Annotated in this window: 41 protein-coding genes and 1 rRNA gene (1 of these 42 running past the window's edge); 14 read left to right on the top strand and 28 right to left on the bottom strand. The window is 70.9% G+C overall.

What is annotated here, in order from left to right; genetic code table 11:
* From ACESMR_RS21455 to ACESMR_RS21440, 4 genes are all read left to right on the top strand, one after another.
* A protein-coding gene (locus tag ACESMR_RS21455) for a DUF4215 domain-containing protein (RefSeq protein WP_373049176.1) crosses the window boundary here: on the top strand, nucleotides 1–4754 show its 3' portion. It extends 1363 nt beyond the left edge of the window; only the last 4754 of its 6117 coding nucleotides appear in the window; its start codon lies off the left edge, out of view; the stop codon is at nucleotides 4752–4754.
* 301 nt (nucleotides 4755–5055) lie between these two features.
* A complete protein-coding gene (locus ACESMR_RS21450; protein ID WP_373049175.1) occupies nucleotides 5056–8175 on the top strand; it encodes an MXAN_6577-like cysteine-rich protein in 3120 nt (1039 codons plus the stop codon).
* A gap of 101 nt (nucleotides 8176–8276) precedes the next feature.
* Nucleotides 8277–11381, top strand: coding sequence for an MXAN_6577-like cysteine-rich protein (locus tag ACESMR_RS21445; RefSeq protein ID WP_373049174.1), 3105 nt, complete (start codon nucleotides 8277–8279; stop codon nucleotides 11379–11381).
* 270 nt (nucleotides 11382–11651) lie between these two features.
* Complete coding sequence (locus ACESMR_RS21440) at nucleotides 11652–13973, top strand: DVUA0089 family protein (RefSeq protein ID WP_373049173.1); 2322 nt, start codon at nucleotides 11652–11654, stop codon at nucleotides 13971–13973.
* Nucleotides 13974–14085: 112 nt separating this feature from the next.
* Here the strand turns inward: ACESMR_RS21440 and ACESMR_RS21435 are convergent, their stop codons facing one another.
* The 18 genes from ACESMR_RS21435 to ACESMR_RS21350 form a co-directional block, all read right to left on the bottom strand.
* A complete protein-coding gene (locus ACESMR_RS21435) occupies nucleotides 14086–15420 on the bottom strand; it encodes a nucleotide sugar dehydrogenase (RefSeq protein ID WP_373049172.1) in 1335 nt (444 codons plus the stop codon).
* A 16-nt stretch (nucleotides 15421–15436) separates the two neighbouring features.
* Nucleotides 15437–17557 carry an alginate lyase family protein gene (locus tag ACESMR_RS21430; RefSeq protein ID WP_373049171.1) on the bottom strand — a complete coding sequence of 707 codons (2121 nt, stop codon included), beginning with the start codon at nucleotides 17555–17557 and terminating at the stop codon, nucleotides 15437–15439.
* A 292-nt stretch (nucleotides 17558–17849) separates the two neighbouring features.
* On the bottom strand, nucleotides 17850–18320 hold the full coding sequence (locus ACESMR_RS21425; protein ID WP_373049170.1) for an SRPBCC family protein: 471 nt from the start codon (nucleotides 18318–18320) through the stop codon (nucleotides 17850–17852).
* A gap of 52 nt (nucleotides 18321–18372) precedes the next feature.
* The gene (locus ACESMR_RS21420) at nucleotides 18373–19554 is read right to left on the bottom strand and encodes a glycosyltransferase (RefSeq protein ID WP_373049169.1); all 1182 of its coding nucleotides are present in this window, start codon (nucleotides 19552–19554) and stop codon (nucleotides 18373–18375) included.
* Nucleotides 19551–20651 carry a glycosyltransferase gene (locus ACESMR_RS21415; protein WP_373049168.1) on the bottom strand — a complete coding sequence of 367 codons (1101 nt, stop codon included), beginning with the start codon at nucleotides 20649–20651 and terminating at the stop codon, nucleotides 19551–19553. Before ACESMR_RS21415 ends, ACESMR_RS21420 begins: the two co-directional genes overlap by 4 nt.
* Nucleotides 20651–21163: a serine O-acetyltransferase gene (locus ACESMR_RS21410; protein WP_373049167.1), complete on the bottom strand. Its 513-nt coding sequence runs from the start codon at nucleotides 21161–21163 to the stop codon at nucleotides 20651–20653. The genes ACESMR_RS21415 and ACESMR_RS21410 overlap by 1 nt, the downstream gene beginning before the upstream one ends.
* Nucleotides 21164–21227: 64 nt before the next feature.
* Nucleotides 21228–22718: a lipopolysaccharide biosynthesis protein gene (locus tag ACESMR_RS21405; protein ID WP_373049166.1), complete on the bottom strand. Its 1491-nt coding sequence runs from the start codon at nucleotides 22716–22718 to the stop codon at nucleotides 21228–21230.
* 1 nt (nucleotide 22719) lies between these two features.
* Nucleotides 22720–23922 (bottom strand): polysaccharide deacetylase family protein, encoded by a 1203-nt coding sequence (locus ACESMR_RS21400; protein ID WP_373049165.1) that lies wholly within the window; start codon nucleotides 23920–23922, stop codon nucleotides 22720–22722.
* Between the two features lie 41 nt (nucleotides 23923–23963).
* Complete coding sequence (locus ACESMR_RS21395) at nucleotides 23964–25151, bottom strand: GNAT family N-acetyltransferase (protein WP_373049164.1); 1188 nt, start codon at nucleotides 25149–25151, stop codon at nucleotides 23964–23966.
* Nucleotides 25148–26341, bottom strand: coding sequence for a DegT/DnrJ/EryC1/StrS family aminotransferase (locus ACESMR_RS21390; RefSeq protein ID WP_373049163.1), 1194 nt, complete (start codon nucleotides 26339–26341; stop codon nucleotides 25148–25150). Before ACESMR_RS21390 ends, ACESMR_RS21395 begins: the two co-directional genes overlap by 4 nt.
* Nucleotides 26342–26350: 9 nt before the next feature.
* Nucleotides 26351–27472, bottom strand: a complete 1122-nt coding sequence (locus ACESMR_RS21385; protein WP_373049162.1) for a GNAT family N-acetyltransferase — start codon at nucleotides 27470–27472, stop codon at nucleotides 26351–26353.
* 1 nt (nucleotide 27473) lies between these two features.
* The gene (glmS, locus tag ACESMR_RS21380; RefSeq protein ID WP_373049161.1) at nucleotides 27474–29312 is read right to left on the bottom strand and encodes a glutamine--fructose-6-phosphate transaminase (isomerizing); all 1839 of its coding nucleotides are present in this window, start codon (nucleotides 29310–29312) and stop codon (nucleotides 27474–27476) included.
* Nucleotides 29313–29339: 27 nt separating this feature from the next.
* Complete coding sequence (locus ACESMR_RS21375; RefSeq protein ID WP_373049160.1) at nucleotides 29340–30422, bottom strand: uridine diphosphate-N-acetylglucosamine-binding protein YvcK; 1083 nt, start codon at nucleotides 30420–30422, stop codon at nucleotides 29340–29342.
* A gap of 10 nt (nucleotides 30423–30432) precedes the next feature.
* Entirely contained in the window at nucleotides 30433–31920 is a 1488-nt protein-coding gene (locus ACESMR_RS21370; protein WP_373049159.1) for a TIGR03013 family XrtA/PEP-CTERM system glycosyltransferase, read from the bottom strand.
* Nucleotides 31921–32037: 117 nt separating this feature from the next.
* A complete protein-coding gene (locus ACESMR_RS21365) occupies nucleotides 32038–32739 on the bottom strand; it encodes a CpsD/CapB family tyrosine-protein kinase (protein ID WP_373049158.1) in 702 nt (233 codons plus the stop codon).
* Between the two features lie 101 nt (nucleotides 32740–32840).
* Entirely contained in the window at nucleotides 32841–34208 is a 1368-nt protein-coding gene (locus ACESMR_RS21360) for a GumC family protein (protein ID WP_373049157.1), read from the bottom strand.
* A gap of 6 nt (nucleotides 34209–34214) precedes the next feature.
* Entirely contained in the window at nucleotides 34215–35348 is a 1134-nt protein-coding gene (locus ACESMR_RS21355) for a hypothetical protein (protein ID WP_373049156.1), read from the bottom strand.
* A gap of 30 nt (nucleotides 35349–35378) precedes the next feature.
* On the bottom strand, nucleotides 35379–35954 hold the full coding sequence (locus ACESMR_RS21350) for a polysaccharide biosynthesis/export family protein (protein ID WP_373049155.1): 576 nt from the start codon (nucleotides 35952–35954) through the stop codon (nucleotides 35379–35381).
* Between the two features lie 305 nt (nucleotides 35955–36259).
* Between ACESMR_RS21350 and ACESMR_RS21345 the strand changes: the two genes are divergently transcribed.
* A complete protein-coding gene (locus tag ACESMR_RS21345; RefSeq protein WP_373049154.1) occupies nucleotides 36260–39070 on the top strand; it encodes a DUF4962 domain-containing protein in 2811 nt (936 codons plus the stop codon).
* 70 nt (nucleotides 39071–39140) lie between these two features.
* On the opposite strand, the gene ACESMR_RS21340 is transcribed toward ACESMR_RS21345, so the two are convergent.
* Both ACESMR_RS21340 and ACESMR_RS21335 read right to left on the bottom strand, forming a co-directional pair.
* Entirely contained in the window at nucleotides 39141–40400 is a 1260-nt protein-coding gene (locus ACESMR_RS21340) for a glycosyltransferase family 4 protein (RefSeq protein WP_373049153.1), read from the bottom strand.
* 75 nt (nucleotides 40401–40475) lie between these two features.
* Nucleotides 40476–41876, bottom strand: coding sequence for a sigma 54-interacting transcriptional regulator (locus tag ACESMR_RS21335; protein ID WP_373049152.1), 1401 nt, complete (start codon nucleotides 41874–41876; stop codon nucleotides 40476–40478).
* A 287-nt stretch (nucleotides 41877–42163) separates the two neighbouring features.
* Between ACESMR_RS21335 and ACESMR_RS21330 the strand changes: the two genes are divergently transcribed.
* Nucleotides 42164–42673 carry a hypothetical protein gene (locus ACESMR_RS21330; protein WP_373049151.1) on the top strand — a complete coding sequence of 170 codons (510 nt, stop codon included), beginning with the start codon at nucleotides 42164–42166 and terminating at the stop codon, nucleotides 42671–42673.
* Here the strand turns inward: ACESMR_RS21330 and ACESMR_RS21325 are convergent.
* Nucleotides 42670–43128: a hypothetical protein gene (locus tag ACESMR_RS21325; protein ID WP_373049150.1), complete on the bottom strand. Its 459-nt coding sequence runs from the start codon at nucleotides 43126–43128 to the stop codon at nucleotides 42670–42672. The two genes, ACESMR_RS21330 and ACESMR_RS21325, sit on opposite strands and share 4 nt — an antisense overlap.
* Nucleotides 43129–43301: 173 nt before the next feature.
* Here ACESMR_RS21325 and ACESMR_RS21320 point away from each other — a divergent pair, with 173 nt between their 5' ends.
* The 7 genes from ACESMR_RS21320 (at nucleotide 43302) to ACESMR_RS21290 (ending at nucleotide 50755) form a co-directional block, all read left to right on the top strand.
* Nucleotides 43302–44453: an acyl-CoA dehydrogenase family protein gene (locus tag ACESMR_RS21320; RefSeq protein WP_373049149.1), complete on the top strand. Its 1152-nt coding sequence runs from the start codon at nucleotides 43302–43304 to the stop codon at nucleotides 44451–44453.
* 11 nt (nucleotides 44454–44464) lie between these two features.
* Entirely contained in the window at nucleotides 44465–45568 is a 1104-nt protein-coding gene (locus ACESMR_RS21315) for a type IV pilus twitching motility protein PilT (protein WP_373049148.1), read from the top strand.
* 22 nt (nucleotides 45569–45590) lie between these two features.
* Complete coding sequence (locus ACESMR_RS21310; protein ID WP_373049147.1) at nucleotides 45591–46427, top strand: PilZ domain-containing protein; 837 nt, start codon at nucleotides 45591–45593, stop codon at nucleotides 46425–46427.
* Between the two features lie 97 nt (nucleotides 46428–46524).
* Nucleotides 46525–47745: an efflux RND transporter periplasmic adaptor subunit gene (locus ACESMR_RS21305; RefSeq protein WP_373049146.1), complete on the top strand. Its 1221-nt coding sequence runs from the start codon at nucleotides 46525–46527 to the stop codon at nucleotides 47743–47745.
* Nucleotides 47742–48440: an ABC transporter ATP-binding protein gene (locus ACESMR_RS21300; RefSeq protein ID WP_373049145.1), complete on the top strand. Its 699-nt coding sequence runs from the start codon at nucleotides 47742–47744 to the stop codon at nucleotides 48438–48440. Before ACESMR_RS21305 ends, ACESMR_RS21300 begins: the two co-directional genes overlap by 4 nt.
* On the top strand, nucleotides 48437–49597 hold the full coding sequence (locus ACESMR_RS21295) for an ABC transporter permease (protein WP_373049144.1): 1161 nt from the start codon (nucleotides 48437–48439) through the stop codon (nucleotides 49595–49597). Before ACESMR_RS21300 ends, ACESMR_RS21295 begins: the two co-directional genes overlap by 4 nt.
* Nucleotides 49598–50755, top strand: coding sequence for an ABC transporter permease (locus ACESMR_RS21290; RefSeq protein ID WP_373049143.1), 1158 nt, complete (start codon nucleotides 49598–49600; stop codon nucleotides 50753–50755). It begins immediately after the preceding gene.
* A gap of 9 nt (nucleotides 50756–50764) precedes the next feature.
* Here ACESMR_RS21290 and ACESMR_RS21285 read toward each other — a convergent pair whose 3' ends face one another.
* The 4 genes from ACESMR_RS21285 to cyoE form a co-directional block, all read right to left on the bottom strand.
* A complete protein-coding gene (locus tag ACESMR_RS21285; protein WP_373049142.1) occupies nucleotides 50765–51286 on the bottom strand; it encodes a cytochrome c oxidase subunit 3 in 522 nt (173 codons plus the stop codon).
* Between the two features lie 115 nt (nucleotides 51287–51401).
* Nucleotides 51402–51830, bottom strand: a complete 429-nt coding sequence (locus ACESMR_RS21280) for a DUF420 domain-containing protein (protein ID WP_373049141.1) — start codon at nucleotides 51828–51830, stop codon at nucleotides 51402–51404.
* A 44-nt stretch (nucleotides 51831–51874) separates the two neighbouring features.
* Complete coding sequence (locus tag ACESMR_RS21275) at nucleotides 51875–52477, bottom strand: SCO family protein (RefSeq protein WP_373049140.1); 603 nt, start codon at nucleotides 52475–52477, stop codon at nucleotides 51875–51877.
* On the bottom strand, nucleotides 52474–53367 hold the full coding sequence (gene cyoE, locus ACESMR_RS21270) for a heme o synthase (RefSeq protein ID WP_373049139.1): 894 nt from the start codon (nucleotides 53365–53367) through the stop codon (nucleotides 52474–52476). Before cyoE ends, ACESMR_RS21275 begins: the two co-directional genes overlap by 4 nt.
* A 354-nt stretch (nucleotides 53368–53721) precedes the next feature.
* Between cyoE and ACESMR_RS21265 the strand changes: the two genes are divergently transcribed.
* Nucleotides 53722–54966 (top strand): MFS transporter, encoded by a 1245-nt coding sequence (locus ACESMR_RS21265; protein WP_373049138.1) that lies wholly within the window; start codon nucleotides 53722–53724, stop codon nucleotides 54964–54966.
* A gap of 68 nt (nucleotides 54967–55034) precedes the next feature.
* Here the strand turns inward: ACESMR_RS21265 and ACESMR_RS21260 are convergent, their stop codons facing one another.
* The 3 genes from ACESMR_RS21260 to rrf form a co-directional block, all read right to left on the bottom strand.
* Entirely contained in the window at nucleotides 55035–56648 is a 1614-nt protein-coding gene (locus ACESMR_RS21260; RefSeq protein ID WP_373049137.1) for a DUF6600 domain-containing protein, read from the bottom strand.
* Nucleotides 56649–56847: 199 nt separating this feature from the next.
* On the bottom strand, nucleotides 56848–57465 hold the full coding sequence (locus ACESMR_RS21255; protein WP_373049136.1) for an RlmE family RNA methyltransferase: 618 nt from the start codon (nucleotides 57463–57465) through the stop codon (nucleotides 56848–56850).
* Between the two features lie 110 nt (nucleotides 57466–57575).
* A 5S ribosomal RNA gene (gene rrf / locus ACESMR_RS21250) occupies nucleotides 57576–57671 on the bottom strand; the annotation flags it as partial.

Here is a 57671-nt window from a genome sequence, read left to right as displayed (position 1 = left end):
TCGTGCAGGCCGGCGTCGAGACCTGCGACGACGGCAACGCCAACGACCACGATGCCTGCCCCGCCAGCTGCGCCACCGCGTTCTGCGGCGACGGCTTCCTCCGGCACGGCGCCGAGGAGTGCGACGACTCCAACACCACCCCGGGCGACGGCTGCGACGCAGCCTGCGTCGTCGAGGCGGTGCCCCTCGCCGCTGCGGATGGCAAGATCACCCTGCAGGGCAACATCGACGCGCACGATCCGATCCGCGACGTGCCGAACGCGAACTGCAGCCCCTCGACCACGCGGCTCGGCCTGCCCTACGAGATCCACCGCGTGGTGAACGACGGCCCGCTGACCAAGACCATCACCCTGCGGAGCGCCTGGGCCACGGGCCAGGGCGTGATCCACGTCTACACCCCGCCCTTCGATCCCGCCGCCCCGACCACCAACTGCGTCGACGGTGACAACGGCACCGCCGCCGAGCTCCCGTCGATCCCGGTGGCCCCCGGCGAGACGAAGGTCGTCGTGGTCTCCGCCTACCTGACCTCCACCCCGTACATCGGGGCCTACGACCTGGAGATCTCCACCGCACCGATCTGCGGCGACGGCACGACCAGCCCCGCCGAGCAGTGCGACGACGGCAACGCCGTCAACGGCGACGGCTGCAACATCGGCTGCGTCCTCGAGCCGGGCTACAGCTGCAACGCCGCCGGCACCTGCTTCCCGAACGTCTGCGGCGACTCGCTCCTCGGCAACGGCGAGGCCTGCGACGACGGCAACGTGATCGCGTCGGACGGCTGCTCGCCCACCTGCGCCGCGGAGGCCGGCTTCGTCTGCGAGAGCGTCGGCTTCCCCTGCAGGCCGATCGTCTGCGGCGACGACATCGTCGACGCCGGTGAGCTCTGCGAGGACGGCAACCCGTTCTCCGGCGACGGCTGCAGCTCCACCTGCCAGGTCGAGGGCGACACCTGCGCCAACGTGGCGCAGCTGCCCGTCCGCTCCGATGGAACCGTCCGGATCTTCAGCAACACCGATGGCCTCGTCGGCTCCGACTACCAGGCAGGCTGCGCGATCACCGGCCGCAACGGCGATCTCGTCTACGCCTTCACCGCGCCCTCGGCCGCCCGGTGGACCTTCACCATCGAGAGCGCGACCTTCGACAGCGCCCTCGCGGTCCAGGCTGCGTGCGGCGTCGAGGCGAGCAACCTCGCCTGCGCCGAGACCGGCAGCACCGGGGGCGGCGACACGGTCAGCGTCACCCTCGCTGCGAACGAGACCGTCTACCTGCTGGTCGACGGCTACGGAAACAGCACCGACAACGAAGGCAGCTTCACCCTCGTCGGCACCTCGGTCTCCACCGTCGCCGTCGGCGCGACCTGCGACACCGCCGGGGCCACCAGCCCCTGCCCGCTCGGATCCACTTGCGATGCGGGCACGCTGACCTGCGTCGCCACCGGGCTCTGCGGCAACAATGCCCTCGACGCCGGCGAGCGCTGCGACGACGGCAATAGCTCCGGCGGCGACGGCTGCAGCGCCGACTGCACCATCGAGGGCGGCTACGTCTGCCCCGGTGGCAGCGGCTGCACCATCCCCTCCTGCGGCGACGGCGTCGTCTCCTCCACCGAGGGCTGCGACGACGGGAACGTGACCGACGGCGACGGCTGCTCTTCGACCTGCCGGGTCGAAGGCAACGACTGCACCATGCCCTGGGTCCTCACCGCCGACGCGAGCAACAACGTCACGGTGAGCTCGGACACCAACCAGGCGAGCCCCAACTTCGAGCTCGGCTGCTCGGCCAACACCCGCTACGGGCGTGATCGCGTCTTCCAGTTCAGCCCGCCCATCGACGGCATCTGGACCTTCACCATCACCGCCGCGAGCTACGACTCCGCCCTCGCCGTCTTCGACGGCTGCGGCGAGACGAGCACCCAGCTCGCCTGCAGCGAGATCGGGACCGCGACGAGCAACGGCACCGACACCGTCACCCTCGAGCTGCGGGTCGGCGAGACCGTCTACCTCGTCGTCGACAGCTACGCCTCCAGCGCCACCGCCACCGTACGCGGCGGCACCTTCACCATGGCGAGCTCCGTCCTCCCCATCGTCGGCGACGGCGGCAGCTGCGATCCGAGCGGCGTCGCCAACGTCTGCGATGCGGGCCTCAACTGCTCCGCCACCACCCTCACCTGCACCAGCACCGTCTGCGGCAACGGGGTGATCGAGCCTGCGGGCAACGAGGTCTGCGACGACGGCAACGCGCTCGCCGGCGACGGCTGCAACGCGGACTGCACCCAGGTCGAGAGCGGCTACGGTTGCCCTGCTGGCGGCAGCCTCTGCCATCCGATCGCCTGCGGCGACGGCTGGTTCGACGCCGGCGAGCTCTGCGAGGACGGCAACCTGGTGAGCGGTGACGGCTGCAGCGCGAACTGCCTGCCCGAAGGCGACACGTGCGCCGACGGCACCGTTCTGCCGGTCCGCCAGGACGGCACCGTCCTGCTCCACGGCAGCACCGTGGGACAGGGTGCCAACTACCAGGCGGGCTGCACGCCCTCCGGACGCAACGGCGATCTCGTCTACGCCTTCACTTCGCCCACCGATGCACTCTGGACCTTCACCCTCTCCGGCGAGGCGGCCTTCGATCCGACGCTCTCCGTGCAGACGGTCTGCGGCGCCCCGACGTCCAACCTCGCCTGCGAGGACGACAACGGCGACGGCGTCGACGAGGTCCTCACCATCCGCCTCCACGCAGGCGAGACGGTCTACCTCCTCGTCGACGGCTGGAGCGACTCGACGCTGAACGAGGGCACCTTCACCCTCGCCGGCGCCTCGACGCCCCTCCTCGCCGTGGGCAGCACCTGCGACAGCACCACGACCGAGCTCTGTGCGGTCGGCTCGTCCTGCGACGCCACCAGTCTCGTCTGCACGGCGACCTGCGGCAACGGCGCCCTCGACGCCACCGGCCGCGAGACCTGCGACGACGGAAACGCCGTCGCCGGCGATGGCTGCAGCGCGATCTGCCAGATCGAGGCGGGCTACGCCTGCCCCACCGCGGGGAGCGCCTGCCGCACGGTCAGCTGCGGCGACGGCTTCGTCGATCTGCCCGAGCGCTGCGACGACGCCAACACCGTCGACGGTGACGGCTGCAGCGCGACCTGCCAGATCGAGGGCGACACCTGCGCCGCTCCCTGGCTCGTCACCGGCGACCCCGTCACCCACGGCTTCACGGTGAGCAGCACCACGCTGGGCATCGGCGCCGACTACGATCTCGACTGCACGCTCTCCAGCAAGAACGGCGATCGCTTCTTCGAGTACACCGCGCCGGTCCGCGGCAACTACCGCTTCGAGGTGTCGGGCAGCTTCGACACCGCGCTCGGGGTGATGAGCACCTGCGGCGACCCGACCACCGAGCTGGCATGCGTGGAGACCGGCAGCGCCGGTGCTGTCGACGCAGTGACGATGGAGCTCCAGCAGGGCCAGACCGTGTACGTGGTGGTCGACGGCTACGGCACGACCACCGTCAACGAGGGGACCTTCACCCTCGTGGGCTCGGTCCAGGCCATCGTCGACCTCGGCGGCGCCTGCGATCCTGCCGGCGTCACCAGCGTCTGCGCCTTCGGTGGGGTCTGCGACCAGACCGCCAACGTCTGCGTCGCCACCGTCTGCGGCAACGGCGTCCCCGAGCCCAACGGCGGCGAGGAATGCGACGACGGCAACCAGAACGACCACGACGCCTGCAGCAACAACTGCTTCGTCCGTGGCGAGAACTGCAACGCGCCCTTCGACCTGCGCCTCGCCGACACCAACCCGAGCCCCACCGGTTTCGCCGCGAGCGGCGATCTGAACCAGTACGGCCAGGATCGCAACCCGTCCTGCTACGGCTCGATCACCGCCACCGGCGACTACCGCGACGTGGTCTATGCGGTGAGCGGCAACGGCACCCACGGCGAGCACTGGACCTTGAGCCTCGCCAACAGCAGCAGCGTGGATCTCGTGCTCGACATCGCCAGCAGCTGCGACACGCGGAACACCCGCATCGCCTGCAGCGCCAACGCCGACGACGCGACGGCGCAGACGCTCTCCTTCTACCTGGGGGCGAACGACACCGTCTACGTCTGGGTCGACAGCGAGACCACCACCGCCAGCAGCGTCCGCGGCTACACCCTCACCGGTACCGTCCTCCCGACGGTCGCGGTGGGCGGGGCCTGCGACGTCACCGGTGCTGCGGATCGCTGCGACGAGGGCGCCGACTGCGTCGGCGGCACCTGCGTCGCCTCGACGTGCGGCAACGGCACGGTCGAATCGGGCGAGGAATGCGACGACGGCAACACCGTCGACAACGACGGATGCAGCAACTTCTGCTACCGCGTCGGCGACACCTGCAACGCCCCCTACGACCTGATCGCGCTCAACAGCTCGACCGCACCCAACACCTGGGAGCACGCCGGCAACCTGACCAGCATGACCCCCACCTACCAGGGCAGCTGCGACGCGACCGGCGGCTACAACGACGCGGTCTACTCCTTCACCGCGCCGACGGACGGAACGTATACGTTCACCGAGACGAGCTCCTTCTCGGCGACGATCTACGCGAACGACATCTGCCCGTCCTTCTCCGGGAACGACCTCGCCTGCGTGGCGTCGACGAGCGACACGTTTACGACCACGCTCGAGGCCGGTAAGACGATCTACATCTTCGTCGATCCGACCGGCAGCACCGCGGGTTCCACGGTCCCGAGCACCGTGACTTACGTGCTCCAGGCGGTGCGGGCGCCGTAACGCCTCCCTTCAGCAAGTGAGCTAGACCGACGCCCTCCTGCCACCGTGCAGGAGGGCGTCGGCGTTCCTGCAGCTCACGACATTCGAAGAGCGGCCCTCCGGCACGGCCATGCCGCAGTGCAGCACCGCTATGACTTGCAGCGAATTTGTTTGTCCCCATACAATGCCCCCGCACCAACCACATTGAGGGGGGTAGACCGTGGCACGGCACCACCGTGGATCGGCCAGCGCACCGCGCAGGCTCTTTCCGCGGCTGCGTAGCGCGCCGCGACACCCACGACATCCGGACGGAAGGAACGGCATGAACTGGCGCGTGTTGCTGGGCGCTGCTGCGCTCGTACTCGGGCTCGCCGCGTGCGGCGGAACCGAAGAGGGATCGGCCCCAGTCGATCGGACACCAAGATGCGCGGAGACCGATACGCTCTGCGGACTCTCCTGCGTCGACACCACGACCGACGAGCGCCACTGCGGTGCATGCGGCAATGTCTGCGGCGACGGTGAACTTTGCGTCGCCGGCTCCTGCGAACTGAGCTGTCCCGGTTCCCAGGTCGATTGCGACGGTAGTTGCTTCGACCTGCAGAGCGAACGGGCGCACTGCGGCGCTTGCGGAAACGCTTGCGCAACGGGCGAGACCTGCACCGCCGGCGCCTGCGAACCCGAGTGCCCGACCGGCCAGGCCTTCTGCGACGGTTCCTGCGTCGTCCTCGACACCGCCCCCGACAACTGCGGCGCGTGCGGCACCGTATGCGCGGCGGGCGAGGTCTGCTCCGCTGGTTCGTGCGAGCCGGAGTGCCCCACCGGGCAGGCAGTCTGCGAAGGCGGCTGCTACAACCTCGAGTCCTCGGGCACGAACTGCGGTGGTTGCGGCAGCACCTGCCCCTCGGGCGAGGTCTGTGTCGATGGCGCCTGCGCCACTTCCTGCCTCGCGGGCTTCACCGAGTGCGATGGAGCGTGCCGCTTCCTCGATACCGATCGTGAGAACTGCGGCGCCTGCGGCAACGTTTGCGGCAACGACGAGCTCTGCGTGACGGGCTCCTGCGAGCTCGTTTGTGCCGATGGCCTGTCCGAATGCGACGGTGCCTGCCGGGACCTCACGAGCGATCGCACGAACTGCGGTTCATGCGGCATCGCATGCGATGATGGCGAGGCCTGTGTCGAGGGTAGCTGCGAGGCGACCTGCGCCGGGTTCGCACAGGATCTCTGCGAGGGAGCGTGCACCAACCTCCAGACCGACGCGCAGAATTGCGGCGCCTGCGGCGTCGGCTGCGACGCTGGTGAGGTATGCAGCGCCGGCGCCTGTGCCGAAACCTGCGCCGAGGCCCTCGACGTGTGCGGCGGCAGCTGCACCTCGCTCGCGAACGACCCGACGAACTGCGGCACCTGTGGAACCAGCTGCCCCGCCCTCGCCAACGCGAATCCGGTCTGCACCGGCGGCTCGTGCGCGAGCATCTGCTCGGTCGGCTATGCCGACTGCAACTCCGACCTCGCAACCTCGGGATCCGATGGGTGCGAGGCCGTCCTCGACACCGATCTGCAGCATTGCGGCGCTTGCGACAACGCCTGCGGCCTGCCCGCCAATGGAACCGCTGCGTGTACCAACGGCAGCTGCAGCATCGCGCAGTGCGATACCGGCTTCGTAGATTGTGACGGCGTGCTCGACAACGGCTGCGAGGCAGACATCAACAATGATGTCGCCAATTGCGGTGGTTGCGGAATCACCTGCGGGCCCACCCAGTACTGCGCCGCGGGAACCTGCGCGGATCCCGGCCCCGGGGAAAATTGCTCGAACCCGATCGTCCTCACCAGCGGGGCCAACACAATCAATTGGGGCGCGATCCAGAACGACTATCTCACCAGCACGCCGAGCTGCGTCGCTTTCGGCACCACGGACGGCCCCGACATCGTGCTGCGCTACGACGCGACCTTCAGCGGCGAGGTCGGGCTCACCTTCACCGACAAGCCCACCAACACCCGCTGGGTCGCGGTGGTGAGCGATGCGGCCTGCGGAACGCTGACGCCGCAGCTTGCGTGCATCTCCGACTGGGCCCCGTCGAGCATGGGCGGCACCTTCAACGCCACCGCTGGTACCAGCTATTTCGTCCACGTTGTCGACACCAGCTCCGGCACCGCCCCCCTGAGCAATCCGCTCCAGGTGCTCGTCGACGAGTTCGACTGCTCGTTGCGGCCTGCCCCGGCGGCGACGGTCCTCTCGCCCGCAAACGGCGCGACGCTCAACACGCTCAACCCGCTCATCGAGGTGACCTTCGACCTGCCGATGGCGGCCGACACCGGCACGATCAACCTCACCGGAACCCTGGGGACCAACCTCAGCTTCTCTCTGCCCTCGCCCAACGTGACGGTCTCCAGCAACGGACTGCTGATGACCATCCAGCCCGGCACCGCGTTCGCGTCCGGCGAACAGGTCACCGTCAGCTGGACGGGCCTGGTGGACAGCCGCTGCAGGGCGGCGGCCCCTGCGCCGACGTGGAGCTTCACCCTCCCCGTCACCCCCTGCAGCCCCGGCAGCGGCGGCATGGTCGGAAGCTCCGTCACCCGGGTACCGCTGGAGAACCTCGTGAGCGGTCCGACCGAGTACTACGTGGCATCCGACGGCGATGCCAACGGTTACGTCTACCTCGGTGGGGCGACGACGCTCTATCGGAAGCCCAAGGCTGGCGGCATGACCCAGAACGTCTACGACCTCGCGGGCCTGGCCAGCAGCAACCTGGGCTATGCGATGTTGATCGACGGCCAGAACATCTACACGGTCGAGAGCAAGACCAGCGGCACCGACGGTCACCTCTTCCGGATCAGCTCGGATGGCGGATCGACCTGGAGCATCCAGGACATGGCATCGTTCCTGACCGCGCCCGCCGACGACTTCCGGAGCGCGGGTGCATACGGCGGCCGAATCTTCCTCCTCACCCACGAGGGAACCTCCAGCGTCGACACCCAGATCTGGTCGATCGATTCTGCTGCAGCCGTGCTGCCGGACACTGCCGTGCTCGAGGTCGAGTTCGGGGCCGGCTCCTATACGAACTGCTCGGGTATCGGCGTGGATTCGGCCTCCTACTACGTGAACTGCCGTCGCGGCACCACGGGCGACGACTACGCGGTGCTTCGCATCGATCGCCTGACCGGAGCCGTGACCGAGCTGGCGGTGAATCTTCCCGGAAGCACCGTCGCGATGGCGCTCTACGCAGCCGATGGCAATGCCGACGGCATCGCCGACTTCATCTACCGCAAGGAAGACGTCGAGCAGGGCCGCTTCGTCTGCGACCTCGGCGGCGCTTCTCCGTACGTCGACCTCCACTACGTCTTCGGCTCCGGCACCAGCAACTACGGGCTCGGGTTCGATCCGGTAGCGAACACGCTCTGGGCGTACGACGACGACAGCCTCGACTTCATCCGCATCCAGTAGCGCAGGCGGCCGCCTCTGGCGGCGGAAGGTGGGGCCCTGCGGGTCCCACCTTCGCCCGGCAGCCGAGCTGCGAGGCGGCCCCAGCGAAGAGAAGGAACGTCATGATCTGGCGACTGACGATGAGCGCGATGGCGCTCGTGCTTGGCCTTGCCGCCTGTGGCGGGAACGAAGAGAAAAAGGATCCGGTAGCCGGCCCCCCGATTTGCGGGGAGGAGGAACTCCTCTGCGGCGCCGGCTGCGTCGATACCCAGACCGATCCGCGGCACTGCGGCGGCTGCGACGTCGCCTGCGGCGACGAGGAAGCCTGCGCTGCCGGTGTGTGTGTGCTGAGCTGCCCCGCGGAGCAGGACGAATGTGGCGGCGGCTGCTTCGACCTGCAGACCTCGGACGACAACTGCGGCGCTTGCGGCAACAGCTGCGGCGTCGGAGAGACTTGCGTCGAGGCTAGCTGTGCCACCGCGTGTCCCGCAGGCCAGGAGCTTTGCGACGGCGCCTGCACCACGTTGGACACCGATGCCGATCACTGCGGCGCATGCGGGATTGCATGCGGCGCCGGCGAGGTCTGCGCCGACGGCGCCTGCCTCACGAGCTGCCCCGCGGGCCAGGAGGATTGCGACGGTGGCTGCTTCAGCCTCGAGGAAACACGGCAGCATTGCGGCGCGTGCGGCACGACGTGCGCCGCCGGCGAGGTCTGCGTCGACGGCGCGTGCGCGACCACCTGCGCTGCCGGCCAGACGGAGTGCGATGGCACCTGCCGGATTCTCGAGACGGATCGGGACCACTGCGGCAGCTGCGGCAACAGCTGTGCAGCCGACGAGCGGTGTGTGACCGGCGCCTGCGAACTGCACTGTGCGAGCGGTCTCTCGGAGTGCGACGAAACCTGCCGCGACCTCCAGGGCGACCGGAACAACTGCGGCGCCTGCGGCACGGCTTGCGGCGATGGCGAGATCTGCGAAGCGGGGAGCTGCGTCCCGACCTGCGGCGATTTCGCAGCGGACCTCTGCGAGGGCCAGTGCACCAACACCGGCACCGACCCGCTCAACTGCGGCGCCTGCGGCAACGCCTGCTCGCCGGGTGAGGTCTGCAGCGGGGGTGCCTGCGCCGGCACCTGTGCCGAGGGAATGGACACGTGTGGCGGGTCCTGCACCTCGAGCCAGCGGGACCCCGCCAACTGCGGCGCCTGCGGTACCACCTGCGACGCAGCAGGTAACGCCGCGGCGGTTTGCGCTACCGGCTCGTGCGACAACGTCTGCCTCACTGGCTATGGCGACTGCGACGCCGACCTCGCAAGCTCGGGAACGAACGGTTGCGAGACCACGCTCGCAACAGCGGTCGACCACTGCGGCGCCTGCGGCAATGCCTGCGAGGCGCCCGACAACGGCACGGCAAGCTGCATCGCAGGGGCGTGCGGCCTGGGGCAGTGCGACGCAGGCTTCGACAACTGCGACACACTCGTCGCCAATGGCTGCGAAGTCGATCTCATGAACGACGCGGCCAACTGCGGCGCGTGCGGCGCAGCCTGCATGGCGGGCCAGGTCTGCAGCGCCGGAACCTGCGCCACCCCCGCAGCCGGCGAGAACTGCCTGGATCCTGCGGAGATCTATGCGGGCATCAACATCGTGTCGAATACGGCGACGATGCTCGAGTACGTAACGAGCTCCCCCTCGTGCGGCGCGAGCTATGCCCCCGATGGCGGCGACGTCGTCCTCCAGTACGATTCGGCGATCAACGGCGCGGTCGAGATCGTGATCGACAAGCCCGCCAGCAACCGCTGGCACGCGGTGGTGAGCGACGGAACGTGCGGTTCGATCTCCCCCGAGCTCGTTTGCGCATCGGAGTACACCGCCACGGCGCTGCGCTTCGACTTCCCCGTGAGCGCCGGCAGCAGCTACTTCATCTACCTCGTGGACAGCACCTCGGGGACCGAGCCGCTCAGCAATCCGCTCGTCATGCAGGTGAGCGAGACGAACTGCGCCAGCCACACGCCCGGCGTCACCCTCTCGCCTCGGGATGGCGGGTTCACCTCGTCCCCCACCCCGACGTTCCAGGCCACCTTCGACTGGCCGATCAACGCAGCAACCGGATCGGTCACGATTACGGGTACGCTGGGCACCAGCCTGACCTACACGCTGCCGGCACCCGAGGTCACGCTCTCGAGCGACGGAAGGACCCTCACGATCGCCCCCGGGATCAGCTTCCCGGCTGGCGAGCAGCTCTCGATCGGCTGGTCCGGCCTCTCCGATACGCTGTGCGGCAGCCCTGTCGCAGCAGCGAGCTGGACCGTGGGCGTCCCCGCGGCATCTTGCAGCCCGGGTACCGGTGGCGTGGTCGGCACGACCGCAACGCGCGTCTCGACCGGACTCATCGGCAGCTTCACCTCCGAATACTACGTCGTCGCGGATTCGGATCCGAACGGCTGGGTCTACGTTGGCGGAACCTCGTCCCTCTTCCGCTTCGCGAAGGGTGGCAACGGAGCGCAGAACGTCCACCTGGCCGCGGGCATCGGCTCCGATCACCTCGGCTACGACCTGCTGGTCGACGGACAGAACGTCTACACGACCAACAGCGTGACCTCCGGTACCACCGGTCACGTCTATCGGATCAGCACCGACGGCGGCACCACCTGGAATGTCCAGGATTTCGTCAGCTTCCCTGTGGAGCCGGAGGACGACATCCACAGCATGGCGGCCCACGGCGGCACGCTCTTCATGCTGACCGGAGAGTCCTCCAGCACCGTCGCCACCCAGATATGGGCGGCGCCGACCACCGGGACGGTTCCGGTCACGGCCGATCTCGTCCGTGAGTTCGGGCAGGGTTCCTACACCTACTGCAGCGGCCTCGCTGTGGACGCCTCATACTTCTACACGACCTGCCGGCAGGGCACCTCGGGCACGAACTATGCGGTCATTCGCATCGACCGCGGCGATGGGACGATCACCGAGCTGGCCACCGGTCTCCCCGGCAACACCACCAACATGGCGGTCCACGTTCGTGACCTCGACGCGGATGGAATCGCCGACGTGCTCTACCGCAAGGAGAGCGACGAGGAGGCGCACTACGTCTGCTCGCCCGCCAGCGCTGCCTACGTCGGCCAACACTTCAGCTATGGCACCGGTACGTCCGACTACGGCCTCGGCTTCGATCCTGTCGCCAACGTCCTCTGGTCCTACGACGACGCAACGATGGAGCTCATGCGGATCGAGTAGCGATGCACGAGGCGGCGGCTGATCCGCCGCGCCGTCACGCACACGCCCTCCCGCCACCGCGCGGGAGGGCGTCTCTCGTTCCTGCCTGCACGCCGTAGGACCTTTCACCTGGCGCAAACGCGCCTGTACCCCAAGGTGCGCAACGCGCCGCGGCACGAACTTTCGCCGTTCCCCACCGCCCGCCTGCTTGCTTGCAGTTGCAGGCACCTTCTACAATCGCGCGACGCATTCATGCAGCAGACGGAGGGGTACCACGTGACACGGTGGACGATGGCAGTCGTTCTGGCCGCAGGGCTCGCGCTCGGTGGCTGTGGTGGTGGCGGCGGTGACGGGGAGGGTACGGGCGGAACCGGCGGGACCGGTGCGACCGGCGGTACGGGTGGAACCGGTGGCACCGGCGGGACCGGCGGAAGTGTCGAGCTCTGCGGCAACGGCCGCCTCGACGCCGGCGAGGATTGCGACGACGGCAACGACGACGACACCGACGATTGCCTCTCCGACTGCACGGTCGCCTACTGTGGCGACGGCTACGTGAAGGAAGGCGTCGAGGAGTGCGACGACGGCAACCGGGACAACTCCGATGGCTGCGTCCGCGACTGCAAGATCGCCACCTGCGGTGACGAATACGTCCAGAAGGACGTCGAGACCTGCGACGACGGCAACGACGTCGACGACGACGAGTGCACCAACGCCTGCCAGCTGCCCACCTGCGGCGACGGGATCCTCCAGGCGGGCGAGGCGTGCGACGACGGCAACGACGACGACACCGACGCCTGCCCGACCAACTGCCAGCCTGCCCGCTGCGGAGACGGCTTCATCCGCGAAGGGTTCGAGGTCTGCGACGACGGCAACGACGACCCGACCGACGACTGCCCGTCCGGCCCCACCGCCACGGTGGAGCTGGGTGGCTGCCAGCCCTCCTTCTGCGGCGACGGCTTCGCCCACGCAGAGGACGAGGAGTGCGACGACGGCGACGACGACGACCAGGACGCCTGCCGCAACTCCTGCGAGGCAGCGCGCTGCGGCGACGGCGTGGTGCGAATCGGCTTCGAGGCCTGCGACGACGGCAACGACATCGATACGGACGAGTGCACCACCGCGTGCTTCCCCGCCATGTGCGGCGACGGGCATCTCCAGCCCGGCGAGACCTGCGACGACGGGAACACCTTCGCCAACGACGACTGCCCGAGCGGCCCCACGGCGACCCTGGAGATGGGCGGCTGCCAGCCCTCGTTCTGCGGCGACGGCTTCCGCCACACCGTCGACGAGAAGTGCGACGACGGCAACGATATCGATACGGACAACTGCCTGACCAGCTGCGAGATCCCCACCTGCGGCGACGGCTTCGTCTGGTTGGGCATCGAGCTCTGCGACGACGGCAACCGCGAGGACGGCGACGGCTGCAGCAGCTCCTGCCAGCCCGCGCCCTGGTGGGTGCCGGAGGCGGGCCGCTCGGTGGTGATCGCCGGCGTGCTCGACAACAACTCGCCGACCTACAACCGCCCCGAGGAAGGCGCCGGCAACGGCTGCGCCGCCAATGCCGACACCACCTCGGTCTGGCCGTACGCCACCTTCGAGATCACCAACCCGACCGCGCGCCCGGTGAAGTTCGACGTCACCGGCAGCTGGTGGGGCGACGGCTACCTCTTCCTCTACGACGGGGCCGTCTCCGGCGCTCCCACCATCGCGGGCTGCCTCGCGGCAGACGACGACTTCGGTGACAGCGGCGCGAGCCGCGTCGGCGCCACCATCGGCCCCGGCGGGACGATGACCATCGTCGCCTCCTCCAAGGCGCTGTCGCCCATCGGCCCCTTCGAGCTCACCATGTACGCTGAGACGGTCTGCGGTGACGGCGTCGTGGGCAGGAACGAGACCTGCGACGACGGCGGCTTCGCCCCCGGCGACGGCTGCAGCGACGTCTGCCAGATCGAGACTGGCTTCACCTGCGAGACCGAAGGCCAGCCCTGCAGCAGCAACCTCTGCGGCGACAGCCTGGTCGGCGCCGGCGAGGCTTGCGACGACGGCAACAACACGTCCGCAGGTGGCTGCAACGCGAACTGCACTTCGATCACCAACGGCTACGCCTGCCCTGCCACCGGCGGTTGCCGCAGCATTACCTGCGGCGACGGCTTCGCCGACGGCACCGAGGAATGCGACGACGGCAACACCACCGCCGGCGACGGCTGCAGTGCCACCTGCACGGTCGAAACGGTCGCCGAGACCGAGCCGAACGGCGGCACCTCGTCCGCGGTGGCCCTTGCTGCCAGCGGCGTCTACTCGGGTTCGATCGACAGCGCCGGCGACCTCGACTACTACAGCTTCACCGCTGCCGCTGCCGGCGACGTCTTCCAGTTCGAGACCTTCTCCGGCACCTGGGGCGCGTGCACCGCCACCACCCCCGCGGTGAGCGACACGATGCTCGCCATCTACGACGGCGTTGCTACGACCGCGCTCGTCTCCGACGACGACTCGGGCGTCGGCGACTGCGCGCGCCTCGCCTTCGTCGCCCCGGCGGCGGGCACGTACTACCTCGTCGTCAGCGAGTCCTCGGATTCGTCGACGGTCGACCCCTACTGGCTCCAGGTCCACTAGCCAGGAACACGGACGCCGCTGCCCCCTCCCCGGGCAGCGGCGTTGCCGACACGGCATGAACCGCAACGGCAAGCGGGCGCCCTCCCCCCGGAGGCGCCCGCTCCGTATTTCTTCAGGCCTTGACGACCTTGTCGCGCCCCGCCGTCACGCCGCGGGTCGCGTTGCGGGTGTCGATCACCAGCTTCGCCTTCCGCACCACGCCCTGGTAGTCGACGTTGGTGTGATCGGTGAGGACGAGCACCGCATCGGCGTTCGCGATCGCCTCGTCGGTCAGCGCCACCCCCTGCCACTTCTTGCCGCTGCGGTGCGACTCCGCCTCCGGCACGTAGGGATCGTGGTAGCTGATCTTCGCGCCCTTCCCCTCGAGCAGCTCGATCACCCGCACCGCAGGCGACTCGCGCATGTCGTCGACGTCCTTCTTGTAGGCCACGCCGAGGACGAGGATGTTGGCGCCGCGCACGCTCTTCTCGTGGGAGTTGAGCGCCTCGATGGTCCTGGTGACCACGTAGTAGGGCATGTTCGAGTTGATCTCACCCGCGAGCTCGATGAAGCGGGTGGAGAACTCGAAGTGCCGCGCCTTCCAGGTCAGGTAGAAGGGATCGATCGGGATGCAGTGACCGCCGAGGCCCGGTCCCGGGTAGAAGGGCATGAAGCCGAAGGGCTTGGTCGCAGCTGCGTCGATCACCTCCCAGACGTCGAGGCCCATGCGGTCGCAGAGCATCTTCATCTCGTTGACCAGGGCGATGTTGACCGAGCGGAAGATGTTCTCGAGGAGCTTGGCGAGCTCCGCGACCTGGGTCGAGGAGACGGGCACCACCTTCTCGATCACGCTGCCGTAGAGGGCGGTGGCCGCGTCGAGGCAGGAGGGCGTGTAGCCGCCGACGACCTTCGGGATCCGGCGGGTGGTGAACTTGCCGTTGGCGGGATCCTCGCGCTCGGGCGAGAAGGCGAGGTGGAAGTCGCGGCCCGCCTTGAGGCCGCTCACCTTCTCGAGGATCGGGCGGAGCACCTCGTCGGTGGTGCCGGGGTAGGTGGTCGACTCGAGGACCACGAGGTGGCCCGGGCGCAGGTGCGGCGCGATCGCCTCGCCCGCCTTCTGCACGAAGGTGAGGTCGGGTTCACGGGCCTCGGAGAGCGGCGTGGGCACGCAGATGATCAGCGCGTCGCACTCCTTCGCCCGGGAGAAGTCGACCGTCGCCTCGAACTTCTTCGAGAGCGCGAGCTGCTGCAGGGGCGCCGACTCGATGTGGCGGATGTAGCTCTCGCCGCGGTTGATCGAGGCGACCTTCTTCCGATCGACGTCGAGCCCGAGCGTCGGGAAGCCCTCCTCGGCAAACGCCATCCCCAGGGGAAGACCCACGTAGCCGAGGCCGATGACGCCGACGACCGCCTGCTTGGCGCGGATCTTCCCAATCAAGCTCGAAGCCGGAACCTCACGCTGCAACATACGAACTCGCCTCCTCTCAACGCCCTGCTGCTGCTGCGAAGGGCAGCACGGCAGCGGTGAAAACACTCGGCAGCACGCCTTCCAGGCGGAAGCACACATGGAGGGCGTGCGCCAACTCGCCATAGCCACGTGCGTACGTCGCTTCCTCGAACCGCGGCGCACCGGCGGCGCCGGCGCCGATCAGCAGCGCCAGCGGGCCGAGGTGCGACCCCAGCTCCACCACGTTCTCCAGATCCCAGGGCAGCTCCCGCGGCAGCGTGCGCTCCACGAAGGCCCGCTCCCGCTCGCCGATCGGACGCACGCGTGCCGCGCCACAGGTGACGAGGTAGCGGGCCTCCGCCCTGCTCTTCCCGCTGCCCTGCAGCTCGTCGCGGATCAGGATCCGTTCGAGGAGGCGATCGAGGACGACCTCGCGCTGGTGGATCACCGCAGGCGTGAGCCGCTCGTAGCCCCGGTGCTCGCCGAGGAAGGTAGCCCTGCTCCGCTCGGACGTGAACCGCAGGCAGCGGGCGTGGGCGCTGTCGGGGAGCGCAAAGAGCCTGCCCGAAGGCAGCGGCTGCTGCTCCTCGCCTTCGACGATCACGGTGCTGTGGGCGGCGGTTCCGCGGAGCCGGTTCCGCAGCGCGGGGTCGCCGGTGTAACTGCCGGTGCCCGGATCGCCGATCACCTGCCTGCCATCGACGCAGATCTCCACCGCCAGCTTGTCGTTGTGGCCGTGGGTTCCCGTCCCGCCGGTGCCGTTGCTCCCGCAGGCGATCGCGCAGCTCAGCCGCTCGGAGCGGAGGACATAGACGCCGCCGTGGCGCAGCGCCGAATCTCGCGGCCGCCGTCCCAGCGGCATGCGCTCGAGCCGCCGCAGCCCCGCCGCGCCGAGCAGCCAGACCAGCTCGGCGCTCGGGCCCTCCAGGTGCAGCTCCTTCCGCTCGAAGAGCGCGGCGCCGATGGGCAGGAGCCAGGCCTGCTCCTGCGGTCCCCTCGGCCGGAAGGCCAACGCCTGCCCCGAGTCGTTGTCGCCGATCTGCGGCGCGAGGCCCCTACCGTCGCCGAGCTCCCGCGTCGCCACGAACATCTGCGCGAGCCGCTCCCGCGCCTCCCTCCCGAAGGGCGCAGCGAGGCCCTGCGCCGCGAGATCCGCGAGGAGGAAGAGCTCCACCGCGAGGCGGTGGTAGGGAACGGATCCCTCGAAGCTGAGGCCGTCGGGAAGGGTCTGGGCGAGGAGCTCCCGCTCGAGCTGCCGCAGCGCCCGCCGTGCCCCTGCTGCGGCGCCGGGCAGGCGCGGCAGCAGCGCCCCCACCACCGCCGGTCCGACGAGATCGGAGACGAGGTGGTTGTTGGGGACCGCCACCGTATCCTCGAGGTGGCCCTCGACCCAGCGCAGGTGGAAGACCAGCGAGCGCAGCACGGCGAGGAGCGCTTCGGGCCGCGCCTCGAGCGCTGCATGCCCTGCGAGGAGGCGCACGGCGATGGCGACGTTCGCCGCCCGCAGCGCCACCTCCATCGCGCAGCTCCACTGCACGCCGCGGGGAGCGAAGGCGAGGTCGAGGATGCGATCGAGCGCGGCATCGGCGAAGGCGCGGGAGCGTGAAGGCTGCCCGGCGGTGAGGACCGCGCCGCAGGCGAGGTGCACCACCTCGTCGAGGCGACCGGGCACCCAGGGATATTTGATGTCCGCGCCCGGCGGCGTGCTCCCGCCGTCGAAGCGCGCGCCGCTCACCGGATCGACCTCCCAGTCGATGGCGCGCCAGCCCGCGCTGGCCAGGGGCACGAAGCGATCGCAGCCCGGCAGGACCACCTCCCGCCCGAAAACCACCGAGCGCCGCTCCAGCGCGGCCTCCGCCCGGGCCACCGCGCGCTCCGCCTCCTGCGGCAACTCCGTGCGGAGCGTCCGGGCGGTGCTCGCCACCGCTGGGGGCGAGGCGAATCCCCAGGGCCCCGGGACCGGCGCGGCGACGCGGCGGGGGAGCTGGGCGAGGCTGCGGGCGCCGAAGGCCCGGAGCACCTCCTCCTCGGCGGGCAGCTGCGGTCCGCCTTCGAGGGTGCGCCAGGCGCCGCGCCAGAGGCGGAGCGCCGCCACCTGCGCCAGGCGGTGCGGGGGAACGGTGCGGGCGAGATAACCGATGTAGGCGAGTCGATCCACGCTCGCCCCTGGTGCAGCCCCCGTGCCCGGAGGAAGAGGCCGCCGAGCAGGCGAACGGCGCCTCGGGCTGCGCAACCGGCGGCACCGGATGGGAAGTGGTTTTCCTCCGGGTGGAAACACCAGCGACCCGCACCCGCCGCGGGCGCTGCACGACACGCGTCAGAGGCGCAGATTCGACCGGATGAAGATCCGCGACGAAAGCCCGCAGAAGACGCCGGAACCGCCACCGCAGAGCCCGGACGAACCGGTCCCCGAGCCGCCGCCGCCGCCGACGATGCCGCAGGGCAGCTAGCTAGAGCGGCTGCGCCGTCGCCTCGAGGCGGCGCACCAGCTCGTCCCAGCCCTGCTCCATGCCCTGCCGGTAGGCTTCCCCGCCGTCGCCGTGCCGCGCGAAGCCCCGGTGCTCGATCGCCACCGTCGTCGACGTCGGCGAGGCCGCCGCGAGGCGCACCTCGACCTCGCTGCACTTCTCGGGGTCCGGCTGCGGCGTGCGGTCCGGGGCGATCTGCCAGGTGAAGCGCAGCAGCGAAGGCGGCTCGCAGACCAGCACCCTGCCGAAGTCGCAGTGGAAGTCGAAGGGGCCGCGCTCGAAGCAGCGGCCGCCGGCGTGGGGCTCGATCACGATCCGCTCGAGCTTTTCCTGCGACCACGTGAACGCCCGCGGCCACCAGAGCACGAGCGAGTCGGTCCAGAGCGAGAAGACCTGTGCGATGGGCAGGTCGACTTTTGCCTTGCGGCGGATGGGGGCGATCTCCGGTGCCATGGGCGCCGAGATCGCCACCCCACCCGCTCCCGTCAACGACTCGCCCGGGGGGTCAGCGGCCCTTGCGCCGCTCGTAGGTCGCGGCGATCGCCATCCGGATCTCGTCGACCTTCGCATCCCACGATTCGTGGGCGATCGAGGCGCTCCGCGCCCTGCTCGGTCCCGGATCCCGCAGCGCCTCGCGCACCGCCCGCACGAACGCCTCGCGGCCCGAGGCGATCTTGCAGAGGCCGAGGCGCTCCACCTCCGGCACCGGCGTCGAGACCACCGGCAGCCCCGCCGCCAGATATTCGCGGACCTTGAGCGGGTTGGAGTTGGCGGCGAGCTCGTTCTCGACGAAGGGCATCAGTGCCACGTCGAAGCCCTTGCACCACGCCGGCAGCTCCTCGTACGGCCTTCGGCCGAAGAGGTGGACGTTGTGGGCGCCCTGGAGCGCAGCGAGCGAGGTGCTCACCTTGCCGACGATCGCCACCGAGCCCTCGGGGAAGGCATCGGCCACCGCGCGGATCAGCTCGAGGTCGACCCAATCCGCCACCAGCCCGAAGAAGCCGATCACCGGCCCCGGCAGCGCCGCCAGCTCCGGCGGCACCTGGATGGCGTCGTCGAGGGCCCTGGCGAAATGGGCGTGGTCGACGCCGTGGCGCACCACGTGGAGGTTCCGGTTCCAGGCGCCCTTGCTCCTCGCGAGCTTGTCCGCCGAGACGATCACCACCTCCGCCCTGCGGGCGAGCTCCTCCTCCATCTGCTTGATCTCGCCGGGCGTGCCCGTGAATTCCGAGAACTCGTCGACGCAGTGGTAGACGACGAGCTCCTCGCCGAGGGTGCCGCTCACCGGCGCGGAGGCAGGCAGGAAGCTCCACGAGATCGGATCCCGGAAGCCGAGCTTCTTCATCGCCCGGAGGATCTGCTGCCGGAAGATGATCCGGTTGATCTTGCGGGCGGTCGGACCGAAGGCGGGGATCGCCAGCGGCCCGAGGACGTGGAGGTTGGGCAGCGGCTCGGTGATCCCCTTCGCCACGTCGCCCAGCTTCTTCACGATCCGCTGCAGATCCGAGGCGCTCGCCTGGGGCCTGCGGTTGGCCACGGAGTTGACCCAGAGCACCCGGTTGTCCCTGGCGAGAATCTTCATGATGTGGGTCTTGGAGAGCGGGTCCCCGTCCCAATCGTTGGAGAAACAGACGATGTCGCGGCCACGCAGCGCATGGGCCGCTTCGAGATGCCTGGGGTGGATCACGCTTGGACTCCCTTGCGGACACGGGCGAGCCCGAGGCTCCGCCACGCGGAAAGAATGCGTTCGCTCACGTCGCCTGCACCGGCTCCCTCGGGGGGCGGCGGCGCTGCGAGGGCCGCCTCGATCCGGGCGGCGAGGTCGGCGGGCTCCCCCGCCCGGAAGAGCACGGCCTCCGGCGGCCGGTGGCCGACGTCGCTGGCGACGACCCGCACCCCGAGGCCGAGGGCCTCGCGCACCGAGACCGAGTCGCCGTCGGCGCGGGTGGGACGGAGGAAGGCGTCTGCGAGGCGCATCACGCCGAGCGAGGCCGGCTGCTCGATCTCGCCCAGCGGCACCACCCTGCCGAAGAGGCCGCGGCGGGCGAGCCGCTCGCCGAAGGCGGCCTCGGCGGTGCCCGGTCCGTAGACGAGGCAGCCGAAGTCGGGCCGCCGCGCGCCGAGGAGGCCGAGCGCGTCGAGGAGCACGTCCTCGCCGTATTGGTTGCCCGGCGCCAGCGCCGCAGCGAGGAGCGTGGAGAAGCGGGCCCGCGCCGCCACCGCTGCAGCCGGCGGATCGGCAGGCGCCACCGCCCCGGGGACGAAGGCGGGCAGCACCTCGAGCCGCGCAGGCTCCACGCCGCAGCGCTCGAGCGCGGCGGCGATGCCGCCGTTGGCACAGAGGACCCGCTCGTAGCCCGCCGCAGCGAGCCAGGCGAGGCGCCGCGCCGTAGGCGATCCGTCGAGGAGCGCCGGCGCCAGGCCCGAGTGCACCGTGAGCAGGCCTCCGGGCCTCGCCCGGGAGGCGGCGAAGGCGACGACCCACGCCTTCACGTTGTTGCCGGGGACGTGGACGTGGAGCACCGCGTCCCTGGCTGCGACGCGGAGCAGCTCCGCAGCGAAACGGCCGTAGCTGCCCGCATCGCGTACGCCGTCCGATCCGTCCCGGCTCGCATGCCCCTCGCCGACGTCGAGGACCTCCACCTCGTAGCCGCTCCGCAGCGCCAGCTGCTGCAGCGAGCGCAGGTGGACCGAGATGCCGCCCCACGGCGCCGGGTACGGGCCGACGAGGACGAGGGGGCGCCTCCCGGCGCCGCCCCGCCTCTCCGCGAGATCCACCGCCATCAGCGCCCCTCTGCCGCCCGGGGCAGCTCCGTCTCGCCCAGCTCGACGCCGAAGTGCTCGCGCATCTCGCGCCGGAAGGCCTCCCGTGCATCCGCCGAAGCCCGCAGCGGCTTGGCGGGAACGCCGCCCACCACCTCGCCGGGGCCCACGTCCTTGAGGACCACCGCGTTGGCGCCGATGATCGCGCCCTTCCCGATCCGGATCGGCCCGAGGACCTTCGCGCCTGCGGCGATCATCACCGCGTCCTCGATCACCGGCGCGCCGGTGCTGCCCGAGCGGCCACCGATGGTGACGTGCTGGGCGATGAGGCATTTGCTGCCGATCTTCGCGTCGGCGTGGATCACCACCCCGAGGCCGCCATAGCCCAGCTGGGTTCCCTCACCGATCTCCACCTCGGGCGGAAGCACCGAGGAGAAGAGGACCTGGATCGCCTGGCGGATCAGGTCGGGCACCACCGGTACCCGCCGCGTGTGGAGCTTGTGCGCCATCCGCTGCATGTCGAGTGCGTTCATCCGCGCCGCCTCCCAAAAACCCCGATAGCCCCCGCGCACCAGAAGGTAGGCACCCGCCTGCCAATCAGCCGCGCGGCCGGAAGACCGCCAGGATGGCCGCCGGGCGAACGCCCGATGCCACCAGCGCGGCGAAGTAGAGGAGCCAGAAACCGGTTCCGACGATCAGCACCGCGAGCAGCGGCTCGAAGGGGAGGAGCCCCTCCGCCGCGAGGGCGAGAGCGGCGCTGCCGCCTGCAGCGATGCCCGCCCTGGCGAAATGCCTGGCGGGCAGCGCCTCCCGCACCGCCGCGATGGTGCCGACAAGCCGCCCCCGTGCAGCCACCTCGGGGAGCAGCGCCCGCGAGGCGAGGCAGAGGAGCGCGATCTTGTGGACCGTCTCGGTGAGGGCGAAACCTGCCATCGCGCCGATCGGTCCCAGGGCGTGGAAGAGCCCGAGCACCACCGGCACGGTGAAAGCCGCCTTGGAGACGTAGGAGACGAGGAGCGTCCTCGTCTTCGCCTTGGCGCGGAGCACGCCGTCCACCGGGAAGCAGGCCAGCACCACCACCACCAGGGCGATGCGGAAGATCGGCGCCGCCGCTGCGAATTTCTCGGTGTAGAGCAGCGAGATGAACGAGGGGGCGATGGCGAAGAGCCCCGCCGCCATCGGCAGGAAGGCGTAGGAGAGCTTCCCCGCCGCCTCGCGGAAGGACTCGACCGCCTCCCGGGCGGGCCTGCCCAGCCGCTCGAGCTCGCCGATCCGGTACATCAGCAGCTCGGAGGTCGGGCTGTAGAGCAGATCGACCACCGGCAGGTTGAAGCAGCCCACCGCGTAGATGGCGAAGACCGCGGGGTTGGTGGCGACCGAGACCACGTACTGGTGGAATTGCTGCTGCGGCATCGCCAACAGCATCGCCGCACCGAAGGGCAGCGCGTATTTGACCTGCTCGCGGAAGAGCGTGCGTTGCAGGATCGGCTCGCCGCCGGTGCGGCCGTGGACGAGCCACGCTGCGGCGAGGCGCAGCGAAGCGAAGATCGCCGAGCCCCAGAGCACGCCGTGCAGGCCGTGGCCGAGGAGCGCGGGCGCCACGAAGAAGGCGGTCTTGGTCACGTCGCTGGCGAGGAAGGCGATCGCCGCGCCGCCCGGCTTTCCCTGGGCGGTGAGCCCTGCCTCGAGGGCGCCGGAGCCGAGGAGGCAGCCGCAGAAGATCGCCATCGGTAGCCGCAGCGCGGCGAGCTCCGGACCGCCGATCCAGTGCAGGACCGGGGTGGCCAGGTAGAGGAACGTGCCGACGCCGAGGCCGGCGACGCCGAGCCAGATCAGCGTCTGCCCCAGGTAGCTGCGCTGCTGCCCTCCCTCCGCCCGGGGCAGGAAGTAGTAGAGGCTCTGGGGCATGCCCAGCGTCAGCGCGAGGTAGAGCGTGTTGGCGAGCAGGAAGAATTGCTTGAAGGTGCCGTAGTCCGGCACCTCGAGCAGCCGCGCCAGGACGAGGGGAATGAAGAAGGTGACGCCAGCGCTGAAGGCGCGGGCCATCACCAATGGCCGCGCCTTCGCGAGAACCGAGGTCTCCGCCACGCTAGGCGCTCCCCGACGAAGCGGCGCGCTCGGACGGCGCGCCCCCCGCCTCTTCCCCCCTGGAAGCTCCCACCGTACCGACTGCGTCGGGCCGCTCGCCGTGGACCCAGCTCGAGATCCCCAGCTGCCCGAGCGTGTCGTCGAAATTGCAGGCGTTCACCGCCGCGGAGAAGCCGCCGAGGCCGCGGGAGGTGAACTCCCAGACGCACTTCCGCTTGAGCGTGTAGGGATCCTCGCCGAGCCGGTTGGGCCGGTCCTCGGTGGTCACCGCGCTGCGGTAGCCGCCGCGGATCAAGGCCCGGATCGCGCCGCGGGAGTACCAGCCGTTGGGGTAGGCGAAGTCGAGCACGTCCTCGCCGAGCTTCTCGCGGAAGGTCTCGCGGGAGAGGCGCAGCTGCCGCTCCACCTCCGCCGCGGATTCGTTGGGCAGGCAGGCGTGGTCCACGGTGTGGGCGCCGACCTCGAAGCCCGCGGCGCGAACCGCCCGAAGCTCCTCCCAGGTGAGGAGCGACGAGTCGACCAGCGTCTCCGCGGGATCGACTTCGAGGCAGCTCTCCAGCGCCTGCGCCACCTGGAGGCAGAGCTCCCGGGGGCGGGTCTCGAGGAGCCGCTCCAGCGCCCAGATCACGTCGCCGCGGAGCGCATCCTCGAGGGCGGCGGTGACCAGCGGCCCGCCGCCGATCTCCCGCACCGCGAGGTTGCGCTGCGCCGCGAGGCGGAGGACGCGGTAGAGGCGATCGTGGAGGAGCGGGATCCCGGTCTCCACGAAGCCGGTGGGCACGTAGATGATCCCGGGCGCGCGGTGCTTGCGGAGGATCGGCACCGCGTGCTCGAGGAAGTCGGCGTAGCCGTCGTCGAAGGTGAGCACGCAGAGGTCACGGTCGCTGCGCCGGTTTCCGGAGAGCACCTCCAGCGCTTCGGGAATGGTGGCGAAGCGGTAGTTCTGGCCGAGCCACGCGAGCTGCCTGTCGAAGGTCCGGGTGCTGGTGAGCAGCCCCGGGATCACCTTGCCGCGCATCCCCTCGAAGTCGGGGACGATGCGATGCCACGCGATGAATTGCACACGCACGCCGCCGACGTTCCTGCGCCGCACCGCCGAGAGCAGCCGGCGTGCGCCGGTCCCCTCCAGGGCGGTGGCAGCCGCTGCCTTGATCGTGCGGCGGATCACCGCCCGCGGGGTCTTCGAGGAATCCCATTCGCCCATCACCGCTTCTGCCCTCCTCTCCGAATGCGCAGCGCCGGCCCTCAGGCCGACTGCCGCTCCCGGTTCCGACGGAGCCGCCGCAGCAGATCCACCGCGCCACTCGGAAGCAGCGCATGCGCTGCTGCCCGTGCTGCTGCCTCCGCCCCTTCGCGGGCGGCGAGCAGCGTGGCGGGGAGGCTCCGTGCGGCGACCCGCACCGCGACGGTCTCGCGGGTGCCGGTGGCCCAATCGAATTTGTACGTCTCCGTTCCCCGGAGGAAGTCGTACCGGGTGATGCCCCGCTCCAGGGCGTCCTCCACCGAGAGCCCCAGGCAGACGAGACCGACGCTCCGCTTCGCCCAGGCCGGGTCGTAGCCCGACTGGTAGAAGCAATAGGTCGGGCCGTCGTCGATCCCGTAGATCGACGCCCTGCACGCGCCCTCGACCCAGATCTCCTCGAAGCGGAGCCAGCCGCGCTCGGCGAGGCGGACCACCACGTCGCGGTGGAAGGCCTGCAGGGCGGGACGCCCCATCGCGTCGGACCCGCCCTGCGCCTCCCAGCGGGCCTCGTGAAGCACGAGGAAACGCTCGAAGGCAGCGACGGCCTCGCCGGGGTCCCGCACCACCCGCCGCTCGAAGCCATCGAGCTCCCGGAGCTGCCGCAGGCGCCGCTTGAAGTTGTCGCCCCGCTTGCTCCGCTTGAGCACCTCCCGCCAGGTGCCCTCGAGGGCGACCTGCGGGCAGGTGTGGCGCGGGGTGAGCGCGTGGCGGAACCTGCCGTCCTCCGCGAAGCGCGCCGCCAGCAGCCCCACCGACGGCGAGTCGGCGGCGATGCCGTCGAGGTCGGCGACGTCGAAGTCCGCCACCTCGTTCAGGTGGGCGTAGATCGCCTGCGCCGCTGCGGCCTCCTCGCCTTCGAGGGCGAGGACGTCGAGGTAGTCGGCGCCGCCCCAGCGCTCGCCGAGGAAGGAGAGGCGCCGCACCTCGGCGCCGGGCACGAGAGTGATCCGCTCCTCCGCCAGGGGCAGCAGGCCGACGAGCGCCCCGCCGCGCCTGGCGCAGAGGATCCGCGGCGTCCGTCCGGCGCCGAGGTGGTGATGCCAGGTGGCGATCCACTCCCAGGAGAGGAAGGGCGCTGCAGCGGAGCGGTCGTAGAGCTCCCTCCACTCGTCCCGGAGCACCTGCAGCGCCTCGGCGCCGCGGTGCTCCTCGATCCGGAGCGCACCGTCGATCGGCTTGGCTGCGTTCACTTCACCTCCTCCATCACCTCGGCGACCGCTGCGGCGATGCGATCGATCGTCGCCGGGCTGAGGTCCTGGTGGCAGGGGATCTCGAGGATCGTCTGGCGGAGCTTGTCGACCTCCGGGAAGGTGCCTGGCGGCACCGCCGGGTGGCCCACGCGCCAGAAGTCCACCGCCTCGATCCCGCGGGCGATCAGCCGCGCCAGCACCGCCTGCTTGTCCCTCGTCTGGAAGGGATAGAAGAGGGGGCAGACGCCGGCGGGCAGCTCGCCGAAGACCGGCGGCGAGATGCCGCGGAGCTTACCGAGGAGGTGGAAGTAGTTGCGGCGGCGCCGCTCCACGATCCCGGCGAAGTCCTGGGCCTCTGCCACCACGTGGGAGAGGTGGCTCATCGAGAGCCCCACGTGGGAGCGGTCGAAGTGCTGGGTGCCGGTGGCGACGCGCTCGGCCCGGGCTGCCCGGGAGGCGGCGTTGCCCACCTGCCGGATCGCGCTGCGCATCATCCGCCCCGCTGCGCCGCCGCGGATCTCCATCGTCTGCAGCAGCGAGGAGACCACCGGCGCCAGGGTCGAGGCGAGCGGCGGCGGCACGCCGGTGGGCAGCCCCAGGGGCGGGCCGCGCCGGAGGACGACGGCGCCGCCGTTCGGCACCGGCAGCGTCTTGTAGAGGCAGAAGATCGACGCGTCGCCGGTGGTGCCCAGGGGCTTCCCGTTGCTCGAGGAGAGGAGCGAGAGCGCGCAATCCTCGATGAGCAGCACGTTGCGCTCCCTGCACGCCGCGGCGATCTCCTCCACCGGTGCCGGGAAACCCACGTAGTGGATCAGGTAGACCGCCTTGGTCTCCGGACCGATCCTCTCGGTCACGTCCTTCGCGTCGACGCGCATCCGCTCGTGGACCGGGAAGAACTTCGGCCGCACGCCGGCCTCGAGCAGCGCCTCGAGCTCCACGCCGTGGAAATAGGCGGGGAAGAGCACCTCCCTGCCGGCGAGGCCCCAGAGCCGCGCCAGCGAGTAGATCCCGTTGCGAGCGAAGTAGAACCAATGCGTCGCCGGATCGTCGAAGGGAAAGGGCGCCGCAGCGCGCCGCTTGCGCGGCACGAGCATCTGCGGCGTCAGCGTCGGAATCGCCGGCGCCTGCAGCGCCGACGTCACCTGCCGGCCCCTGCCATCCTGCGCCATTCGCTTGGCAACCGCCTCCATCGCCTCGCCTCACTTTCCCCGGACCCAGTCGGCGATCCGGAACTTTGCAGCGTGCAGCGCCAGCCCCACCGGTCCCCGGCGGAAGACGTAGCACCAGTGGTGCGGCCGCACGTGTTCGGTCCAGTCGGCCTTCCAGTCCATCCACGGCCCGAGGAAGTCGAACTCCACCAGGCCGCGCTCCACGCAATCGCGGAGCACGTCGTGCAGCAGGAGCTGCCCGGGAGAGCAGGCCCCGTGGGACTCGTCGAAGGCCGGCTTGGGCAGGAAGTACCTCCCGCCCCAGGTGAGCCCGTAGTGCATCGCCACCGGGACGCCCTCCAGGCGCAACGCGTAGAGAGATAGGCATCCCTCCCGCTCCGCCCAAGCGGCGATCCGATCGTAGAAGCTCCGGGTCGCCCCTTCGCAGCCGATGGCGGTCCCCTTCTCGCCCTTCCAGCCAGCGGCCTCGAGGTCGTAGAAGGCCTGCAGCGCCGCGGCGTCGGCGTGGGTGATCCGCTCGAAGGTGACGGCGCCCTTCTCCTCGAGCTTGCGCCTCCGCCTGCGCACGTTGGCGCGGAACTTCGAGGTGGTCGCAGCCCCGAGCATCGCCTCGAAGTCGCCGTTCCTGCCGGGCAGCGGGACGAAGGGGGTGCGCATCGACTCCCAGCGCCCGATCGGATGGCCGGCGCTCTCCGCCCACGAGAGCATCCGCTGGGCGAGGCCGCCTTCCGGCACGTCGGGGAGCTCGAGGACCTCGAAGCCGCCGGCACGCTGGAGCTCCTCCCACAGCGCCCTGCCCGCTTCGTCCGCGTCGCTCGCGCCGTGCACGATGTCGAAGCGGCAGGAGTGGACGTTGGCTGCGCCGCGGAGCATGCGCACGGGGATGCCGCGCAGCTTGCTCCAGGATTCCACCAGGGGCAGCACCGCCCGGACCCGATCGCCCCTGCGGACCACCACCACCCGCAGCCTGGTGCCGGCCCCGAAGGCGTCGTACCAGGCGGCGAACCACTCGGGCCGGTAGAAGGGTTCGTCGCACGGGCCTTCGGCGCAGAGCTCCCGCCAGGCGGGCGCGAGCCGGTCGATCAGCTCGCGTCCGCCGACGAGGGACTCGGCGCGGACGGGGCCGCGCTCCATGTCTCGTTCGAGTCGCATCTCATTCCACCGTGACGCTCTTGGCGAGGTTGCGGGGCTGGTCCACGTCGCAGCCGCGGGCGACCGCCACGTAGTAGGCGAAGAGCTGCAGCGGCACCGAGGCGTAGAGCGGCGCGATTGCCTCCTCGGAGGGCGGCAGCATCAGGGTGTGGTCCGCCAGGGCCTGGAGCTCGTCGTCGCCCTCGGTGCCGATGGCGATCACGGTGCCCTCGCGAGCCTTCACCTCCTCCAGGTTGGAGAGGACCTTGTCGCGCAGGCGGTCGCGGGTGGCGATCGCCACCACGGGCACCCCCTTGGAGATGAGCGCGATGGGGCCGTGCTTCATCTCGCCGGAGGGGTAGCCCTCCGCGTGGACGTAGGAGATCTCCTTGAGCTTGAGCGCGCCCTCGAGGGCGAGCGGGTAGCCGTAGCCGCGGCCCAGGTAGAGGAAGTCCCGTGCCTCCGCGTAGCGGGTGGCGAGCTCCTGCACCGGCTCCTTGAGGCGGTGCACGATGCCGGCGATCTTCTCCGGCGCCTTCTGCAGCGCCTCGCTGATCGCGCCGGCGCGGGAGGGATCGAGGCGCCCGCGGAGGCGCCCCAGGGTGAGGGCGAGGAGGAAGAGACCGGTCACCTGGGTGGTGAAGGCCTTGGTCGACGCCACGGAGATCTCGGGACCGGCGCGGGTGTAGAGCACGCCGTCCGCCTCGCGGGCGATCGAGGATCCGACCACGTTGCAGATCGCCGCGCTCCTGGCGCCGGCCTCCTTCGAGGCGCGCATCGCCGCCAGCGTGTCGGCGGTCTCGCCGGACTGGGAGATCGCCAGGGCCAGCGTGCCCTCCTCGGTGGGCCGCGGCCGGTAGCGGTACTCGGAGGCGATCTCCGCGGTAGCGGGGATCCCGGCGAACTCCTCGAGGAGGCGGCGGCCGATCAGCGCCGCGTGCCAGGAGGTGCCGCAGGCCACCATGTCGATGCGCCGCAGCTCCCGCGCCGCCTGCGCGTCGATGCCGAGTTCCTGCTGCACCGCGGAGGTGGCGCCGAGGCGGCCGCGGATCGTGTCCGCGATCGCGTGGGGCTGCTCGTGGATCTCCTTGAGCATGAAGTGCTCGTAGCCGCTCTTCTCCGCCTGCTCGGGGCTGAAGGGGATCACCTCCGGCCGGCGCATCACCCGCCTGCCGTTCAGGAGCTCGGTGATCTCCACCGTGTTCTTCGTGACCACCGCCACCTCGCCCTCGCCGACGATGATCTGATCGCGGGTGAAGGGCAGGAGCGCCGGGATGTCGGAGGCGACGAGCCGCTCCCCTTCGCCGATGCCGACGATGAGCGGCGAGCCGCGGCGCGCCGCCACCATGCGCTCGCTGTCGTGGGCCGCCATCGCGGCGATCGCGAAGGATCCCTCCAGGCGCCGGAGCGCCTCCTTCACTGCCTTCTCGAGCTCGCCACCGTTCTTGTGGAGCTCGTGCTCGATCAGGTGCGCGATCACCTCGGTGTCGGTCTCGCTGCGGAAGGTGCAGCCCTTCGCCTGCATCATCTCGCGCAGGGCGCGGTAGTTCTCGATGATGCCGTTGTGGACCACCACCACCTTGCCGCTGCAGTCGGCGTGGGGATGGGCGTTCACGTCCGAGGGCTTTCCGTGGGTCGCCCAGCGGGTGTGGCCGATCCCCTTGCGCGCCGCGCCGCCCGCCCGGATCAGCTGGTCGGCCATCTTGGAGAGTTTGCCGAGCCCCTTCTGGATCCCGATCTGCCCGTTCGTCTCGAAGGCGCAGCCGGCGCTGTCGTAGCCCCGGTACTCGAGCCGCCGAAGGCCCTCGACGAGAAAGGGAGCTGCCTGCCTGTCACCGACGTATCCAACGATTCCACACATGGTCTACCCGACCTCCATCCCAGTTCGTCAGGCCTCGCTCGCCTGGAGCGCGAGCCCGAGAATTGCCGCCGCCGCCTTCTCGGGGTCGTGGCGGATGCGCCGTCCCCGAGCGAGCAGATCTGCTTCGAGTGGAAGCACGCCGAGTGCCGCCACCGCACGTCGTTCGAAATGGACCGGCCGCGAGCCCTTCTCCGCGTAGCCGGTGCGCAAAGTGGGCTGCAGCTCCTCGAGCGGATCGACGAGGAGCACGTCGACCACGTCGCCTGCATGCGCCTGCACCGCGCGCACGTGGCCGGCAGCATCGAGCCCGTCGGTCTCGCCGGGCTGGGTCATCAGGTTCTGCACGAGGACTCGCAGCGCGGAAGTCTCCCGGAGCGCTTCGGCCACGCCGTCCACGAGGAGGTTGGCGATGACGCTCGAGTAGAGGCTGCCGGGCCCGAGCACCACCACGTCGGCCATGCGGATCGCGTCGAGCACGCCGGGCGTCGCCATCGGCGCCCGGGGCAGGAGCTCCACCCGCGTGATTGTGGTGCTCCGCGGCTGGTCGAATTTGCGCTCGCCCCGGATCTCGCTCCCGTCGGAGAGCACGCCGAGGAGCTGCACCGGCTCGAGGGTCGCGGGGAGCACGTGCCCCTCGCACTGGAGCAGGTGCTCGGCCCGCCGGATCGCCGCGAGGAAATCGCCCTCCATCGAGGCCAGCGCGGTGAGGAGCAGGTTGCCCAGGGCGTGGCCCTTGAGGCCGCGTCCAGCGCCGAAGCGGTACTGGAAGAGCCTGGCCAGCGCGCGGTGGCGCTTGTCCGCGAGGGCGACCAGGCAGTTGCGGACGTCGCCCGGCGGGAGCACGCCCTGCTCCCGGCGCAGCCGCCCGGAGGAACCGCCGTCGTCGCTCACCGCCACCACGGCGGTGACGTCGACGCTGCCGACGGTGCCGCTGCGGTGGGCGAGGCGGGAGAGCCCGCCGAGCATGGCCGGCAGTCCCGTGCCGCCGCCGATGCAGACCACGCGCAGCGGCGCGGGGCCACCGACGGGCGCGGGCCAGCGCTGCTGTTCCTCGCGTTCGCGCTCGGCCTTTCCGCCGAAGTCGGGGACGAGGACTTCGCTCGCAGGCATGAGGAGACTCCTAGCGTGCCCCACGTCCGGTGAGGACGTGGCGCACGGTGTGAAAGAGAATGGCGATGTCGAGGAAGGCCGAGCCGTTCTTGATGTAGTAGAGGTCGTATTCGAGCTTGGCCTTGGACTCCTCGATGCTGGCGCCGTAGGGGTAGCGGAGCTGGGCCCAGCCGGTGACGCCTGGCGGAACCGCCTCGCGGGCCGCGTACCAGGGGATCACGGCTTTGAGCTGCTCCACGAAGAAGGGGCGCTCGGGACGCGGGCCCACCAGCGACATGTCGCCCTTGAGGACCGCGACGAGCTGCGGGATCTCGTCGACGCGCGTCTTCCGCAGCAGCTTGCCCACGCGCGTCACGCGGGGATCGTCCGCCTGCGCCCACTGCGCGCCGCTCGCCTCGGCGTCGACGCGCATGGTGCGGAGCTTGGTGATCCGGAAGGGCTTGCCGTGGAGGCCGATCCGCTCCTGGCTGTAGAAGAGCGGGCCGCTCGAGTCGAGCTTGATGGCGGCGGCAGCGAGCGCGAGGAGCGGTGCGGCGAGGACGAGCCCGACGCCCGCAGCGGTGACGTCGATGGTGCGCTTCACCAGGCGGTGGAAGGCCGACTGGCGAAAGCCCTCCGAGAAGGCGACCTCGGAGGCGCGCAGCCCCTCCACCGGGATGCGGCGCAGGAGCCGCTCGGAGAGCATCGCCGGCGTGAAGCAGGTGATGCCGGCGAGGCGCGCAGCGGCGAGGTCCTCCGCGGGCACCCGGTCCCTGGGATCCTCCACCGCCAGCACGATCCAATCGGCCTTCGCGCGCTGCGCCGCCTCGACGATGTTGCCGCCTGCGGGGAGCACCCGATCGACGGGGACCACGCCCTCGGCGCCGGGCAGCGGCAGGAAGCCCGCCACCTCCACCCGGTCCTCCGCTTCGCGCAGGAGCGTCATCGCCATCTCGTGGGCCCGCTTGCCGGCGCCGAGGACGAGGAGCCGGCGGGGCGGACCGACGAAGGCGGGTAGCGCGAGCCGCAGCGAGACCACCGCCACCGCAGCGGCGAGGGCGGCGCCGAGGGCAGCGGCCCTGGCCTCGATACCGCCGGGCGCCGCCACGATCCCGAGGCAGAGCGCCACCGCGAGCAGCGCCACCAGCGTCCGCCTGCCGCCGTGGGTGCGGTCGGCGACGGCGCGGCGCAGGTCGTAGAGGTCCGCCACGTAGAGCGCGGCGGCGCTCACCAGGGTCGCGCCCAGCGCCCAGGGCAATGCAGCGGGCAGCTGCAGCAGCGCAGCGGTGCCGATGCTGAAGAAGGCCTGGGTGAGCACCTGCTGCGCCGCCATGGGACCCTCGGCGAGGGCCGCCGCGACCCGCGGGATCGGCGCCACGCCATCCTGCCGCGCCGCACCACCTGCGAGCGCCGCCGTCGCTGCGGCGCCGAAGCACGCCGCAGCGAGCACCGTCGACTGCTCCACCACGAAGAGCAGTGCCTTGCGACCGGGGTACGAGTGATTGAGAAACCGCGCCATGTTGCTCCTCTCCCGTTGCGTGGCCCCGTTCTCGGATGGACCTCTCCCGTTGCCGTCGCTCCTCCCCGCGCGACCGCACTGCTTCTGTCGATCTGGTTCCGGGTTGTCGCGCTTCGATCAGCGCTTGCCGTAGTACTTGCGGTAGGCGGCTGCGCCCTCCTCGCAGCCGGTCAGCACGCAGCCGATGAGCTGCGCACCGGCCAGGATGCCGACCGCTTCCTCGACCAGCTCGGCGCGGGTCTCGTTGTTGCGCACCACCACCACCACCCCGTCCGCCTCGTTGGCGGCTGCCATCGCGTCGGCGAAGGGCAGCGCCGGCGGCAGGTCGACGTAGATCTCGTCGTGGGTGCCGCGCAGCCGCTCGATTGCGGCGCGGAACGCGGTGCCCGAGAAGAGGCTGCCCGGGTCGTCGGGCGCAGCGCCCGCGGGTACGATGGTGAGCCGCTCGGGCCCGATGCGGATCGCATCCTCGAGGCGGCAGCGACCGCCGAGGACCGCGGCGATGCCGGGGCCCTCGTCGATGCCGAAGAGCCCCGCGATCCGCGGCCTGCGGAGGTCGCAATCGAGCAGCGCCACGCGGCGTCCGCGGCGCGCGGCGCAGGCTGCGAGGTTCGCAGCGGTCACGGTCTTCCCCTCACCGGCGACTGCCGAAGTGAGGGCCACCACCGCGAGGGGGCGCTGTGCCCGGGTCTTGTCGAGCCGGAGGTGCAGCAGCCGGAACTGCTCCGCAGCCGCGCCGTTGGGATCGACGAGCGAAACCACCCGGGGATCGACGCTGCCGTCGAATGCAGCAGGTACCTGGATTGCCTTGGCGTCCATCATCCGTCCTTCCCCTTCCTTCACCTGTCACCAAGATGCACATGTAGCGACCGGCGATGAGCCCCCCGAAACAGGCGGCCCAGCGGGCCGCCCCGGTTGTCTCAAGAGCTCTTGCGGATCTTCCTGTCGAGGTTCGGAACCATCGCGAGGACCGGGAGGCCCAGGCGCTGGCGGGCGTCTGCTGCGCCGCGGATCGAGGTGTCCCGCGAGGCGCTGTAGACCGCAGCGGCGATGCCGAGGCCGAGGCCGAGCAGCAGCGACATCCCCATCGCCGAGACCGGGTTGGGCTCGAGCGGCGCTGCCGAGGCGAACGCAGGCTCCACCACGTTGAAGAGCGAGGCCTTCTGCCGGGCTTCGAAGTCCATGGCGAGCTCCGCCTCCACCTTGCGGGAGAGGAGCGTCTGGTACTTCTCCCGGACCGCGTCGTAGTCGCGGTTGATGGCGGCCAGCTGTGCGCCGACCGCAGGGGTCGACTCGATCCGCTTCATGTACTCGTCCATGCGCTGCTGGAAGGAGAGCGCCGTCTCCTTGAGCGAGGCGATCTCGGTGTCGACGCGCTTCTGTTCGTTGTCACCGTTGGCTGCAGCTTCCGCCGCGGCGTTGTAGCGGGCCTGTGCCTGCTCCCAGGAGCGCCGGGCGGCGACGACGGTGGGGTGGTCCGGCGTGTACATCGACTCGAGGCCGCTGAGCTCACGGCGCGCGTCGTTGCGGATCGCCGCCAGGCGACCGACCTCGACGTTGCTCTCGGCGCCGAGGCGGGCGAGAGCGGTGCGGCGCCGCTGCGCGTCCGCCAGCGACATGAGCGTGGTCTCGGTGAGACCGCTCAGGCGATCGATCTGGCGGATGTTCGACTCGAGGACCTCGGGCAGGTTGAGCCCGTGCTCGCTCTTGAAGGCGGTGAGCTTCGACTCGTACTCCTCCACCCGGGGCCGGATCTTCTCCAGCTCGGCGGAGAAGATCGCCGCTGCGCGCTCCGCCGCCGCGGCGCGTTCCTCTAGGGCCTGGGCGGCGTAGAGATCCGGGAGCCGGTTGGCGACCTGCGCCGCCAGCGCGGGATCCTTCGCCTGGTAGGTGATCACGAAGGCGTTCTCACCCTCGACCTTCACCTCCAGGTTGCCGCGCATCGCCTGCACCGCTGCGTTCATGCCGCCGGCCTCGCGGGCCGAGCGGTAGAGGTCGAACTCCTCGATCGCCTTGGAGAGGACCGGGAGCGAGAGCAGCTCGTGGCGAACCGTCGCCAGGCGATCCATCACGCTCTCGCTCACCGTGCTCGAGACGTACTGCTCGGGGAGCCGCTGCATGTCGATGCGCACCACCGTCGATGCGCCGTACTTCTTCGGCGTTGCCGCCACGTAGAGGGCGCCGATGACCAGCGCCGCGGCGGTGACGAGCAGCGCGATCTTCCTCCGCCGCCACACGCCCGAGAGGAGCTCTTCGAGCGAAAGGGACTTCTCGTTGCCGTGTTCCATGAAACGTCACCTCGGGAGCCGGCTGCCCTGGAACTGCCAGGTCAAGCCGACGGCGAAGATGTTGCGGGAGAGATCGATGGCCTCTTCTCCCACCAGGTTGATCTGCGCGACGCGCCGCCAGGCGACCTCGAGCGAGAGGTCCTGCATGAGGGCGTATTCGGCGCCGAGCTCACCGGCGAACCCCTCCACGAAGGAGCGGTCGTCGGGGGCGCGGCCGTTGCGGAAGAGCGCGGTGGCGACGGAGACGCGGAAGGGCTCCGCCACCCGCCAGATCGCGCTGGCGCCGGCGTTCTCCGTCCAGAGCGCGCCCTCGAAACCCGTCGATCCGACCAGGCCGCGCTCGGCCCAGCCTGCGAGGGTGAGCCGGGGACGGCGGTGGCTGAAGCCGATCCGGGCCCTTGGCACCAGCCCGTTCACGGGACCCTGTGCGTAGACGGCGGGTCCCGCCTCCACCTCGAGCCGCGTGGTGGGCGTGAGCAGGCGTACGTAGGTGAGCGCCGGCTCGTGGCTGTAGGCGTCGACGCCTCCACCGAGCGTGTCGAAGTATTGCAGTCGGTAGGTTCCGCCGACGATGTCGCGGCGGGTGAGCGAGTAGTGGGCCCAGGCGCCGGGGGCGTGGACCGCGCCGTCGACGGCGTTCGCCGCCTCCAGCGTGGCGACCTCCGCCCGGTAGCCGACGCCCCCGGTCCAACGCGGCGTGAGCCGGTGCTGCAGATCGAATTGCGCCTCGCCGTAGGTCGAGGTGCCCGCGGCGCGGACGACGCCGGGCCGCGAGAGCGCGGTGGGGTCGTAGACCCGCTCGGCGCCCTGCCGCAGCACCAGCACGGTGCGGCGGTCGATCTGGAACTCCTCGTAGCCGCGGAGCCGGTGGTTCACGCCACCCCGCCCTGCGCCGCCCTGCGCGTAGCCGATCAGATCGGCAGCGTAGCTCGCCTCGATCTCGGTGGTCGGATCCTGCAGCCGCCAGCCGAACATCGGCTGGAGCGAGCCTGCAGCGTCGCCGCCGCCGTCGATCAGGTTCTGGTCGTAGCGCCCCTCGACCCGCAGCCGTGCGATGGGGCCGTCCACCATCCCCGCGCCTGCGGGGAGTGGAACGAGCAGCGCAGCGGCGAGAGCGAGGCGCGCAAGGGTGCTCTTCACGAAGCGCCTCACGTCGTTCCTTTGCGCCATTTACGGCACGTAGAGGGTGTCGCCCGGCAGCAGGCGGGGCATGTGGCCCTGCTCGTCGTCTTCGATGAGTTCGTCGTAATCGAGGGTGGTGCGCACGTCGCCTTCGGCGCCGCGGCGGATGAGCACGATGCTCCCGCGGCTGGCGAAATCGCCCAGGCCGCCTGCGAGCGCGAGCGCCTGCACCACGTCGAGGTCGCCGCGGATCGGGTAGGCGCCGGGCCGGGCCACCTCGCCGATCACGTAGACCCGCGGTGCGTTCACCTCGCGCACGATCACGGTGACCCGCGGCGCCTGCACGTACTCGGCGTAGCTGCCCTCGATCTTCCTGGCGAGCTCCGCCGTGGTCAGCCCCCGCGCCTCGACGTCACCGAGGAGCGGGAGGGAGATCTTTCCATCCGGCCGCACGGGGACGGTGCGGGAGAGGTCCTCCGACTGGAAGACCATCACCTCGACCACGTCCTCGCTGCCGAGGCGGTACTCGGTCTCGGGCTTCGTCTCGAGCGGCTTGTGGCCCGAGGCGCAACCGGCCAGCGACACCACCGCCACCAACCACATCGCCCAGCGTAGACTCCGCATGCTGTCCTCCTTCTCGAGGCGCGACGGGGCGGGCCGCGCATCGTGTGGGGAGGCTGTGCAGCGGGCGTGCCATGCTCCGAAGCGGGCCCCGCACGAAACGACACACGTGCAAGCTGAGCGCACCGTTCATCCCGGAGGAAAAAGCTTTCCCAGCGGTGGCGTCCCGGTGCACGCCTCGCTCGCCGTGCTGCGCGGCGCCTGCTCGGCCGCCCGTAGGTCCCCCTCCGGGCCCTTGCTACGCTCGCCAATCGTTGACGTGACGAGGCCATCACCCCGGGTGAGAGCCCGATCCGGAGGTCCGACGAATGGCGAGAACCCTGCACCGCACGCTGGCAGCCCTGGTGGCCCTGGTCGTCTGCTTCTGGGCCGGCGGCGCCCGGGCGGCGAACCACCCGAGCCTTCTCTTCGGCCCCGCCGACGTCCCCGCGATCCGCGCGGCCCTCGACGGACCGCTGCGGCAGGTCAAGAGCGCGCTCGAAGCCGGCGTGCACTTTCCTTTCGTCGGGGATTACCCGAGAACGCCGGATCTGAACTGGCAATATTACAGCGACCGCCGCGCCATCGCCGACTCGCTCCTCGCCTTCGCGTTCGGCGCCGCGATCCTCGATCCCGCCAGCTCGACCGGCAGGGAGGCGAACGAGCTGGCGCTCAACTACCTTCGCGGCGTGTGCAACTACTCGGATTGGGTCTTCGCCGACAGCCAGGACGGCACCGCGCCGGACCTCAACTCCGCCCACTTCCTCTTCGGCGTCGCCGTCGCCTACGACTGGCTCTACGACCGGCTCTCCGAGACCGACCGCCAGCGTTGCCGCGACCGCGTCGCCATCGAAGGCGAGAAGATGTTCCAGGCGACGAAGAACGCCTGGTGGGTGCCCGAGTACCTGCAGAACCACAACTGGATCAACCACGCCTCGCTCGGCATGGCGGCCCTCGCCTTCGACGGCGAGATCTCCCGCGACACCGCCGCGTGGCTCGCTGCTGCCAAGGCCAACTCGGAGAAGGTGCAGTACGTCCTCGACCTGATCCATGGCGGCACCTGGCACGAGGGCACGGGCTACCTGCACTACGGCCTCGACTCCCTCATCCCCTTCGGCGTCGCGCTCGAGCGCGCGGGCAAGGGCCCCGACTACGGCGATAGCCAGGCGGTGCGCGACTACGCTGCGCTGCGCATGCAGATGATGCCGCCGGCGCTCGCGCATCGGCGCGAGTACGTGCTCTGGGGCGACTTCTCCGGCCTGCAGAACGAGAACTCGCTGCTGCCCCTCTTCTACGCCGGCCGCAAATACCGGGACGGCCGCGCGATGTGGTACGCGGACCAGTTCCTCGCCGGCCAGACCGCCGGACGCGGCGGCCTCACCTCCTGGCCCCCCGGGCAGCGCGGCATGCTGCTCGCCGCCCTGCTCTACGACGCCAGCGTCACCCCGGTCCCGCCCACCCGCGTCGGCGGCGCCTGGGAGCTCGACCACTACGCCCACGATCTCTCGCTCTTCACCTCCCGCAGCGGCTGGGAGGATGGCGGCACCCTGCTCGCGCTCAAGAGCGGCGTCTTCGGCGGCTGGGGCAACTTCGAGCGGATGAGCACCAACGGCTGGCCCGGGGGCTCGATCAACTTCGGCCACGATCACGCCGACGACATGGGCCTGCAGTTCTTCGCCGACGGCGAGTGGCTCACCACCCGCGTCCCCGGCTACTGGATCGGCCGCAACAACGGCGCCCCCGAGGTGAACCGGACCAAATACGCCAACTCGCTCCTCGTCGACGGCAGCGGCCAGCTCGGCGAAGGCGTGCGCACCTGCTGGATGGGCTCGTGCACCTGGTTCTTCTCGCGGAAGGGATCGATCCCGCTCCGCGGCTCGACCAGCAACTTCTCCTACGCCCTCGGCGCCGGCAGCCAGCTCTACGATCCGGCCCTCGGCCTCACCGGCTTCGGTCGCTCGGTGCTCTTCCTCGATCGCCGCTTCCCCGTGGTGCGCGACGTGGTCCGCGGCAACCAGAGCCGCAGGTACGAAATCACCTGGCACGCGGCGGACGCGGCGAGCCGCGACGGCAACTGGCTCCGGCTCAATGCCAAGAACGATCGCGTCCTCGGCGTGAAGGTGGTCGCCCCCGCTTCCTTCGAGACCCGCACCGAAGCGCAGACCGCGACCCACCTTTCGAAATTCGACAGCGACGGCTCGATGACCGCGATGATGGTGCGGCCCACGACGCAATCGCAGAACGCCACCTTCCTCTCCGCCCTCGTGCCCGCCCGCGGCTCGAATTGGAGCGCGCGGCCCACGGTGCAGCCGATCGACGCGCAGGTGCCCGACCGCGGCCTCGTGATCGACGGCCTGCCCGGCGGCGAGCGCTACGAGGTGGTCTTCAACGACGCGCCCGAGGAGACGAGCGCTGCAGGCGGGATCGCCGTCACCGGCATGGCCGGCGTGCGCAAGGTGCGCGACGGCGTGGTGGAGCGCGCGATGCTCGCAGCGGGGCAGCGCCTCGAGATCGACGGCGCCGTCTGGATCGAGGTCCTCGACGGGACGCGGGCGAGCATCGAGGTGGAGCCCGGCGCGGACCGCCTGGCCATCTCCGGCGAGGAGCGGTCGGTGCGGCTCTACGCGCCCGGCGCGAGCCGCGTCACCTGGAACGGCGTGGACGTGGCCTTCGATCGCGACGGTGACTTCGTCGTCCTCCCGGGCACCGATGACGGCGGCGGCGCCGGCGGAGGCGGTGGCGCTGGCGGTGCCGGTGGCGCTGGCGGTGCCGGTGGCCAGGGCGGCAGCGGCGGCGCAGGTGGCGCCGGCGGTTGCATCGTACCGGAGGTGATCGACGCCGGCGGCAGCAGCAGCAAGGGTGCCGCTCCGTCGCAGGTCGCGCCCCCGGCCTCGTCGATCGAGGCGGGCGCCGGCGGAGCCGGTGGATCCGGTGGCCGCCCCGCCCCCGACGTCGAAGGAGGCTGCGACCCGACCGACGAGCCGGAGCCGAACGTGCCGCCGAAGAAGAAGAAGAAGTTCCTCGGCTGCAGCAGCGCCGAAGGCAGCGCTGCCCCCGCGGGCCTCGCCATCGCCGCGCTGGGTCTCTGGCTCACGAAGCGGCGGCGCCTCGCCCCGGTGCGCGTGCGCACGCGGCGGTAGTCCGAGAAAGGACACGGCGCCGGGGGATCCCCCTCCGGCGCCGTGCCCGTTGCAGCGATGCGGTGTCGTGTCAGCGCGGCGGGGCGATCGCCGCAGCGGGCGCGGAAGGCGCCACGGGCTGCTGCACCACCTCGTTGGCTGCTGCCGCGGGCAGCACCGGCACCGACGTCTCCCGCGGCAGGAGCGGAAGCGCAGGCGGCGCGAGGAGCCGCTCGAGCCGCGCCGCCACGTGCTCCCACGTATAGCTGGCCTCGACCTGCAGCCTGCCCAGATCGCCCATCCGCCTGCCGAGGGCGGGATCGTCGAGGACCCGCTCGATCGACGCAGCGAGCGCCGCGTCGTCGCCGGGCGGCACCAGCAGGCCGGTACGCTCGTGCTCGATGATCTCGGGTACCGCTTCCACGGCGGTGCCGATGCAGGGAACCGCGCAGGCCATCGCGTCGAGGAAGGCGATGCCGAAGGCCTCGCGCAGCGTCGGCAGCGCGAAGACCGTGGCCCTCGCGAAGTGGGCAGGCAGCTCCGAGGCGGGGACGTACCCCAGCCACTCGGCGCCATCGGGGAGCGCCGGCCTGCGGCTCGGACCGATGACCACGAGCCGCGCCCGCGGCCGCGTGCGACGGATCCGCTCGAAGGCCCGCGCCAGCACCGGCCCGCCCTTGAGCTCCCAGCGGGTGCCGACGAAGAGGATCGTCTCGCCGTCGTGGCAGCGCTCCACCACCTCGGGAAGGACGTTGGCCCCTGCGCCGACCACGTGGGTCCTGCCCGGCGCCACGCCGTAGTCGCGCTCGAGGGAGCGGCGCACCCTGCCGGAGAAGGTCCCGATCGACCAGGCGCCGCGGTAGACCGCCTCCTCGCGCCTGCGCCAGCCCGGGCCGTAGTCCGGTGGCGCGCCGAGGCCGACGCTCGGCTCCGGCGGCCGCTCCATCGCCAGCTGCCGGGTGTTGTCGAGCAGGAGCACGTAGCGGCAGGGCGGCGGCAGGCCCGGCGCGAAGAGGGCGCCGGCCTGCAGCACCACGTCGGGCTGCGCCGGCAGCGCGGCGAGGAGCTCGCCTGCGTGGCGCGAGTGTGCGTCGAAGGCGAAGGTGGTGTTCCAGCGGTAGTGGGCCGCCTGGCGCCCGAACTTCGCGAAGGCCGCCGCCAGGTTGTAGAGCACCTGCCCGTCGATCCGCAGGCGCCGGCTTCCCTTGCGCCGGTGCTCCACGGGACCCACCGCGTCGAGCGAGGCGACCCGGTGGCCCCTGCTGCCGAGGGCCCGGATCACCCGCTCGGTGACGCCGCTCTGGAAGCCGTAGTTGACGTAGGCAATCGAGAGCCCGGCGTCGCGATCCATCCGTACCTCCACGTACCGAGCAAGCTCCTACCCGTGCACCGGCAGTGCAAGCGCACCGCCGGTACCAGAAGCTCCCTACTGGAGGCCCCGTGCGTGGGCCAGCCGCGGGTCGCAGATGCCGCACTCCTTGATCTTGTAGAGCAGCGCCTTGTAGCTGATCTTCAGCCGCAGCGCGGCCTTGCGCTTGTTCCAGCCGGTGAGCTTGAGCATCTGCTCGATCGCGTCGCGCTCGGCGATCATCGCCGCCCGGCGGGCGATCTCCTTGAGCCCCTCCTCGGGGAAGGCCGGCGGCAGCGGCGCGGAGTCGCTCTTCGATCCGCTGCGCACCGCGATCTCGTCGAGGACCATCTGCTGGTCGCGGAGCACCACCAGACGGCGCACCATGTTCTCGAGCTCCCGGACGTTGCCCGGCCAATCGTGCTCGAGGAAGCGGCGCATCACGTCGGGTCGGAGCGCCGGCGCCTCGCCGTCCTCCGCGTATTTGGCGATGAAATGCTCGACCAGCGGGAGGATGTCCTCCTTGCGCTCGCGCAGCGGCGGCACCTTCACGCTGACCACGTTGAGGCGGTAGTAGAGATCCTCGCGGAAGCGCTGCGCTTCGATCTCCGCCTCGAGCTCGCGGTTGGTGGCCACCACCACCCGCGCGTCGACGCGGATCGGCTTGCGCCCGCCCACCCGGTAGAACTCCTCGTCCTGCAACACCTGGAGCAGCTTCGCCTGCAGGGCGACGTGCATCTCGCCGAGCTCGTCGAGGAAGATGGTGCCGCCGTCGGCGATCTCGAATTTGCCCGGCTTCTCGGTGTGCGCGCCGGTGAAGGCGCCCTTCTCGTGTCCGAAGAGCTCGCTCTCGAGGAGCTCGCTCGGCAGCGCCGCGCAGTTGATCTTCACGAAGGGGCCGCCGCGCCGGGAGCTCCGCGCGTGGATCGCCCGGGCCACCACGTCCTTGCCCACGCCCGACTCGCCGCGGATCATCACCGGCACGTCGGCGTCCGCCACCCGGTCCACCATCTCGAAGACCCGGCGCATCGCCTCGGAGACCGAGACGAAGCCCACGTCCACGTCCGGCGCGATCGCGCGGTTCTCGATCCGCGCCTCGTTCTGCGGCAGGTGCTGCGAGGAGAGCACCACCTTCTGGATCGCGCGGGCGAGCTCGCCCCCGTCCCAGCTGCCGGCGACGCATTCGTTGGCGCCACCTGCGAGGAGCCGCTCCGTGAGCTCGTCGCTGGCGCCCACCGCCACCACCGGGATCCTGCCGCCGCCCTCCCTGTAGCGCCGCAGCGCTTCGACTCCACCCAACTCCGCCCCGGCATCGAGGACCAGGGCATCGAAGGGGGCACCTGCCCCCAGGAGGCGCATCGCTTCGTCCGGCGACGAAGCGGTGCACACCCGCCAGCCGGAAGCCCCCAGCGCCTCGCGCAGCTTGCTCCTCGTCCGCTCCTCGTTGCCGATCACCAGCACTGCGAAGTCACGCTCCATCACCGTCGCCGCCTCCCAATGGTCCAGCTGCCGATCCGCCCCGCTCTCGCGGGAACCGCTGGCCTTCCGTTTTTCCGACCCGATCGGCCACCACCCTGTCGCTCTTACAGTCGCGGCCCGCCCACCTGCCGGCTACCTGCCCTCTCCCTCGCCCTGCGACCGTGTTTCCGGCAGGTGGCGTGCCGCGCACCCAATCGTTGAGCAATGCGCGTGCCGAAGTGGGAAGGTGCTTTCCCCCGCAGGCGAGATCGTTAACCTCCGCTTTCGACCACGAGGAGGGTTCGACGATGCGCAAGTGGTGGACGATCGGCCTGGCGGCAGCGCTCGCCCTGGGGGCCTGCGGTGACGACGACGACGATGGCGGCAACGGTGGCAACGGCGGCGCCGGCGGCACGGGAGGAGCCGGCGGGCAGGAGCAGGTGACCTTCGCCCAGGTCCGCAGCGAGGTCTTCCCCAACTGCAGCTCGGTGGGCTGCCACGCCGACGCGCTGGCTGCTTCGGGTTCGGTGGTGATCCGGCCCGAGGACCAGTTCGCCGACGCGGTCTACAACAACCTGGTCGAAACCGCGGTGGCGGAGGTGCCCGGGCGGCCGGAGCCCGAGGTGGAGACGCGGGTCGTCCCGGGCGATCCGGCGGCCTCCTACCTCTACTGGAAGGTGCTGGGCCACGAGCCGGGCAACCCCGACAACGCGGTCTCCGGCCAGGCGATGCCGCCGACCTGCGCTACCCCGCCCTGCCTGCCGCAGGATCAGGTCGAGCTGATCCGCGCCTGGATCGCCGGCGGCGCAACGCGTTAGCGGGCGGGCAGCAACTCCTGCAGGGCCCGGGCGGCGCGGACGAATTGCGGCGCCCGGTGGGGATCGCGCTCCGAGGCCTCGAGCTGCCGGAGCGCATCCTCCGCTGCTTCCCGGATGGCGGTGGCTGCCGTCGGGGAGATCCTGCCGGCGACGAGATCCGCCAGCGCACCCAGCAGGGCGGCGGTGATCTCGTCGCGGGTCGGCAAGGGGCGCTGCACCGGAGCGGTGCCGCCCTGGAGCGCGACGAGCCGCGCCCTTCGGTGGCCGGTTCCGCTGCCGCCGCCATCGATGACCGCGATCCGCGGCGCCTCGGGCGCCGGTGGCAGCGGCAGGTCGAGCTGGCCACAACGCGCCGGCGCCGGCTGGCGCACGGCGGGCTTGCCCTGCAGCGCCCGCTTCGCAGGGGCTGCAGGCTGCAAGGCGAAGAACGTCAACTGCTCCGGCACCTGCGCCACGGGAACGCACCTCGAAGGCCCGCATCGCCGGGCCGGGCTGATCTAAGGGCGGACTTCGCCCCGATCAAGTTCCCTGCCGCATTCCCGCTTCGCCAGCGGTGCCGGCCCCGGCGCTTCCCTTGGGGAAAAGGAGGCGCGTGGTAGGCTGGCGGGAACGTCCCGGGAGCCATCGCATGCACGCAGGGTACGGCCTCTTCCACGAGGATCACCATGCCTTCCGCCGCACCGTCCGGCGCTTCGTCGAGAGCGAGATCACACCGCACGTGAAGGCCTGGGAGGACGCGGAAGAGTTCCCCCGCTCGCTCTTCCAGCGCTGCGGCGCCCTGGGCTTCTTCGGGCTCCGGGCACCGGTCTCGCTCGGCGGCACTGCGGCGGGGCCGCTCTTCGAAGCGGTGCTGCACGAGGAGCTCGGTCGCTGCGGCTCCGGCGGCGTCGCCGCAGGGCTCGCGGGCCACGTCGCCATCGCCCTGCCCCCGATCCTCCTCTTCGGCAACGAGGCACAGCAGCAGCGCTGGGTGCCCCGGGCGATCGCGGGCGAAATCGTCGGCGCGCTGGCGATCACCGAGCCGGAGGCGGGTTCGGATGTCGCAGGGATCCGCACCCGCTGCGTCCGCGACGGCGACGAGCTCGTGATCGACGGCGCCAAGACCTACATCACCAACGGCGTGCGCGCCGACTTCGTGGTGGTGGCGGTGAAGAGCGAACCCGAGGCGGGCGCCGGCGGGATCTCGATGGTGGTGGTGGAGCGCGGTACGGCGGGCTTCTCGGTGGGTCGCAAGCTGCGCAAGCTCGGCTGGCATGCGAGCGACACCGCCGAGCTCGTCTTCGAGGGCTGCCGGGTTCCCGCAGCCAACCTCCTCGGCAGCTGGAACGAGGGCTTCTCCTGCATCCTCGCCAATTTCGTCTGGGAGCGGCTCGCGCTCGCCCTCGGCGCCGTGGCGCAGGGGGAGCTGGCGCTGGAGAAGGCCCTCGCGTACGCGCGGGAGCGCAGGGCCTTCGGCAGGCCGGTGGCTTCCTTCCAGGTGACACGCCACAAGCTCGCCGACATGGCCCTGCGGCTGGAGGCGGCCCGGCAGCTCACCTACCACGGCCTGCGTCTCTACGAGGGTGGCGAGGATGCGGTCGCCGTCGCGGCGATGGCCAAGCGGCTCGCCACCGAGAACGCGCTCTCGATCTGCGACGATGCGTTGCAGATCCACGGCGGTGCCGGCTACATGCGGGAGTACGAGGTGGAGCGCTATTTCCGCGATGCCCGCCTCGGGCCCATCGGCGGCGGAACCTCCGAGATCATGAACGAGATCGTCGCCAGGCAGCTGGGGCTGTAGGAGAAACGAAGATGAACCACGAGCAGCTGGTCCAGCTCCTCACGCTGGGTGTGAGACGGGGCGCCTCCGACATCCATTTCGAGGCGGGCTATCCGCCCTCCTACCGGATCTTCGGCGATCTGGTGACGGCGCGCCTCGAGCCGCTCACGACAGAGGACACCGAGTCGATCGCCAGGCTGGTGATCGGCGCCGAGAGCGCCTTCTTCCGCGGTGAGGCCCACGACGCCGATCATGGCTTCTCCGTCACCGGGCTCTCGCGCTTCCGCGTCAACCTGCTCCGGCAGCGTGGATCGATCGGCGTGGTGATGCGGGTGATCCCCTTCGAGATCCCGAGCTTCGAGCAGCTCAACCTGCCGGCTGCGGTCGCCTCCCTGGCCCACGTGCGCAGCGGCCTCGTCCTCGTGGTCGGCGCGGCGGGCAACGGCAAGTCGACCACCATCGCCAGCCTCCTCGAGGCGGTGAACGAGAGCCGCCGGAGCCACATCGTCACCATCGAGGATCCGATCGAGTTCCTCTTCCCGGCGAAGAAGTCGCTGGTGATCCAGCGGGAGGTGGGGACCGACACCGGCTCCTTCGGCACCGCGCTCCGCTCGGTGATCCGCCAGGATCCGGACGTGATCATGGTGGGTGAGATCCGCGACCGGGAGACCGCCGAGATCTGCCTGCGCGCAGCGGAGACCGGGCACCTGGTGATCTCCTCGCTCCACACCCAGGACGTGCCCCGGAGCATCTCCCGCTTCGTCGGCCTCTTCCCCAGCGACGAGCAGCAGGGCGTCCGCGGCCGCCTCGCCGAGACGCTCAAGGCGATGGTCGCCCTGCGGCTCCTGCTCCGCGCGGACGGGACGGGGCTGCTCCCCGCAGCGGAGGTGATGCTCTCCACGCGCTCGATCCAGACGCAGATCCGCGAGGGCGCCTCGATGGAATCGCTGCTCCGCCTGATCGAGTCGGGTCGCGTCGACCTCGGGATGCAGAGCTTCGATCAGCACCTGGTCGAGCTGGTGCAGACCGGGCGGATCTCCGCCGACCTCGCCCGTGCCCACGCCACCCACCCCTCCGACGTCGCCCGTGCCCTCCTCCTCGACGAGGGTGGAGGCAGCGGCGATCTCAACTTCTGACCGACGGCATCCGGGGAGAGATTTGCTCCAGCGCCAGCCACAGAGCCGCCGCATCCTCGTGGTGGACGACGATCGCGCCCTCGCGGAGGAGCTGCGCGCCAGCCTGCGCGTGGCGGGCTTCGACGCGGAAGCGGTGTCGCTCGCCGCAGGGCTGACGCCGGAGTTCCTCGAGCGCTTCGCGCCGGGGCTGGTGCTTCTCGACGCTGCAGCCGGCGGGATCCGCCGGGACGCGGTGCGGGCGATCGTCCTCGGGCTGCGCACGCAGCTGGGCTGCAGGCTGCTGGTGATGGGCGCGCAGGGCCCCGCACTCGCGGCGCGGGCGCGGGAGGTGGGCGCCGACGGCGCGGTCGACAAGGCGAAGCTCCTCCGGGAGCCCCACGCGGCGCTGCGGATCGAGCCGCAGCCCCGTGCCGACCGCCAGGCCGCGCTGCCGGCGCAGCCGCCGCCGCTGCCGCAGCGCGAACCGCCGCCGCCGGCGATCCTCTCGATGATCGAGGAGGAGCTCGCCCGCCTCGACAGCGGGCCTACAGCGGCGCCCTCCTTCCACGTGGTGGTGGACCTCTTCAGCGAGAACAACTTCTACATCACCAAGACCCCCACCGGCCGCCTCGTCGGCCTCTTCGTGGCGACGGATCTGCCGCCGCCGGTGGGAACGAGCGTGCGCTGCTCGGTGGCGCTGCTCGGCGGCCACCGCTTCGAGACCAGCGGCGAAGTCTCCTGGGTCCGCGAGCGCTCGGCCTTCTCGAGCAAGCTCGCCGCCGGCGCGGGGATCCGCATGCTGAAGCTCTCCGACCGGGACAAGCAGGAAATCCGCCGCTTCCTCGGCCAGCGCGCGCCCTACAGCTACACCGGCGCTTGAGCTCCGGTGTAGCTGTAGGGCGGTGCCACGCTGCAGGCTCCCGCCGCACGGCGCATCTTTTCCGGGCAATCCACGAGGATTCCCGGGGAGGACGCTGGTGGCGGAGACCGGCATCGCCGAGCGCATGGGGCAGCTGCGCATCGACCGCAGCCGAAAGGTGCGCCCGCGCAGGCGGCGGCTCGTGGGGCTGCTCGTCCTGCTCCTCCTCGCTGGCGCCGTGATCGCGTGGCTCCTCGGCAGGCCTCCCGCCGTGTCGGTGGTCGAGGTGCGGGAGGCGCGGCCCGGGGAGGCGGTGACCGAGCTCACCGCCTCGGGCTACGTGGCGGCGAAGCGCCGCTCGATCATCGCGCCGCAGATCCCGGGGCGGCTGGTCGAGGTGCTGGTCGAAGAGGGCGAGCGCGTGGAGGAGGGGCAGGTGATCGCGCGGCTCGATTCCGCCGGCGCCGACGTGGGCGTGCTCCAGGCGCGAGCGCAGGCGAACGCCGCCCTGGGCGAGCTGCGCAACGCCGAGGCGCAGCTCCGCAAGGCGATCCGCGATCGGGAGCGGGCGGAGACGCTCGCGGCGAGCGGCGCCGCCGCGCAGGCCACGGCCCAGGACGCGCGCACCAGCGCGGAGGCGGCGGAGGCTGCGGTCAACGCGGCGCGGGCACAGCTCGGCGCTGCGCGGGAGGCCCTGGCTGCAGCGGAGCTGGAGCAGGACTACACCGTGGTGCGGGCGCCCTTCACCGGGACCATCGTCCGCAAGATCGCCGACGAGGGCGCGGTGCTGGCGCCGGCTGCGATCACCACCGGCGATTTCGGCGGCATCGTCGAGATGGTCGATCTCTCCAGCCTCGAGGTGGAGGCGGAGGTGAGCGAGGAACAGCTGGGGCGGATCGAGATCGGCCAGCCGGCGCTGGTCTTCCTCGACGCCTGGCCCGACCGGCTCTACCAGGGGCGGGCCACCTCCGTCCGCCCGGCGATCGATCGGGCCAAGGCCACCGCGGTGGTGAAGGTCGACTTCGTCGAGCCGCCGCAGGGCGCGCTTCCCGACATGGGCGCGAAGATCTCCTTCCTCGAGAAGCCGCTCGATCCGCAGCAGCTGCAGGCGGATGCGCGGCTCCGGGTTCCCGCCAGCGCCGTCGTCGAGCGCGACGGCGAGCAGGTGGTCTTCGTGATCGAGTCCGAGCGGGTGGAGCAGGTGCCGGTGGAGGTGGAAGCGCGCGTCGGCGAGGAGGTTTCGCTGGCGCAGGGACCGGAGGCGGGCACGCGGGTGGTGGTGGCGCCGGGGGAGCGGCTCCGGGGCGGCGCCCGGGTCCAGGTGCGGGAGGCGTCGTGATCGGCGCGGCCGCGAGCGAGGCGCGCCCGCCGATCGTGCGGCTGCGCGGTGTCTCCAAGGTCTACCGCCGCGGCGACGTGGAGATCCCCGTGCTCCAGGGCATCGATCTCGACATCCCCACCGGCGCCTTCGAGGTCTTCATGGGCCCGTCGGGTTCCGGCAAGTCGACGCTGCTCAACCTGATCTCCGGCCTCGACCGCCCCACCGCCGGCGTGGTCGAGGTGGCAGGACAGGACCTGGCGCGGATGGACGAGGGGGCGCTCGCCGATTGGCGGGCGCGGCACGTGGGTTTCATCTTCCAGTTCTACAACCTGCTGCCCGTGCTCACCGCGGCGGAGAACGTGGAGCTGCCGCTGCTGCTCACCCCGCTCTCCCGCGAGGAGCGGCGGGTCCACGTGGCGGCGGCCCTCGACGCGGTGAACCTCGGCCCCCGCGCGAGCCACAAGCCGCCGCAGCTCTCCGGCGGCGAGCAGCAGCGCGTCGCCATCGCCAGGGCGCTGGTCACCGATCCCGATCTCGTCATCGCCGACGAGCCGACCGGCGATCTCGACCGCACCTCCGCCGGCATCGTGCTCGACCTGCTCGACTCCCTCCACCGCGACCTGGGGAAGACGATCGTGATGGTGACCCACGATCCCCACGCGGCCGAGCGCGCCGAGACGATGCGGATCCTGGAGAAGGGGGCGCTCGCGTGACCTTCGCGCGCCTCGCCCTGCGGGATCTCGGCCGCAACCCGCTGCGCCTCGCCCTCACCGTGCTCGCTGCGACGGTGGGCGTGGTGGCCTTCATCTTCCTGCAGACGGTGATCGACCTCTGGTACGCGGGGGTCGCCGGCGCGCAGGCGGATCGGCTCATCGTGCGCAACAAGACCGGCCTCACCCAGGAGCTTCCCCTCGCCTACCTGCAGCGCATCGCCGCCGTGCCCGGGGTGAGCGCGGTGAGCTACGCGGGCTGGTTCGGCGGCGCCTTGAGCGAGGAGCGCAGCGACTTCTTCCCCAACGTCTTCGTCGACTCGGCCACCTACCTCGAGGTCTACGACGAGTACGTCGCACCGGAGGAGGAGATCGCCGCGTGGCGGGCCGATCCCTGCGGGGCGATGGTGGGCAGGAAGCTCGCCGACCGCTTCGGCTGGCAGGTCGGCGATCGCGTGACGCTGGAGGGCTCGATCTACCCGGGCACCTGGGACTTCACCATTCGCGGGATCTACGAGGGGCGCAGCCCCAACGTCGACACCACCGTGCTCGCCTTCGGCTACCGCTGCCTCAACGAGCGGGTGGAGGAGAGCCAGCAGGACTACGTCGGCTACTTCGCCCTGCGGATCGACGATCCGGCGCTCTCCGTGCAGGTGGCGCGCAGCGTCGACGCCATGTTCGCCAACAGCCCCTGGGAGACGAAGACCGAGAGCGAGCGCTCCTTCCAGCTCTCCTTCGTCGCCATGTCCTCCGCGATCCTCTCCGCGGTGGAGATCGTCTCCTACGTGGTGCTGCTCATCATCCTGCTGGTGGTGGGCAACACGCTGGCGATGGGCGTCCGCGAGAAGACCCGCGACCTCGCCACGCTGCGGGCGCTGGGCTTCCACCGCCGCCACGTCCTCGCCCTGGTGCTGCTCGAATCGCTCTTCATCGGCCTGGTCGCAGCGGCCCTCGGCACCCTGCTGGCGCCGCCGCTGATCGAGAATTTCGCCGGGATCGTCCAGGAGCAGTTCGGGACGCTGCCGGAGATCCGGGTCCGCGCCGGCACGGTGATCCTCGCTGCGGCAGCGGCGCTGCTGGTGGGCCTCGCCGCGGGCGCCCTCCCCGCCCTGCGGGCCTCGCGGCTCGCCATCGCCGAAGGCCTGCGAGAGGTGGCGTAGATGATCCCCGTCTTCTACAGCTGGCGCAGCCTCCTCGCCCGGCGGCTCTCCACCGCAGCCACGGTGATCGGCCTGGGGCTCGTGGTCTTCGTCTTCGCCGCGGTGCTGATGCTCTCCAACGGCATCGAGAGCGCACTGGAGGCAGGCGGCGATCCCGACAACCTCGTCCTCCTCCGCGAGGGCGCCGACAACGAGATCGCCAGCGGCGTGGAGCGCGACGCGCTGCGGGTGATCGCGTCCTGGCCCGAGGTGGCCACCTCCACCGGCGGCCAGAGCCTCGCTGCCGGGGAGACGGTGGTGATCGTCGCCCTGCCCCGCGGCGACGATCGCTTCACCAACGCCACCGCCCGCGGCATCGACGGCGCCAGCCTCGCCTTGCGGCCGGCGGTGCGAATCGTCGAGGGCCGCGCGCCCCGCCCCGGGAGCTACGAGGTGGCGATCGGGACGGGGATCGTCGGGCGCAGCCCCGGCGCCTTCGTCGGCGGCGAGCTCCGCTTCGCCAACCAGCGCTGGCCGGTGGTCGGCGTGATCGCCGCGGAGGGGAGCGCCCTGGAGTCGGAGATCTGGGCCTGGGGCGACGCGCTCCGCAGCGCCTTCCAGCGCCAGGGCTTCAGCTCGATCGTCGTGCGCGCGCCCTCGATCGAGCAGCGGGACCAGCTGGCGCTGCGGGTGGAGGGCGACGTCCGCTTCACCCTCGAGGCGACGCCGGAGGACGACTATTGGGCGGAGCAGGCGCAGGGGATGGCGACCTTCATCCGCGTGCTCGGCCTCTTCGTCTCGCTGGTCTTCGGCGTGGGCGCGATCCTCGGGGCGATGATCACGATGTACGCGCAGGTCGCCGCCAGGGTCCGCGAGCTGGCGATGATGCGGGCGGTGGGCTTCCGGCGCACCAGTGTGCTGGGCAGCGTGGTGGTGGAGTCGGCGCTCCTCGGGGCAGCCGGCGGGATCCTCGGTGCGGTGGGCGCCTTCTTCATGCGCTGGGTGGAGATCCGGACCGTGAACTTCGACACCTTCTCCGAAGTCTCCTTCGGCTTCGCGCCGACGGCGGGGATCCTCTTCGCCGCGGTGGCCTTCGGGATCGGGATGGGGCTGATCGGAGGGCTGCTCCCGGCGCTCAAGGCGGCGCGGATCTCGGTCCTCGACGGGCTCCGGGCCTGACGGCCCGGCTTACCAGAGGAAGAAGGCGGCGAAGAGCAGCAGCCAGTTGATCCCGAGGAAGTGCCAGAAGCGGCCGACGAGCCGCACGCGGACGTTCTCCCGGGCGTGGTAGCGCTGGCGGAGCGCGCCGGGCACGAGCCAGGCGAGCAGCCCCAGGGCGATGGCCACGTGGGCGAAGTGGAAGCTGGTGAGGGTGTAGAAGGCGCCGGCGTGGCGGTTGCCGAGGACGAAGCCCGCGCCCCAGAGCTGGAGCCAGAGGGCGATCTCGAGGGCGACGAAGAGGAGCCCGAGGCAGATGGCGGCGAGGAGCCAGGGGAGCAGGAGCGGCGCCCGTGCGCGGAGCAGCGCCCGGTAGCCCAGGTGCAGCGCCGCCGAGGAGCCGGCGATGGCGGCGGTTGCAGCGCTGGCGAGGCCGAGGGGCAGCACCCTGCCACCGGGCGGCGGCCAATTGGGCGCGTCGGCGCGGAGGATGCCGTAGAGGAGGAGGAGGCCGCCGAAGGCCATGGTGGAGGAGAGCAGGAAGAGGCTCATCCCCAGCGATTTCCGGCCATCCGCATCGCTGTCCGGCAGGCGCCGGACCGTCGCGACCTCGCTCGACGTGCCCATGGGCGGAAGGTGGCAGCAGCGCCCGCGGCGGGCAACTCGATCAGAGCATTCCCGGCAGGTGGTAGAGCATGAAATAGACCACCACGCCGGTCACCGAGACGTAGACCCAGACCGGGAAGGTCCAGCGGGCGATGCGCCGGTGCTGCTCGTAGCGCCCCTTCCACGGCAGCCAGAGCGTCCGCATCACCATCGGCAGGAGGCCGATGGCGAGGAACATGTGGCTGAAGAGGATTGCCAGGTAGAACCACTTCCAGCCGCCCTCGACCGGAAAGCGCGTGGTGCCCGTGAGCGCGAACCGGGTGAGGTAGGAGGCGAGGAAGAGGGTCGACGCGCCGAAGGCGCCGAGCATGAAGCGCTTGTGGCGCTCCCGCTGCCCCCGCTTGATGGCGACGAAGCCGAGGACGAGGAGCAGCGCCGCGCTGGCGTTGAGGATCGCGTTGAGGATCGGCAGGTAGGCAGCGATGGGCATCGTGGTCTCGGGGGCTCGGGGACTCCGGGGACTCGGAGCCCGGCTCAAGGCTCCGCGAGGAGCCGCTCGACGTCGCCGGCGAGGCGCTCGAGCTCCTCGTGGGACGGCTGGTAATAACCGCGGATCGTGCCCTTCGCATCCACGAGGACGAAGTGCTCGCCGTGGACGATGTCGAAGGCCGTCGCCTCCGGATCGCCCGCGCCGTCCATGTGGATCTTGAAGCCCTTCTCGATCGCCGTCTCCACCGCGGCGAGCTCGCCGGTGAGGAAGGTCCAGCGCGCGGGATCCTGCCGGTATTGCGCGGCGAAGCCCTGGAGCTTCGCCGGCGTGTCGTTCTTCGGATCCACCGAGAAGCTGAGCAGGTGGACCCGGTCCTCCGCTGCGAACCGCTCCTGGATCTTCGCCATGTGGGCGGTGAGGAGCGGGCAGACCGTCGGGCAGGAGGTGAAGATGAAATTGGCCACCACCACCTTGCCCTGCACGTCCGCAGCGCCGAAGGGCCTGCCCTGCTCGCTGGTGAGCGAGAAGGCCGGCATCGGGTAGAGCGACGGAAGCGGCGGCGGCTCCGGCAGGAGGAACCACGCGATCGGCACCGCGATCAGCGCCGAGGCGAGGACGAGGCCTGCTGCGGTACGGAGCCCTCTCACAGCCAGGAGTCGATGGCGAGCGCGAAGAAGATCACGCAGAGGTAGAGGATCGAGCCGAGCATCAGTCGGCGCGACCAGTTCCTGCCGAGATCCCGTCCGAGGCCGTAGATGGCGAAGGCGAGGTAGGCGCTGCCGGAGAGGGCCGCGGCGACGCCATAGAACCAGCCCGCGACGCCGAGCGGCAGGAGGAGCAGCGAGACCGCGAGCTGCGCCACCGACCAGATCACCGTCCAGCGCTTCGTCGCCGCTTCGCCGCGCACCAGCGGGAAGACCTTGTGGCCGCCCCTGCCATAGTCCTCGGCGCAATAGAGCGCGATGGCGAGGAAGTGCGGCAGCTGCCAGACGAAGAGGATGGAGAAGAGGACGAGGCCGGGCAGGTCGAGGGCGCCGGTCACCGCCGTCCAGCCGATGAGCGGGGGCATCGCCCCGGGCACCGCGCCGACGAGGAGCGCGTCGGTGCTCATCCGCTTCATCGGCGTGTAGAGCCACACGTAGCTCACGAAGGCGATGAAGGCGAGGAGCCCGGGCAGCGGATGGACGAAGAAGGTCAAGGCCGGGATCGAGAGGGCCGCGAGGAGGAGGCCGAAGGCGAGCGCCACCTGCGGCGCGAGACGCCCTGCAGCGAGGGGCCGCCGCCTGGTGCGGTTCATCAACGCGTCGGTGTCGCGCTCCAGATAGTTGTTGAGCGTGCTGGCGGCGCTGACCACCAGGCCGGTGGCGAGGATGGTGAGCAGGTGCTTCTGCCAGGACAGCTCGCCCGGAGCGAGGCCGAGGCCGCCGGCGGTGGTCACCAGCACCATGGTGGTGATCCGCGGCTTGGTCAGCGCGACGAGGTCGCGCACCAGCTCGGCGCTGTTCGTCGTGCTCTCCGCAGCGGCAACGACCCTCACTCCGGTCACCTCCGCCGGCCCGGGATGGGGCCGGATTCGCCTGCGACGGCGGGCGCGTCCACGAGCAGGAAAGAGCCGGATCGCCGGCAGGCTCGAGGTCGTGGCGCTGTTCGGATCCGCGGGACGGCTCCGGTCGGCGCGCTCGTCACGTGCGACCGCGGGGAATAACCCCTTCCCCCGGCCCGGTCAAGTCGGCCGGCGGACACCTTTCGGGCGCGGCGCGATGGCTGCCTGCCCGAATTCGCTGGCCTTTCTCTTTGACCGCGCCCCGGCGCAGGGATTAGAGCGCTACGCGTCGGTGGTCGCTTCGGTTGCAGGGATGGGGCCGCTCCGCGGTCCCGCGATGGAGGCTCGATGCGGCACGGAAAATCGCCCCTGGCCGTACTCTTCTTCACCGTCTTTCTCGACCTCCTCGGCTTCGGCCTCGTGATTCCCCTGCTCCCCTTCTTCGCGCAGGAGCTCGGGGCCAGCGGCTTCGAGGTCGGCGTGGTGATGACGGCGTACTCGGCGATGCAATTTCTCTTCTCGCCGTTCTGGGGCCGCCTCTCCGATCGGATCGGGCGCAGGCCGGTGCTGCTGGTGAGCATCACCGGCAACGTGTTGGCGATGCTCCTCTTCGCCTTCTCCACCAACCTGGTGGTCTTCTTCCTCGCCAGGGCTTTCGCCGGCATGGCGAACGCCAACATCGGCACGGCGCAGGCCTACATCGCCGACGTCACGCCACCGGAGAAGCGGGCGCAGGGCATGGGCCTGCTCGGCGCAGCCTTCGGCCTCGGCTTCGTCCTCGGGCCTGCGGTGGGCGGCATCCTCGCCACCCTCGGACTGGCGGCGCCGGCGCTGGCGGCAGCGGCCCTCTCGGCCCTCAACCTCGGCCTCGCCTTCTTCCTCCTCCCGGAATCGCTGCCGGCGGAGGCCCGGGCAGCTGCCGCTGCCCGCCGCGGCTCCCGTCTCGAGACGTTCCGCGGGGCGCTCGGCCACCCCGTGCTGCCGCTGCTCTTTCTCCTCTTCTTCCTCGCGACGGTGGGCTTCGCACAGCTGGAGACCACCTTCGCCCTCTACACGGAGAAGCGCTTCGGCTACGGCACCAGGGAGGCGGGCCTGCTCTTCGCCTGGATCGGCGTGGTGCTGGCGCTGGTGCAGGGCGGCCTGCTGCGGCCGCTGCGCAAGCGGCTCGACGAGCCCTCGATCCTGCTGGCGGGCACGGTGTTGCTCACCTGCGGCCTGCTCCTCATCGCCGGCGCAAGGAGCCTGGCGCAGCTAGTGCTTGCCTGCACCGTGCTCGCCGTCGGCAACGGGCTGCAGAGCCCGGCGCTCTCCGGCCTCGTCTCCCGAAATGCCGGCGCCCACGAGCAGGGGCGCGTCCTCGGCGTGAACCAGAGCGTGGGCAGCCTGGCGCGGATCGTCGGCCCTCTCCTCGGCGGCGTCGCCTACGATCTGGGTGGCGCGGCGCCGGTGCTTGCGGTGGGCGGGGTGGAGCTCGCCTTCCTGCCCTGGAGCACGCCCTTCCTCAGCGCGGCGGTGCTCCTCGCCGGGGCGGCGATCATCGCCTTGCGGATCTTCCTCCGTCGCGAGCGCCTCGAACCGGCGCCGGAGCGCTGACCATAGAAAGGCCGCCTCGAGCCCAGGGCTCGAGGCGGCTGCGTGTCTGCCAGGCTCCGGTTGCCCGCTCAGTTGCCGCGCCGGACGTTCCCGGACGGCCGGGGGGCCGAGGGGGCGGAGCGGGGGGCGGTGGCGCGAGGTGCGATCCGCGGCGCCGAGGACCGCGGGGCAACCTTCGAAGGCGGGGTCTTCACTGCCGGGGGCGGCGAAGATTTCGAATTGCTGCCGCGCGGCGCCACCGACCGGGGTGCGGAAACCCGCGGGGGATTGACCCGCTGGGGCTGCACGCTCGGCGTATTGCCCCGGGGCGCCAGACGCTGGGGGCTGGGCACGTTGCGCGGGGTCACCTGCTGGCGCGGCGCCGGGAGGTTCCGCTGGGGAACCACGCGGCTGGGCGCCGACCGCTGCACCTGCGGGGCCCGGGGGGCCGGGGCAGCGCGCGGCGTCGGGACGTTCTGCTGCTGGACCCGCGGCGACTCGATGCGATTGCCGCCCCTGCGTTCCACCGCCTGCGGTGCTGCACCGCTCCGGGGTACGGCGCGCTGCGCCCCGTTGCCGAGCTGCGGTGCGCCCTGGCGGTCCACAGCGCCGGCGCGTGGGGTGCGGATCTGGCCGGGGGCCGTGGCCCTCTCGTTGGCGAGCCTGCCGCGGTTGACCTGCTGCGGGGCGACGAGGCCCGAGCCGACACCCTTCGGTGCACGCACGTTCTCCGGCACCCGGACCCGCCCGGCGGTCCGCTGGGCCGCGAGGTTGCTCTTGCTCAGCTCGGGCCGGTAGACCGACATCTGGCGCGGCGCCTTGCCGCCGGGCAGGTCGATACCGCGGGCCGTCGGACGCTGGGCGTTGGTGAGCGCGGTGGTCTGGACCCTCGTCCGCGAATGGCGCTCCACGTAGGTCCGAGGCGGACCGGCGTAGACGTAGCCGCTGCCGCGGCTGCGGCCGCCGTGCCCGTGGCCATGCCAGTTCGAGGCCCAGTGGGTGTGCCGGTGGTAGTAGCTCGAACGGTGGTAGGCGTAGTGGTGGACGTGCACCGGATGCGAGTAGAAATAGGTCGGCCCGATGTAGACCCAGTGGCTGGTGTAGACGGGATAGCTCGCGGTCCAGGCGACGTAGCCGGGATAGAGCGGCGCCCAGCCGATGGCCGCGTCACCGTAGCGCCAGGCGACCCACGCAGGACCCCAGGTATAACCGGGGACCCAGGCCCAGCCGAACGAAGGCAGCATCGTCCAGCGGCCATAGTGGTAGGTGGCCCAGCCGAACGGCTCCTCGGAGACCCAGGTCCAGCCGTAGTCGGTCCAGATCCAGCGGCCGTAGACGTACGGCCGCCAATCCTGCACCTGCGACTGCCGGTCGGGGATGAAGACGTAGCCGTACTCGGGGGTCTCGACCCAGGTGCCGTGGTCGGCGAGCCCCTGGTAGAAATCGTCGAACTGCACGTCCCCGCGATCGCGCTCTGAGTAGGGAACCGCTTCGGCGCGGGAGATGCCTTCGGGCGGCGGCGGGATCTGCTGGGCCTGCGCGACGGGGTCGCCGTAGCCGGCGTCCTGCGCTGCTTCCCACTCCTCGGCTGCATAGGGGGGGAGCTGATCGGTCTCCGCCTCCTGCGCAGCGGCGCCCATGGGGGCGACCAGCAAGGCGGCAAGGGTGCCCGCCAACGCGAGCGATAGGGAGCGACGAGCCATGGGAATCACCTCGGGCTGGCGAAAACGGACACCCGAATAGACGCAGCCCGTCCCGCTTTCTTCAATAGGGTCGACCACCCCCTTCGAAAACGCGGTAGGGGGCGTACATCCTTCCCCGCCGGCGAGCGCCCGGACGCCTCTCCGGGCTCGCAGCCTGCAAGTCCATACCCGCCTGCTCCCTGCGCTTCGCGGGCTGCGGTCAGGGCGTCGAAGCGGGCGGCGCCGGTCGATGCCCCTGCGCCACCACGAAGATCTCGAAGGAACGACCGCGGGTCGCTTCGGGGCGCACCAGCTTGACCTTCGAGAAGGCGGCCCGCACCTGCCGGAGATAGCCCTCGAATCCACCGCCCTCGAAGACCTTGGCGACGAAGGAGCCACCAGGCTTGAGGAGCTCGGCGCAGAGGTGGAGCGCGTGCTCCGCCAGATCGAGTGAGCGGGCCTCGTCGGTCGTCTTCACCCCGGTGGTCTTGGGGGCCATGTCGGACGTGACCACGTCATAGCTGCCGTCGTGGAGCTCCCGGAGCCTCTCCCGCAGATCGGGGGCGTAGATGTCCAGCACCGCGGTGCGGACGTTGGGCCCCATGCCCTTGATCGGCTGGAGATCGATCCCCACCACGACCCCTTCGGGCCCGATCTGCCGGGAGATGATCTGCAGCCAGCCGCCTGGGGCGGCGCCCAGGTCGAGGACCGCCATGCCGCGGCGGAAGAGCTGCGCGCGCTGGGCGATCTCCTCGATCTTGAAGGCGGAGCGCGCGCGGAGACCTTCCTGCTTGGCCTTCTTGTAGAAGCGGTCGCGCGGATCGTAGGGCTTGGACACCAGGTACCTCCCGAGGGCTGGCGGGGCCCCGCAAAGCTCGTCGGAGCCCGGGGACTTAAAAGGCGAAACCCCCGAGCCGCACTGGGCGGTTCGGGGGTTCGCAAAATAAAATCCGGCAGCGTCCTACTCTCCCACACGGTTTCCCGTGCAGTACCATCGGCGATGAGGGGCTTAACTTCCGTGTTCGGGATGGGAACGGGTGGAAC

It is taken from the genome of Vulgatibacter sp., assembly GCF_041687135.1.
Taxonomy (GTDB): Bacteria; Myxococcota; Myxococcia; order Myxococcales; family Vulgatibacteraceae; genus JAWLCN01.
This window is presented reverse-complemented; position numbering and strand designations above follow the sequence as displayed.

Coding starts and splice junctions, on each gene's coding strand:
- ACESMR_RS21450 (WP_373049175.1), top strand. CDS start 5,056: ATGAACTGGCGCGTGTTGCTGGGCGCTGCTGCGCTCGTACTCGGGCTC.
- ACESMR_RS21445 (WP_373049174.1), top strand. CDS start 8,277: ATGATCTGGCGACTGACGATGAGCGCGATGGCGCTCGTGCTTGGCCTT.
- ACESMR_RS21440 (WP_373049173.1), top strand. CDS start 11,652: ATGGCAGTCGTTCTGGCCGCAGGGCTCGCGCTCGGTGGCTGTGGTGGT.
- ACESMR_RS21435 (WP_373049172.1), bottom strand. CDS start 15,420: ATGTTGCAGCGTGAGGTTCCGGCTTCGAGCTTGATTGGGAAGATCCGC.
- ACESMR_RS21425 (WP_373049170.1), bottom strand. CDS start 18,320: ATGGCACCGGAGATCGCCCCCATCCGCCGCAAGGCAAAAGTCGACCTG.
- ACESMR_RS21415 (WP_373049168.1), bottom strand. CDS start 20,651: ATGGCGGTGGATCTCGCGGAGAGGCGGGGCGGCGCCGGGAGGCGCCCC.
- ACESMR_RS21410 (WP_373049167.1), bottom strand. CDS start 21,163: ATGAACGCACTCGACATGCAGCGGATGGCGCACAAGCTCCACACGCGG.
- ACESMR_RS21400 (WP_373049165.1), bottom strand. CDS start 23,922: ATGGGCGAATGGGATTCCTCGAAGACCCCGCGGGCGGTGATCCGCCGC.
- ACESMR_RS21390 (WP_373049163.1), bottom strand. CDS start 26,341: ATGGAGGCGGTTGCCAAGCGAATGGCGCAGGATGGCAGGGGCCGGCAG.
- ACESMR_RS21385 (WP_373049162.1), bottom strand. CDS start 27,472: ATGCGACTCGAACGAGACATGGAGCGCGGCCCCGTCCGCGCCGAGTCC.
- glmS (WP_373049161.1), bottom strand. CDS start 29,312: ATGTGTGGAATCGTTGGATACGTCGGTGACAGGCAGGCAGCTCCCTTT.
- ACESMR_RS21375 (WP_373049160.1), bottom strand. CDS start 30,422: ATGCCTGCGAGCGAAGTCCTCGTCCCCGACTTCGGCGGAAAGGCCGAG.
- ACESMR_RS21370 (WP_373049159.1), bottom strand. CDS start 31,920: ATGGCGCGGTTTCTCAATCACTCGTACCCCGGTCGCAAGGCACTGCTC.
- ACESMR_RS21365 (WP_373049158.1), bottom strand. CDS start 32,739: ATGGACGCCAAGGCAATCCAGGTACCTGCTGCATTCGACGGCAGCGTC.
- ACESMR_RS21360 (WP_373049157.1), bottom strand. CDS start 34,208: ATGGAACACGGCAACGAGAAGTCCCTTTCGCTCGAAGAGCTCCTCTCG.
- ACESMR_RS21350 (WP_373049155.1), bottom strand. CDS start 35,954: ATGCGGAGTCTACGCTGGGCGATGTGGTTGGTGGCGGTGGTGTCGCTG.
- ACESMR_RS21345 (WP_373049154.1), top strand. CDS start 36,260: ATGGCGAGAACCCTGCACCGCACGCTGGCAGCCCTGGTGGCCCTGGTC.
- ACESMR_RS21340 (WP_373049153.1), bottom strand. CDS start 40,400: ATGGATCGCGACGCCGGGCTCTCGATTGCCTACGTCAACTACGGCTTC.
- ACESMR_RS21335 (WP_373049152.1), bottom strand. CDS start 41,876: ATGGAGCGTGACTTCGCAGTGCTGGTGATCGGCAACGAGGAGCGGACG.
- ACESMR_RS21330 (WP_373049151.1), top strand. CDS start 42,164: ATGCGCAAGTGGTGGACGATCGGCCTGGCGGCAGCGCTCGCCCTGGGG.
- ACESMR_RS21320 (WP_373049149.1), top strand. CDS start 43,302: ATGCACGCAGGGTACGGCCTCTTCCACGAGGATCACCATGCCTTCCGC.
- ACESMR_RS21315 (WP_373049148.1), top strand. CDS start 44,465: ATGAACCACGAGCAGCTGGTCCAGCTCCTCACGCTGGGTGTGAGACGG.
- ACESMR_RS21290 (WP_373049143.1), top strand. CDS start 49,598: ATGATCCCCGTCTTCTACAGCTGGCGCAGCCTCCTCGCCCGGCGGCTC.
- ACESMR_RS21285 (WP_373049142.1), bottom strand. CDS start 51,286: ATGAGCCTCTTCCTGCTCTCCTCCACCATGGCCTTCGGCGGCCTCCTC.
- ACESMR_RS21280 (WP_373049141.1), bottom strand. CDS start 51,830: ATGCCCATCGCTGCCTACCTGCCGATCCTCAACGCGATCCTCAACGCC.
- ACESMR_RS21265 (WP_373049138.1), top strand. CDS start 53,722: ATGCGGCACGGAAAATCGCCCCTGGCCGTACTCTTCTTCACCGTCTTT.
- ACESMR_RS21260 (WP_373049137.1), bottom strand. CDS start 56,648: ATGGCTCGTCGCTCCCTATCGCTCGCGTTGGCGGGCACCCTTGCCGCC.